This is a genomic window from Actinomycetota bacterium, from assembly GCA_030776625.1.
Classification (GTDB): Bacteria; Actinomycetota; CADDZG01; order CADDZG01; family WHSQ01; genus MB1-2.
The window spans coordinates 111,762-169,432 of record JALYHL010000007.1 but is presented as its reverse complement, the minus strand read 5'-3'; the positions used below and the strand labels follow the sequence as shown (position 1 = coordinate 169,432).

Annotated in this window: 55 protein-coding genes and 1 pseudogene (1 of these 56 only partly in view); 4 read left to right on the top strand and 52 right to left on the bottom strand. The window is 67.7% G+C overall.

The genetic code is table 11. The features are described 5' to 3' along the window. The 4 genes in view from trpA to M3N53_12200 are tightly spaced (at most 9 nt apart) and all read right to left on the bottom strand, a layout consistent with a single transcriptional unit that may run on beyond the window. Positions 1-236 carry the beginning of a tryptophan synthase subunit alpha gene (gene trpA, locus M3N53_12215; protein ID MDP9069092.1) on the bottom strand. The gene continues 583 nt to the left of window position 1, outside the view, so only the first 236 of its 819 coding nucleotides appear in the window; the start codon lies at positions 234-236; the stop codon falls past the left edge of the window. Then, on the bottom strand, positions 233-1,408 hold the full coding sequence (gene trpB, locus M3N53_12210; protein ID MDP9069091.1) for a tryptophan synthase subunit beta: 1,176 nt from the start codon (positions 1,406-1,408) through the stop codon (positions 233-235). The genes trpA and trpB overlap by 4 nt, the downstream gene beginning before the upstream one ends. Beyond that, positions 1,405-2,175 carry an indole-3-glycerol phosphate synthase TrpC gene (trpC, locus tag M3N53_12205; GenBank protein ID MDP9069090.1) on the bottom strand — a complete coding sequence of 257 codons (771 nt, stop codon included), beginning with the start codon at positions 2,173-2,175 and terminating at the stop codon, positions 1,405-1,407. Before trpC ends, trpB begins: the two co-directional genes overlap by 4 nt. A 9-nt stretch (positions 2,176-2,184) precedes the next feature. Continuing rightward, positions 2,185-2,970, bottom strand: a complete 786-nt coding sequence (locus tag M3N53_12200) for a hypothetical protein (GenBank protein MDP9069089.1) — start codon at positions 2,968-2,970, stop codon at positions 2,185-2,187. A gap of 19 nt (positions 2,971-2,989) precedes the next feature. Between M3N53_12200 and M3N53_12195 the strand changes: the two genes are divergently transcribed. Continuing rightward, complete coding sequence (locus M3N53_12195; protein MDP9069088.1) at positions 2,990-3,256, top strand: PRC-barrel domain-containing protein; 267 nt, start codon at positions 2,990-2,992, stop codon at positions 3,254-3,256. Here M3N53_12195 and trpE read toward each other — a convergent pair. The 22 genes and pseudogenes from trpE to M3N53_12085 all read right to left on the bottom strand — a co-directional run bounded on the left by trpE (position 3,244) and on the right by M3N53_12085 (position 24,898). Next, positions 3,244-4,701 carry an anthranilate synthase component I gene (gene trpE / locus M3N53_12190; GenBank protein MDP9069087.1) on the bottom strand — a complete coding sequence of 486 codons (1,458 nt, stop codon included), beginning with the start codon at positions 4,699-4,701 and terminating at the stop codon, positions 3,244-3,246. The genes M3N53_12195 and trpE overlap by 13 nt on opposite strands. Positions 4,702-4,787: 86 nt before the next feature. After that, positions 4,788-5,102: pseudogene (hisI, locus tag M3N53_12185) on the bottom strand (phosphoribosyl-AMP cyclohydrolase). 8 nt (positions 5,103-5,110) lie between these two features. Next, positions 5,111-6,253 (bottom strand): M24 family metallopeptidase, encoded by a 1,143-nt coding sequence (locus M3N53_12180; protein ID MDP9069086.1) that lies wholly within the window; start codon positions 6,251-6,253, stop codon positions 5,111-5,113. Beyond that, positions 6,250-7,038, bottom strand: a complete 789-nt coding sequence (hisF, locus tag M3N53_12175; GenBank protein MDP9069085.1) for an imidazole glycerol phosphate synthase subunit HisF — start codon at positions 7,036-7,038, stop codon at positions 6,250-6,252. The genes M3N53_12180 and hisF overlap by 4 nt, the downstream gene beginning before the upstream one ends. Positions 7,039-7,047: 9 nt before the next feature. Then, a complete protein-coding gene (gene hisA / locus M3N53_12170) occupies positions 7,048-7,821 on the bottom strand; it encodes a 1-(5-phosphoribosyl)-5-[(5-phosphoribosylamino)methylideneamino]imidazole-4-carboxamide isomerase (GenBank protein MDP9069084.1) in 774 nt (257 codons plus the stop codon). Next, the gene (gene hisH, locus M3N53_12165; GenBank protein ID MDP9069083.1) at positions 7,818-8,384 is read right to left on the bottom strand and encodes an imidazole glycerol phosphate synthase subunit HisH; all 567 of its coding nucleotides are present in this window, start codon (positions 8,382-8,384) and stop codon (positions 7,818-7,820) included. The genes hisA and hisH overlap by 4 nt, the downstream gene beginning before the upstream one ends. Continuing rightward, positions 8,381-8,971: an imidazoleglycerol-phosphate dehydratase HisB gene (gene hisB, locus M3N53_12160; GenBank protein ID MDP9069082.1), complete on the bottom strand. Its 591-nt coding sequence runs from the start codon at positions 8,969-8,971 to the stop codon at positions 8,381-8,383. Before hisB ends, hisH begins: the two co-directional genes overlap by 4 nt. Then, positions 8,968-10,035, bottom strand: coding sequence for a histidinol-phosphate transaminase (gene hisC, locus M3N53_12155; GenBank protein ID MDP9069081.1), 1,068 nt, complete (start codon positions 10,033-10,035; stop codon positions 8,968-8,970). The genes hisB and hisC overlap by 4 nt, the downstream gene beginning before the upstream one ends. Next, the gene (gene hisD / locus M3N53_12150; protein ID MDP9069080.1) at positions 10,032-11,336 is read right to left on the bottom strand and encodes a histidinol dehydrogenase; all 1,305 of its coding nucleotides are present in this window, start codon (positions 11,334-11,336) and stop codon (positions 10,032-10,034) included. The genes hisC and hisD overlap by 4 nt, the downstream gene beginning before the upstream one ends. 202 nt (positions 11,337-11,538) lie before the next feature. Then, positions 11,539-11,700: a hypothetical protein gene (locus M3N53_12145; GenBank protein MDP9069079.1), complete on the bottom strand. Its 162-nt coding sequence runs from the start codon at positions 11,698-11,700 to the stop codon at positions 11,539-11,541. A gap of 62 nt (positions 11,701-11,762) precedes the next feature. Beyond that, a complete protein-coding gene (locus tag M3N53_12140; GenBank protein ID MDP9069078.1) occupies positions 11,763-13,196 on the bottom strand; it encodes an NAD(P)/FAD-dependent oxidoreductase in 1,434 nt (477 codons plus the stop codon). Between the two features lie 13 nt (positions 13,197-13,209). Beyond that, entirely contained in the window at positions 13,210-14,013 is an 804-nt protein-coding gene (locus M3N53_12135) for a hypothetical protein (GenBank protein ID MDP9069077.1), read from the bottom strand. 17 nt (positions 14,014-14,030) lie between these two features. Further along, positions 14,031-14,390: an STAS domain-containing protein gene (locus tag M3N53_12130; protein MDP9069076.1), complete on the bottom strand. Its 360-nt coding sequence runs from the start codon at positions 14,388-14,390 to the stop codon at positions 14,031-14,033. A 32-nt stretch (positions 14,391-14,422) separates the two neighbouring features. Continuing rightward, entirely contained in the window at positions 14,423-14,773 is a 351-nt protein-coding gene (locus tag M3N53_12125) for an STAS domain-containing protein (protein MDP9069075.1), read from the bottom strand. Then, positions 14,754-16,400 (bottom strand): SpoIIE family protein phosphatase, encoded by a 1,647-nt coding sequence (locus M3N53_12120; protein ID MDP9069074.1) that lies wholly within the window; start codon positions 16,398-16,400, stop codon positions 14,754-14,756. Before M3N53_12120 ends, M3N53_12125 begins: the two co-directional genes overlap by 20 nt. Before the next feature lie 74 nt (positions 16,401-16,474). Further along, positions 16,475-17,683, bottom strand: coding sequence for a hypothetical protein (locus M3N53_12115; protein ID MDP9069073.1), 1,209 nt, complete (start codon positions 17,681-17,683; stop codon positions 16,475-16,477). Continuing rightward, on the bottom strand, positions 17,680-18,894 hold the full coding sequence (locus M3N53_12110) for a hypothetical protein (GenBank protein MDP9069072.1): 1,215 nt from the start codon (positions 18,892-18,894) through the stop codon (positions 17,680-17,682). Before M3N53_12110 ends, M3N53_12115 begins: the two co-directional genes overlap by 4 nt. Then, complete coding sequence (locus M3N53_12105; GenBank protein ID MDP9069071.1) at positions 18,891-20,075, bottom strand: hypothetical protein; 1,185 nt, start codon at positions 20,073-20,075, stop codon at positions 18,891-18,893. The genes M3N53_12110 and M3N53_12105 overlap by 4 nt, the downstream gene beginning before the upstream one ends. Further along, positions 20,072-21,292, bottom strand: coding sequence for a hypothetical protein (locus M3N53_12100; GenBank protein MDP9069070.1), 1,221 nt, complete (start codon positions 21,290-21,292; stop codon positions 20,072-20,074). The genes M3N53_12105 and M3N53_12100 overlap by 4 nt, the downstream gene beginning before the upstream one ends. Continuing rightward, complete coding sequence (locus M3N53_12095; protein ID MDP9069069.1) at positions 21,289-22,488, bottom strand: hypothetical protein; 1,200 nt, start codon at positions 22,486-22,488, stop codon at positions 21,289-21,291. Before M3N53_12095 ends, M3N53_12100 begins: the two co-directional genes overlap by 4 nt. Continuing rightward, positions 22,485-23,714, bottom strand: a complete 1,230-nt coding sequence (locus M3N53_12090; protein MDP9069068.1) for a hypothetical protein — start codon at positions 23,712-23,714, stop codon at positions 22,485-22,487. The genes M3N53_12095 and M3N53_12090 overlap by 4 nt, the downstream gene beginning before the upstream one ends. Then, positions 23,711-24,898, bottom strand: a complete 1,188-nt coding sequence (locus M3N53_12085; protein MDP9069067.1) for a hypothetical protein — start codon at positions 24,896-24,898, stop codon at positions 23,711-23,713. Before M3N53_12085 ends, M3N53_12090 begins: the two co-directional genes overlap by 4 nt. Positions 24,899-25,015: 117 nt before the next feature. Here M3N53_12085 and M3N53_12080 point away from each other — a divergent pair, with 117 nt between their 5' ends. Beyond that, positions 25,016-27,880 (top strand): AAA family ATPase, encoded by a 2,865-nt coding sequence (locus M3N53_12080; GenBank protein MDP9069066.1) that lies wholly within the window; start codon positions 25,016-25,018, stop codon positions 27,878-27,880. A 3-nt stretch (positions 27,881-27,883) separates the two neighbouring features. Here the strand turns inward: M3N53_12080 and dnaE are convergent, their stop codons facing one another. The 4 genes from dnaE to M3N53_12060 form a co-directional block, all read right to left on the bottom strand. After that, a complete protein-coding gene (dnaE, locus tag M3N53_12075) occupies positions 27,884-31,327 on the bottom strand; it encodes a DNA polymerase III subunit alpha (GenBank protein ID MDP9069065.1) in 3,444 nt (1,147 codons plus the stop codon). A 239-nt stretch (positions 31,328-31,566) separates the two neighbouring features. Further along, positions 31,567-32,487: an RluA family pseudouridine synthase gene (locus M3N53_12070; protein MDP9069064.1), complete on the bottom strand. Its 921-nt coding sequence runs from the start codon at positions 32,485-32,487 to the stop codon at positions 31,567-31,569. Beyond that, positions 32,484-33,092: a signal peptidase II gene (gene lspA / locus M3N53_12065; protein MDP9069063.1), complete on the bottom strand. Its 609-nt coding sequence runs from the start codon at positions 33,090-33,092 to the stop codon at positions 32,484-32,486. The genes M3N53_12070 and lspA overlap by 4 nt, the downstream gene beginning before the upstream one ends. Next, positions 32,999-33,514 (bottom strand): TraR/DksA C4-type zinc finger protein, encoded by a 516-nt coding sequence (locus M3N53_12060; GenBank protein MDP9069062.1) that lies wholly within the window; start codon positions 33,512-33,514, stop codon positions 32,999-33,001. The genes lspA and M3N53_12060 overlap by 94 nt, the downstream gene beginning before the upstream one ends. On the opposite strand from M3N53_12060, the gene M3N53_12055 reads away from it, so the two are divergent. Together M3N53_12055 and ileS are read left to right on the top strand one after the other, a co-directional pair. Then, complete coding sequence (locus tag M3N53_12055; GenBank protein MDP9069061.1) at positions 33,498-33,962, top strand: hypothetical protein; 465 nt, start codon at positions 33,498-33,500, stop codon at positions 33,960-33,962. The genes M3N53_12060 and M3N53_12055 overlap by 17 nt on opposite strands. Before the next feature lie 70 nt (positions 33,963-34,032). Beyond that, positions 34,033-37,197 carry an isoleucine--tRNA ligase gene (ileS, locus tag M3N53_12050; protein MDP9069060.1) on the top strand — a complete coding sequence of 1,055 codons (3,165 nt, stop codon included), beginning with the start codon at positions 34,033-34,035 and terminating at the stop codon, positions 37,195-37,197. A gap of 11 nt (positions 37,198-37,208) precedes the next feature. Here ileS and M3N53_12045 read toward each other — a convergent pair whose 3' ends face one another. From M3N53_12045 to M3N53_11940, 22 genes are all read right to left on the bottom strand, one after another. Continuing rightward, a complete protein-coding gene (locus M3N53_12045; protein MDP9069059.1) occupies positions 37,209-37,643 on the bottom strand; it encodes a hypothetical protein in 435 nt (144 codons plus the stop codon). An 11-nt stretch (positions 37,644-37,654) separates the two neighbouring features. Continuing rightward, complete coding sequence (locus M3N53_12040) at positions 37,655-38,476, bottom strand: DivIVA domain-containing protein (GenBank protein ID MDP9069058.1); 822 nt, start codon at positions 38,474-38,476, stop codon at positions 37,655-37,657. Between the two features lie 36 nt (positions 38,477-38,512). Next, positions 38,513-38,761, bottom strand: coding sequence for a YggT family protein (locus M3N53_12035; GenBank protein MDP9069057.1), 249 nt, complete (start codon positions 38,759-38,761; stop codon positions 38,513-38,515). 12 nt (positions 38,762-38,773) lie between these two features. After that, complete coding sequence (gene sepF, locus M3N53_12030; protein ID MDP9069056.1) at positions 38,774-39,241, bottom strand: cell division protein SepF; 468 nt, start codon at positions 39,239-39,241, stop codon at positions 38,774-38,776. 38 nt (positions 39,242-39,279) lie between these two features. Continuing rightward, a complete protein-coding gene (locus M3N53_12025; protein MDP9069055.1) occupies positions 39,280-39,963 on the bottom strand; it encodes a YggS family pyridoxal phosphate-dependent enzyme in 684 nt (227 codons plus the stop codon). Continuing rightward, positions 39,960-40,700, bottom strand: coding sequence for a polyphenol oxidase family protein (locus M3N53_12020; GenBank protein ID MDP9069054.1), 741 nt, complete (start codon positions 40,698-40,700; stop codon positions 39,960-39,962). Before M3N53_12020 ends, M3N53_12025 begins: the two co-directional genes overlap by 4 nt. Before the next feature lie 83 nt (positions 40,701-40,783). Next, on the bottom strand, positions 40,784-41,899 hold the full coding sequence (ftsZ, locus tag M3N53_12015) for a cell division protein FtsZ (GenBank protein ID MDP9069053.1): 1,116 nt from the start codon (positions 41,897-41,899) through the stop codon (positions 40,784-40,786). 226 nt (positions 41,900-42,125) lie between these two features. Then, entirely contained in the window at positions 42,126-42,947 is an 822-nt protein-coding gene (locus tag M3N53_12010; protein ID MDP9069052.1) for an FtsQ-type POTRA domain-containing protein, read from the bottom strand. Beyond that, positions 42,944-43,924 (bottom strand): UDP-N-acetylmuramate dehydrogenase, encoded by a 981-nt coding sequence (gene murB / locus M3N53_12005; protein MDP9069051.1) that lies wholly within the window; start codon positions 43,922-43,924, stop codon positions 42,944-42,946. Before murB ends, M3N53_12010 begins: the two co-directional genes overlap by 4 nt. Then, positions 43,921-45,294: a UDP-N-acetylmuramate--L-alanine ligase gene (murC, locus tag M3N53_12000; GenBank protein MDP9069050.1), complete on the bottom strand. Its 1,374-nt coding sequence runs from the start codon at positions 45,292-45,294 to the stop codon at positions 43,921-43,923. The genes murB and murC overlap by 4 nt, the downstream gene beginning before the upstream one ends. Then, entirely contained in the window at positions 45,291-46,373 is a 1,083-nt protein-coding gene (murG, locus tag M3N53_11995; GenBank protein ID MDP9069049.1) for an undecaprenyldiphospho-muramoylpentapeptide beta-N-acetylglucosaminyltransferase, read from the bottom strand. Before murG ends, murC begins: the two co-directional genes overlap by 4 nt. A 5-nt stretch (positions 46,374-46,378) precedes the next feature. Then, positions 46,379-47,575 carry a putative lipid II flippase FtsW gene (gene ftsW / locus M3N53_11990; protein ID MDP9069048.1) on the bottom strand — a complete coding sequence of 399 codons (1,197 nt, stop codon included), beginning with the start codon at positions 47,573-47,575 and terminating at the stop codon, positions 46,379-46,381. Further along, a complete protein-coding gene (murD, locus tag M3N53_11985; protein MDP9069047.1) occupies positions 47,576-48,931 on the bottom strand; it encodes a UDP-N-acetylmuramoyl-L-alanine--D-glutamate ligase in 1,356 nt (451 codons plus the stop codon). After that, complete coding sequence (gene mraY, locus M3N53_11980) at positions 48,928-49,971, bottom strand: phospho-N-acetylmuramoyl-pentapeptide-transferase (GenBank protein MDP9069046.1); 1,044 nt, start codon at positions 49,969-49,971, stop codon at positions 48,928-48,930. The genes murD and mraY overlap by 4 nt, the downstream gene beginning before the upstream one ends. Next, positions 49,968-51,464 carry a UDP-N-acetylmuramoyl-L-alanyl-D-glutamate--2,6-diaminopimelate ligase gene (locus M3N53_11975; protein MDP9069045.1) on the bottom strand — a complete coding sequence of 499 codons (1,497 nt, stop codon included), beginning with the start codon at positions 51,462-51,464 and terminating at the stop codon, positions 49,968-49,970. The genes mraY and M3N53_11975 overlap by 4 nt, the downstream gene beginning before the upstream one ends. A 10-nt stretch (positions 51,465-51,474) precedes the next feature. Beyond that, a complete protein-coding gene (locus M3N53_11970) occupies positions 51,475-53,178 on the bottom strand; it encodes a penicillin-binding protein 2 (GenBank protein MDP9069044.1) in 1,704 nt (567 codons plus the stop codon). Positions 53,179-53,294: 116 nt separating this feature from the next. After that, entirely contained in the window at positions 53,295-53,783 is a 489-nt protein-coding gene (locus M3N53_11965) for a cell division protein FtsL (GenBank protein ID MDP9069043.1), read from the bottom strand. Next, the gene (gene rsmH / locus M3N53_11960; GenBank protein ID MDP9069042.1) at positions 53,780-54,745 is read right to left on the bottom strand and encodes a 16S rRNA (cytosine(1402)-N(4))-methyltransferase RsmH; all 966 of its coding nucleotides are present in this window, start codon (positions 54,743-54,745) and stop codon (positions 53,780-53,782) included. Before rsmH ends, M3N53_11965 begins: the two co-directional genes overlap by 4 nt. Positions 54,746-54,749: 4 nt before the next feature. After that, on the bottom strand, positions 54,750-54,893 hold the full coding sequence (locus M3N53_11955; GenBank protein ID MDP9069041.1) for a hypothetical protein: 144 nt from the start codon (positions 54,891-54,893) through the stop codon (positions 54,750-54,752). Positions 54,894-54,923: 30 nt separating this feature from the next. Beyond that, the gene (gene mraZ / locus M3N53_11950) at positions 54,924-55,346 is read right to left on the bottom strand and encodes a division/cell wall cluster transcriptional repressor MraZ (protein MDP9069040.1); all 423 of its coding nucleotides are present in this window, start codon (positions 55,344-55,346) and stop codon (positions 54,924-54,926) included. A 690-nt stretch (positions 55,347-56,036) separates the two neighbouring features. Next, on the bottom strand, positions 56,037-56,543 hold the full coding sequence (locus M3N53_11945; protein MDP9069039.1) for an HNH endonuclease: 507 nt from the start codon (positions 56,541-56,543) through the stop codon (positions 56,037-56,039). A gap of 67 nt (positions 56,544-56,610) precedes the next feature. After that, positions 56,611-57,537 (bottom strand): septal ring lytic transglycosylase RlpA family protein, encoded by a 927-nt coding sequence (locus tag M3N53_11940; GenBank protein ID MDP9069038.1) that lies wholly within the window; start codon positions 57,535-57,537, stop codon positions 56,611-56,613. Between the last annotated feature and the right edge of the window lie 134 nt (positions 57,538-57,671).

The window sequence follows — 57,671 nt, the reverse complement described above, 5'->3', positions numbered from 1 at the left end:
GCGCGGGGGCCGATCCCATTGCGCAGCGCGCGCTCACCGGCGGAGGCGATCACCGGGCCATCCATGAGCGGGTCCGAGAAGGGCAGCCCGACCTCGATCGCGTCGGCCGATCCCGACAGACGCGACAGGGCGTCGGAGAAAGCTGCCGGTTCGGGAACGCCCGCCATGAGGTACGGAACCAGCAACTTCGCCCCCCCGTCCCGCCGCGCCTGGAGGTGATCGAGGAGCGTCGTCACCTCCCCACTGCCTCCGCGATCGTGGAGACGTCTTTATCTCCGCGGCCAGAGAGACCCACCAAGATGGTCTCGTCGGCAGGCTTTTCCCGCAGGACGTAGGCCAGCGCGTGGGACGACTCGAGCGCGGCGAGGATCCCCTCGGTCGAGGCGAGGGCCGCGAAGGCGTCCAGCGCCTCCCGGTCTGTGACCGACTCGTAGAGAGCGCGGCCCGTCGTTGCAAGCCAGGAATGCTCGGGACCAACGCCGGGGTAGTCGAGCCCGGCCGAAACCGAGTGCGCCTCTGTGATGAGGCCCTGCTCGTCCTGGAGGAGCAGGCTGCGGCAACCGTGGAGGACGCCGGGCGTGCCCATCGTCAACGACGCGCCGTGACGTCCGTCCAGACCCTCGCCCGCCGCCTCGACGCCGACGAGGGTCACCCCCGTGTCGTAGAAGGCGCGGAACAGCCCGATCGCGTTCGACCCGCCGCCGACGCAGGCGACCGCGCGGTCCGGCGTCGCGCCGGTCAGCTCCATGATCTGCGCTCGCGCCTCTTCTCCGATCACCGATTGCAGAGCGGCGACGAGCTCGGGGTATGGATGAGGCCCGACGACGGAGCCGATCACGTAGTGGGTGCTCTCCACGTTCGTAACCCAGTCGCGCAGTGCCTCGTTGATCGCGTCCTTCAGCGTCGCGGAGCCCGCCTCGACCGGCACGACCTCCGCCCCCAGCATCTCCATGCGCACGACGTTGAGGTTCTGGCGGCGCACGTCGGTCGCGCCCATATAGACGACACACGGGAGCCCGAAGTAAGCGGCTGCGGTCGCGGTGGCGACGCCATGTTGCCCCGCCCCCGTCTCGGCGATGATGCGGTCTTTCCCCATCCTGCGCGCCAGCAGCACCTGTCCCAGCGTGTTGTTGATCTTGTGCGCACCGGTGTGCGCGAGGTCCTCACGTTTCAGCAACACGCGCGCTCCGACCAGCTCGGAGAACCGCTCCGCTTCGTAGAGCGGCGTCGGTCTTCCGACAACCGTTCGCAGGAGCCCGGTGAGCTCAGCCTCGAACGCGGGATCCGCCCGCGCCGCGTTCCACTCCGCTTCGAGCTCTTCGAGTGCGGCCATAAGTGCCTCCGGCACGTAGCGGCCGCCGAACTCTCCGAACCGCCCGAGGTGATCGGCGATGGGTTGGGCTTTCACGCGCCGATCAGCTCCCGCAGCTTCGCGGCGGGATCGCTCGCAGTGACCAAGCCCTCGCCGACCAAGATCGCGTGGACGCCCGCGGCACGCAGCTCCTGAACCTCGTGTGACGTGGAGACGCCGGACGCCGCAACCAAGATCACGCCCGGAGGGATCAGTGGCGCAAGCGCGAGCGTCCGTCGGGGGTCGACCTGGAAGGTCTCGAGGTCCCGGTGATTGACTCCGACGACGCTGGCGCCGGCGGCGATCGCGGTCTCGAGCTCGTGTTCGTGGAACACCTCGACCAGAGCCTCCATGCCGAGCGCCCGTGTCGCCCGCAGCAGGGGCTCGAGACGGTCGCCGAGGATGCGAACGATCAGCAAGATCGCGTCGGCGCCGGCGGCTCGCGCCTCCATCAGCTGGAACTCGTCCAGGATGAAGTCCTTGCGCAGAAGGGGGAGCTGCGCGACCCGCGCGGCCTCGAGGTCCTCCAGCGACCCCTTGAAGTGGTCGGGCTCGGTCAGCACCGAGATGGCCGCGGCTCCGCCGTCGGCATACGCGAGCGCGAGGCGCCCGGCGTCGAGGTCGAGATCCAGCGGCCCACGGCTGGGCGTTGCGCGCTTTATCTCGGCGATCACCCTGATCCGGTCGCCGACGAGGGCGGCCGCGAAGTCGCGCGGCGCGGGGACGGATGCGAGTCGTTGCTCCAGGGCGTCCTCGGTCACCTTCGCCTTGGCTTCGGCCACACGCGCGCGGGTCGACGAGACGAGGCCGGCCAGGAAAGACATCGATGGACCCTAACGAGCGCCCAGGAACTCGAGCACGACCCGCCCGACTTCTTCGACACCGCCGGCTGCAACTGCGTGCGGGATGCGCTCCCCCGCATAGATGGTCGTAGCTCGCAGGTAAGCAGGCAGCAGCGGCTCGGACAGCGGCCGTGCCAGCGGCAGGTCCAGGTCGAGCGCGATCCGGTTCAGGTCGTCGCCCGCCGGGCCCGGCGCGCGGAACCCGCCACCGGGGACCTCGAGGAGACCGATCACCGGGGGCTTCTCCTCCAACTCCGCCAGCTCCTCGGCAAGCGCGCGGCTGCCCAGGTTGCCGCCGTTCTCCGCGGTGACCTCGGCTCCCAGCGCGACGAACTGCACTCGATGGTTCGGCTCCTCGACGCGCAGCGCTCTCGCGATCTCGAGGAAGAGCCCTATGTCGCGCCCGTGCGGCGGCGTCGACGGCGTCGTGTCGTAGAGGACCGTCACCACGGCTTCGATGGGTTCGCCGCCGGGGGGCAGAGCCACCACGTTGGTCGAACGGACCAGGTCCTTGTACGGGACCGACGCGAGGCGCACCTCGTAACCCGCCTGTTGCAGGTGCCCCGTGATGTAGGTGGCGGCGGCGAACTCCTGCTGCGAGCCCGCCGGACGTTGCGGCAGGTCCTCGTCGAACTGCCTGGCGTGCTCCTCGACCGCGTCCAGTTGAACCTCAGCGGGGCCGGGCGCGTCCGCTCTGGCCGCCGGCTCCGCTTCCGATCCCGTGCACGCCGCGAGCACCGCCACGGCTCCGAAAGAGGCGACCCACAATCTGCACATCCGCCTAGTATCGGTTGCGATGACAGACAACGAAGCGCCCGTGTCGTGGATCACGCTCGAGAAGGGCACCCGCGTCCTGTCCGCGGATGGCGAGGAGCTCGGCGCCGTCGCCGAGGTCATCGCCGATGGTCAGAAGGACATCTTCTCCGGGCTGACGATCAGCTCGGGTCTCTTCAGCTCCGACCGCTTCGCGCCCGCCGACGTCGTGGGTGACATGACGGCCGACGCGGTGACGCTGACGATCAACTCTGCCGAAGCCGAGAAGCTCGAGGTCTACGAAGGCTGATCTGGAGCGAAGCGCTCGGCCGCCGCGACCGCCCGCAGCAGCGCTTCCGCCTTACCCCGCGTCTCCTCCGCCTCCGACGCCGGATCCGAATCCGCCACCACCCCTGCGCCCGCCTGAACGTATGCACGCCCGCCGGTGGCAACGATGGTGCGGATCGTGATGCAGGTGTCGATGTTGCCGGAGAAGTCGAAGTAGCCGACGACTCCGGCGTAGGGGCCCCGGCGCGTCGTCTCCATCGAGTCGATGATCTCCATCGCCCGGATCTTCGGGGCGCCGGACACCGTTCCCGCCGGGAAGCAGGCGGTCAGCGCGTCGAAGGCGCTGGAGCCGGCCGCGAGCCGGCCGCTGACGCTAGAGACGATGTGCATCACGTGCGAGTACCGCTCGACCGTCATCAGCTCGTCCACCTCCACGCTTCCGTAGGCAGACACGCGCCCGACGTCGTTGCGCGCGAGATCGACGAGCATCACGTGCTCGGCCCTCTCTTTCTCGTCCGCCAGCAGAGCCCGTTCCAGCGCCAGGTCCTCGGCCTCGTCCCGGCCCCGCCGGCGGGTGCCCGCGATGGGCCGGGTCACGACCCGGTCGCCTTGTACCTGCACCAGCGGCTCCGGTGAGGAGCCTGCGATCTCCAGAGGCAGCGTGCCAGAGAGCTCGCCGAAGCGCAGGAAGTACATGTAGGGGCTCGGGTTGAGCGAACGGAGCGCCCGGTACGCGCCGAAGGCGGGGCCCTTCAGCGGCGCCTCGAACCGCCGCGACGGGACCACCTGGAAGATGTCGCCCGCCAGGATGTGCTCCTTCGCCGCGGCCACCCAGGCCGCGTACGCATCGTCGTCCACCGGGGCGGAGGCACCCTCGGCGGCGCCCGCGTCGAGCTCCACGGTGGGGGCCGCGATGGGCGCGGAGAGTGCGCGCGCCATGTCGTCGCAGCGGGCGGTCGCATCGTTGTAATCCGCCTCGACGTCACCCGACGAGCCTGCCGTCCACACGTTGGTGACGATAAAGGCCTTCTGGGCGAGGTGATCGAACACGACGAGCGTCCGCGTCAACATCAACGCGAGATCCGGAAGCCCGAGATCGTCCACCGGCGCGTCCGGCAGGTGCTCGAGCTCTCTCACGCAGTCGTAGCCGATGTAGCCGACCGCGCCGCCGTGGAAGGGCGGGAGACCCGGCAGCACCGGAGCCCTGAGAGCGTCGAGCAGTCGTCGCACGAACGCGAGCGGCCGCTCGCCGGCGACCGGTACGACCGGGGCCTCTCCCTGGATCGTCATGGTGCCGTCTTTCGCGGTCACGACGCCGAACGAGTCGCCTCCGACGAACGAGTAGCGGCCCCAACGCTCACCGCCCTCCACGCTTTCCAGGAGGAAGGCGTCCGCACGCGGCTCGAGCCGAAGGAAGGCTCCGACCGGCGTCTGCGCGTCTGCCAGCACCTCCCGCCACACCGGCACGACCGGATACTCCGAGACCAGCGCCCTGAACTCGTCCAGGGTCGGGCGGTGACGCGGACCCGGCGACAACGTCAGGCGGTGGGGGCCGAGAGGCTCCGGTAGAAACAGGAGGTCTCGCCGGTGTGACACGCGGGCCCGGCTGCATCGACGATCATGAGCAGCGCGTCCTGGTCGCAGTCGTAGCGGAGCTCGCGCAGCGTTTGTGTATTGCCCGACGTGGCGCCTTTGTTCCAGTACTCGCTGCGAGACCTGCTCCAGAACCACGTCGTGCCGGTGTCAAGCGTGCGGCGGACGGCTTCCGCATCGACCCATGCGAGCATCAGTACGTCTCTCGTCGCTGCGTCCTGAACTATCGCGGGCAGCAGGCCGCGCTCGTCGTAGACGAGCTCGCCGGGATCCACCTGCGCGGCTACGGTTCGAGCCCGTAGGGGTACGGATCGGTGAAGTGCTCGACGCCTTCGTCGGTAACGAGCACCGTGTCTTCGAGGCGAACGCCGCCGATCCCCTCGAAGTAGAGGCCCGGCTCCACCGCGACCACATCGCCGACCTGGAACTCGTCCGCGCGGCGTCCTATCCACGGCTGCTCGTGCACCTCCAGCCCAACCCCGTGTCCGAGCGAGTGCATGAAGCCCTGCCGCAAGCTGCCGGGCCCGTGGTGCGTGAGCTGGGTGGGATAGCCCTGCGAGTCGAAGTAGCGGGCAACGGCAGTGAAGGCATCCTTGCGGCCGGGCCTGATGGACTCGAAAGCGATCTCCAGCGCGCGCGAACAGTCTCCGTGGAGCTTCTGCAGCTCGTCGGACGGCGCGCCGGCCACGAAGGTGCGCGTCATGTCCGAGTAGACGCCCGTGCGGCGGTCGCGAGGAAAGCAATCGATGATGCAAGAGGTGTCGGGGAGGATCGGGCCCGTCCCGATGTCGTGGCCGCGCAGACACGCGTCGCCGGCGTGCACCAGGATGTCCTGGCTCTCGGCCCCCTGCGCGAGGAGCTCAGCCTCCATCCCCACGCGGATCAGTTCCGCGGTGAGGATCTCGCCCTCGAAACGAAGCTGCCCCTCGCGGGTGGGCTCGGCGTCGCGCAGCATCCGCGCCGCGGTCAGCATCGCCGTCTCCGCGGCCCGCTGAGCACGCTCGATCCCCTCGAGCTCCCACGGCGTCTTCTGTCGCCGTCGCTGCGCCCACGCGGCTTGATCCACGCGCAGCTGGATCCCCTTGTCGCGCAGGTAGTCGGCGATCAGGACGGAGAATGAAGCCGGGACGCAGACGTCCGAGCTTCCGAGCTTCTCCAGGACCCTGAACACCATCTCCGCGCCCAGCAGGTCGTTCGGGAACGAGTCGTCCCTCAACAGCGCGTCGTACCCGAAGTCATCGACGCTCCAGAACTCGTCGACCACGTCCTCGCGCGTCTCGAAGATCGCCTCCTCCAGCGGGCTGCCCACGACGACTCGGCGCCCGTCCTGCTCCATGAACGTGATCGGGTCCATGACCGCCTCGCCGATCTCGTGGCGCAGCTCGCGGCTGGCGAGCGCGTCGTCGTGGAGGAGATAGGTCGTCATGGCTGCGGAATCCTAACGGGGAGCCCCCGCCGTACCAGAGCTTGCTTCGCCTCCCAGACCGAGAACTCTTCGAAGTGGAAGACGGACGCTGCCAGCGCGGCGTCCGCTCCCCCGACGTCCGGGTCTACCGCGTCGGCAAGGTGCTCCGGCGTCCCCGCGCCTCCCGACGCGATCACCGGAACAGGGACGGCGTCCGACACCGAACGGGTGAGCACCACGTCGTATCCATCGGTTGTGCCGTCGCGGTCCATGGAGGTCAACAGGATCTCGCCCGCTCCCATCTCGCACACCATCCGGGCCCACCTGATCGCGTCCAACCCCGTCGGGGTGCGACCGCCATTCACGAACACCTCCCACGAGACCTCTCCGCAGGAGATCTCGCGCCGCCGTGCATCGATAGCCACGACGATCGCCTGGCTGCCGAGCTCGCCGGCCGCGGCGTGGATCAGCCGCGGGTCCTTCACCGCCGCGGTGTTGATCGCGACCTTGTCGGCACCCGCGGTCAACAGTCGCTTCACGTCGTCGACACTTCTCACCCCACCCCCGACCGTGAGCGGGATGAACACACTCTCCGCCGTGCGCGTGGCGACGTTGAGGATGAGGTCGCGGTCTTCGTGGGAGGCGGTGATGTCCAGGAACACGAGCTCGTCCGCACCCTCGGCGTCGTAACGCGCCGCCAGCTCGGCGGGATCGCCCGCGTCGCGCAGGTCGACGAACCTCACACCCTTCACGACGCGGCCCTTCTCGACGTCCAGACAAGGAACGATCCTCTTCGTCAGTGGCATCGCGATCGACTACGGCTCGATGAGCGGAGACTGTGGCGAGCGGCCGTGCGCCACCTCGTCCGCGGCCAGATTCGCATCTCCAACCGAGAACCTGTGCTCGTACAGGGCCCGTCCGACGATGACGCCGCTCACACCTTCTTCTTTGAGACGCGCCACCCCGCGCAGATCGTCCAACGTCGCGATGCCTCCCGACGCGATGACCGGAAGTGATGTCGCGTCCAGCAGCCGGCGAAGACCGGCGATGTTGGGCCCTTTCATCGTTCCGTCGCGTCCCACGTCGGTGTAGACGAAGGCGGAGACACCCGCGGCCTCGAACGCCTGCACCGCGTCCAGCACGGAAACGCCCGTACCCACCGTCCAGCCGTGGCTGGCCAGCTCACCTCCGCGAGCGTCGAGAGACACGGCGACGCGGGGTCCGAACTCCCTGCAGAGCGCGGCGAGCCCAGCTTCGTCCTCCAACGCGAACGTGCCGAGGACGGCCCTGCTCGCACCGGCTAGCAGCACTTCGTGCACGTCGTCGAAGGTTCGCAACCCGCCGCCGGCCTGAACCGGACACGAGGCGAGTCGCACGACCTCGAGCACCAGCTCGCGGTTTGCCGACACCCCCGTCTTCGCCCCGTCCAGATCGACGATGTGGAGCCACCTGGCTCCGGCCGAAGCGAACCCGAGGGCCACCTGCACCGGGTCGTCGGAGTACACGGTCTCCGAACCAAAGCGGCCCTCGAGCAAACGAACGCAACGGCCTTGTGAGATGTCGACGGCCGGATAGACGGTGAAGCTCACGCGGCAGCCACCCACCCCTCGAGCAAGGCGATGCCGGCCCGCGCGCTCTTCTCGGGGTGGAACTGGACGCCCACGATCGAGCCGCGTCTGATCTCGGCCGCGAAGCTCTCACCGTGCTCGCACCATCCCGTGACGATGCTCTCGTCGGTGGGGTGAGCGGCGTACGAGTGGTCGAAGTAGAAGTACTGCCCCGACACCTCGTTCCAGCCGATGTGCGGGACCCTGACCGTGTCGGGAAGCTTCGTCACGCTGCCTTCGATGAGACCCATGCCCTCGTGGTGGCCGCCCTCTTCGCTGCTGCTGAACAGCACCTGCATCCCCAGGCAGATGCCGAGATACGGCCGGTCGTCCGACACCCACGCCCGCACAAGGTCCGCGAGGTCACGTTCGGCCAGGTTCGCCATGCAGCGCCCGAAGATGCCCTGGCCCGGAACACACAGACCGTCCGAAGCCTCGATGTCTTCCGGGCGCTTCGTGACGGTGACGGTTGCCCCCGCCGCCTCCAGCGCCTTCGCGACGCTGCGGAGGTTGCCCATCCCGTGATCGAGCACGGCAACCTTCACAGGACGCCCTTCGTGGACGGGATCGTCCCGCCCGCTCGATCGTCTATCCGCAGTGCGTCGGACAATGCGCGCGCCAGGGCCTTGAAGATGGCCTCGACGCAGTGGTGAGGGTCGCGTCCGTAGCGCAGACGCACGTGCACCGTGAGACCCGCGCTTCTCGACAGCGCCTGAAGGAACTCCTGCGTCAGCCCGACGTCGTACTGCCCGATCGAGTCCGCCGGGATCTCGGCGTCGTACACCAGCAGCGGGCGCCCGGAGATGTCGAGCGCCACCTCCGCGAGCGCCTCCTCCATCGGCACGAGGGCGTCGCCATAGCGCCGGATCCCGGCCTTGTCGCCGACCGCCTGCGCCAGCGCCTCTCCCAGCGCGATCCCCGTGTCTTCGATCGTGTGGTGCGCGTCGATCTCCAGATCGCCCCGCGCCTGAAGTCGCAGACCGAGATGCCCGTGGCGCGCGACCTGGTCCAACATGTGGTCGAAGAAGGGGACGCCGGTGGAGATCCGTATGTCGCCGCCATCCAGCTCGAGCTCGACCGAGATATCGGTCTCGCTCGTCTTGCGCTCGACGTGCCCGCGCCTCTCGCTCATGCAACCGCCGCGCGCATCGCGGCGAGGAAAGCGTCGGTCTCCTCCGGAAGCCCCGCCGTGACGCGCAGACACCGCTCCAGACGCGGGTGGCCCGGATAGCTCCTGACCAGCACTCCCTGATCCAACAGCCGCCGCCATACGGCAGGGGGGTCGTCCACCTCGAACAGGACGAAGTTGGCTCGCGACGTAAAGGTCCGGATCCCCAACAACTGCAGCTCGGCAACGATGCGGTCCCGCTCCCCCGCGATCGAACGGACGAGCTCCAGTGTCTTCGACGCGTGCCGCAAGGCCGCGCGCCCCACCACCTGCGTCGGCGCCGACAGGTGGTACGGGAGACGGACCCGCGAGAGCTCCGACACCAGCGACGGCTGCGCCAGCATGTAGCCGATACGAACGCCCGCGAGACGCCACGCCTTGCTGAAGGTCTTCACCAGGACCAGGTTCTCGTGCTCGTTCAGCAGGCTCCGAACGCTCTCCTCGGGGTGCGCGAACTCGATGTAGGCCTCGTCGACGACGACGAGGCCGGGGGCCGCGGCGAGCAGCGCCCGTACGCTCGCCAGCGGCTCCGTCCCGCCCGTCGGGTTGTTCGGCGAGCACACGATGACTATCTCCGGACGCTCCCGCGCCATCGCGTCGAGCGCGGTGTCCATATCGATCGTGAAGTCCTCGGCGCGCGCGACTTCGTGCACCCGCGTCGACGCGATCTTCGGGATCAACGAGTGCAAGGAGTAGGTCGGGTCGAACAGCAACGTCGAGCGGCCGGCGCCACCGAACCCGAGGAAGAGGTGCATGAAGACCTCGTTGGAGCCGTTGGCGATCCAAAGCCCCTCGCGCGGCCACTCGAGGTGCTCCGACATCGCCTTGTAGAGCAGGTTCGCGTCGCGGTCCGGGTAACGGTTGAGCGCGATCTCTTCTATCTCGCCCGATACCTCGTCGACCAGCTCGGGCGGAGGGGCGTAGGGAGACTCGTTCGTGTTCATGCGGAACCGCGCCGGCTGCTGAGGCGACACATAGGGCTCCAGGCCGACGAGGTCCGGGCGCACGGAGAGGGGAGGAGCGCTCACGGGAGGTACGGCCCGATCTCGTCGAGCCGAGCGTGGACCGAGCGCGCGTGTCCGGGAAGACCCTCCGCGCGCGCCAGCGCGTCGACGTGAGGCGCGAGCCGCGCCAGAGCCGTCTTGTCGTAGCTGGACACGTAGATCCTCTTCAGGAAGTCGTTGACCCCGAGGCCCGAAGACCAGCGCGCGGCTCCTCCGGTCGGCAGCACGTGGTTGGTGCCCCCGACGTAGTCCCCGATCGCTACGGGTGAGTAGGGACCGACGAAGACAGAGCCCGCGTTGTGGACGTCGCCTAGAGCGGCGTGGTCTCCCTCGAAATCGAGCTGCAGGTGCTCGGGCGCGAACGCGTTCGCCGTGTCCAGAGCGTGACCGACGTCGCGCACCAGGACCGCCCGGCCCCCCTCGATCAGAGCGTTCTCGACGTCCTCGGCGCGCTCGTGACGCGCGATATGCATCTCCAAGACCTCGAGCACACGCTCCGCCAACTCCGGAACCCAGGTGACCAGCACGTGCGACCCGTTCGGGCCATGCTCTGCCTGCGCGATCAGGTCATGGGCGATCACGTGCGGATCTGCCGTTTCACCCGCCACGATCAGGATCTCGGTCGGACCCGCCTCGGTGTCGATCCCGGTCCACCCGCGCACCATCCTCTTCGCCAACGTCACGAAGATGTTCCCGGGTCCGACGATCTTGTCTACGGGTCGCACCGTCTCGGTCCCGTAGGCGAGCGCCGCGATCGCCTGCGCGCCGCCGATCCGATAGACCTCCCGCACGCCCGACACGGCACAAGCGGCCAGCACCGTCTCGGCGACCTCCCCGTTCGGGGCGGGAGGCGACGCCACCACCAGCCCCTCGACGCCGGCGACGGCGGCAGGCACCGCCGCCATGACGACGCTAGAGGGGTATACGGCGCGCCCGCCGGGGACGTAGGCGGCCACGCGCCGGAGTGGCCTGATCAGCTCCCCTACCTGTTCGTCCGGCCTCTGGTCCAGCCACTCGCCCGTCACCTGACGCTCGCAGGTCGCCCGGAGCCTCTCCGCCATGACCTCCAGCGCCGCCAGCAGCTCTGGCCGCACCAGGTTGCGAGCCTGAGAGATCGCGGCCTCGTCCACCTGCAGGCGCTCCGGGGTCAGGTCGACACCGTCGAACCGCCGCGAGTAGTCGATGAGAGCTGCGTCGCCGCGGCTCCGCACGTCCTCGACGACCCGAGCGACGACCGTCGACGGCTCATCGCGGCCGCCGACCGGGCGCGGGCGCGGGATGTGAACCGGAGCGAGCTGGTCGCGCCCGTCGATGATCTCCAACATGAGAGCGACCCTAAAGGGCGCCGTGCGCTAGCGAACAGACGTCGACGCGCCGAACCGCGTTCGCATCATTGCGCAGCGTTGAACCCCGGCTATCTACCTCGATCCACCGGCGGAGGTGGGCGGGATCGCTACCGTCGCGGGGCAGGCCGCGATGCGCGGGGAAGTTGCTGGGACCTTCAGAGCTACTGCGGAGCCGGCTGCTTTAAGAGTCGGCTCCGCACACCTTGCAGACGACCGAGCCCAGCATCATCTTGAGGCGCGTGCTGCCGCACCGGGGACAGCGATCCAACTCGTCGACCCACTCCGGATGCTCCTGTTGGCACACCGGGCAAACCAGCACCTGCTCGCGCTTCACGACCGCCACGGCCCACGGCGAGGCACCTTTTATCGGATCGGTTTGCACGCGATCGCACCGGTAACAAGGCATCAGCGCAAGGCCCGCGTCAGAGCGGCTCTGGCCGCGTGATAGCCGCACATGCCGTGCACGCCGCCGCCCGGAGGCGTGGAGGCCGAGCAGATGTAGAGGCGGTCGTTCGGCGTCGTGTAGGGATTCACGCGCGCCGCCGGACGCGCGAACGTCTGACGTAGGTCCTGCACCCCGCCCGTGATGTCGCCGCCGACGTAGTTCGGGTTGTACGCCTCCATCTCAGCCGGGGACATCGATGACCGCCCCAGGATGCGGTCTCTGAACCCGGGGGCGAATCGGTCTATCTGCGCCTCGATGCGCTCGCTCATGTCCACCGTCGAGCCGTGGGGGACGTGGCAGTAGGCCCACAACGTGTGCTTCCCAGCCGGGGCGCGGGTGGGATCACACACGCTCTGCTGACCCACCAGGACGTACGGCCGCTCGGGGACACGGCCCTCCCACGGCGCCCGCTCCGAGACCGCCATCTCCCCAAGCGTCCCCCCGACGTGCACGGTCCCCGCGCGTCCGCAGTCTCGATTGCTCCACGGGACCGGCCCGTCCAGCGCCCAGTCGAGCTTGAAGATGCCGGGCCCGTGCCGGTAGCGCGCCATCCTCCTCGCATACCGAGGGGGCAGGTCGTCGCGCGCGATCGCGAGCATCTGGCGCGGCGACACGTCGAAGAACACGGCCTTGCTGGTAGGCAGCTGGGCGAGCGAGGTCACGGCGTCGCCCGTCTCGATGTCTCCCCCCAGCTCGCGCAGGTAAGAGACGAGCGCATCCACCAGCTTCTGCGAGCCGCCCTCTATCACCGGCCATCCGACGGCGTGAGCGAGCATCCCGAGCAGTAGGCCAACCGCGGCCGTCGGAGGCCGCTCGAGCGGCAACATCGCGTGCGCCGCGGCGCCGCCGAGCAACGCCTGCGGCGCGTCGCCCTCGAAGCGGGAGCCGAACAAAGAGGTGGCGGAACGCAGCCCGTTCAAGCCGAACCGCGCCATCGCCAACGGGTGACGAGGCACGCGGAACGGTCCGAGCAACTCGGGGACCAGCGCATCGGCCGAGCGCACCAGCGGCCCCATCAGCCGCCGGTAGGCCTTCGCGTCGGCGCCGAGTCCCGCCGCGGTCTCGTCGACCGACCGTCGCAGTAGCGCGGCGCGGCCGCCGTCCAGAGGTTGCGCCAGCGGGATCTCGGGCTGAACGACCCGCGCCCCCAGCCGCTCGAGGGGCACCGACGCGAGGAAAGGCGACGCCACCGCGAGCGGGTGGATCGCCGAGCAGACGTCGTGGACGAAGCCGGGCAGCGTCAACTCGGCCGAGCGGCATCCGCCACCGGGCCTATCACTCGACTCGAGCACGAGGACCGATCGCCCCGCGCGAGCCACCTCGATGGCAGCGGCGAGCCCGTTCGGTCCCGATCCCACCACGACGGCGTCGTATCCCGCCGCCGCGGCGGTCATCGCGCTACCCCTGTCAGACGGGTTGCTGCGGGTCCCTGTCGTTGCTGCTCGAGCGCTTGAAGGGCTTCGCCACAAGGCGGAACGGGGCGCCCGTCATGTAGATGCCGGAACGGACCGCGGAGTTCTTCCATACGTTCTTCGCGCGCTTCCACTGGCGCTTCTTGTCCACGCACACGATCTGCTTCTCGACCTCGGAGTCGTAGCCGAAGTGCTTCGCCAGGTTCCCGAGGGTCTCGAACCAGAACTTGTCCTCCTTGGCGTGCCCCCCGAAGGTCAAGCCCAACTCGTAGATCGGGTCGTTCGAGCGGATCAATAGTTGCGCTTGCGCGACCGTGTTGCCTTGCGCGTCCGGGTAAGCGCTGAACGTGATCCATCCGGCGAACATATGGCCCTCGGGAGCCATCAGCGTGAACGATTCGTCATCTGCATAGACGACGAGCACTCCCGTGGACAGCTTCAGCTTCCCCGGCATGCTCAGGTTGAGCACGGCGACCTCGCCCGGCGCGATCCCCGTGACGGGGCCGTAGAAGAAGTTGTTCGCGGGCCAGAACATCGGGAAGTTCTGCTTCCACTCCGCGATCACGTCTTCGGGACTGACCACGGAGCCGACCGAAACCTTGTAGGTCTTCTGCCACATCTTCCCGAACCCCTGGATCGGGCTCAAGACCTTCCGCCCCTCGACGTTGAGGTTCACGGCTCCTTGCGGCAGGTTCCCGACCTTGAGGGCCGAGACCGGCGTTGCCCAGTTGGCCGCGTCGCGCGATACCGGTGGCGCATCCTGCGTCCCCTGCTGCGGGGTCTCGGGGCTGACGCTCATGTGTGTTCCCCTTTCGCTCAGGCCGCGCCGGCGGCGGTGAGTGCGTCGGATTCGGTGCCGTAGATGCCGATCGCGTCGTCTAGCCGAGTGAGCTCGAAGATCTGCCGGTAGTGCTCGTTGAGCCCGCAAGCCAGAAGCTTCTGCTTGTGCCTGTTCGCGCGCACGAGAAGGGTCACCAGCATCCCGATGCCACCACTGTTCATGTACTCGAGCCCACTGAAGTTCAGGACCACGGTCTTGGCCTTCTCGCCCCCGGCCTCTTCGTAGGCCTCCATCAGCACACCTTCCGAAGCGGAGGTGACGTCACCCTTGATGTCGATCACGCTGACCTTGTCGCCGACCTTGCGGGTCGTCATGTTCACTCTCAGCTCTGCCATGTCATCCCTTTCTCGTGCTTAGGACAGTCGCTTCAAGAACCGTTGGAGAGCGCTGCTACTTCGTCGTCGTACATGGGCATGAAGTCGGCCAGGCGCGTGATCTCGAAGATGTGGCGGTAGTGATCGCTGAGGCCGCATGCGGCCACCGTCCGCTCCTCCTGACGAGCTTTCGCCAGCATCCCGACGATCACGGCGATCCCCGTCGAGTTGATGAACTCGGTACCGGCGAAGTTCAGGACGAGGCTGGTGCAACCAGCGGCGACAGCCTGGTTGTAGGCGTCGTTGATCACCGGCTCCGCCGAACGGTTGATGTCACCGGAAAGGTCGATCACGGCGATCTTTCCTTCCATGCGGAGGTGCGCTTCAGCGAGCGTCGCTGCCATCGTCCTCTCCTTTCAGATAGAGCACGAGCTCCACGGTGTGATGCACCTCGTCGCTCGTGACCTCCATCTCGTCGACCATGTTCTTGATGAGGAACAGACCCCAGCCGCGCGGTTTCTGGATGCCGGCGAGCTTCGCCTCGATGTCGGGCGTCTCGGCTTCGGGGATCTCTTCGCCGCCACCGAAATCGCGGATCAGCACCCTGAGGTCGTCGTCCGACAGAAGGACCTGAACACCGACCGCCAATGCCGAGTCGCCGTGGTTGCCGTGTTCGATCGCGTTCATGGCCGCCTCCGACACCGCGGTCTTCAGCTTCTCGAGCCGCGGCGCCGGGAGCCCCAGCGGGCGGACCGCCTCGGCCACGCGGTCCATCACCTCGCGCTCGTTGCCCGGGTCGCTGGGGAGTTGGAACTCGGCGAGCACCCGATGCCCGTTCGTGCCCGGCATCGTTATCTGCTCGGACCCGTTGGTCGCGTCGTCGGCGAAGTGGGAGTGGGCGGAGCGCTGCACGGTCACCAGCGTGATGTCGTCTTCCTGCTCTTCAACGCCGGCCGTGAACCGGTCCAGCTCCATCAGCAACTTGTCGATCAGAGCCTGACCGCCGTCCGCGTCCGTCATCAGCTCGTGCATCCGCGGGAAGCCGAACATCTCGCCTTCGGTGCTGTGGGCCTCCGCTAGTCCGTCGCTGTGGAGGAGCATGGTGTCCCCTGCGCCCAGCGTGGCTTCCTTCTCCTCGTACTTGCTTCCCGGCATCAGGCCAAGCGGCATCCCCGTCGCGCGGAATTCAACGACTCCGTCGTCGGTCCTGACGTAGGGGAGATTGTGACCGGCGTTGGCGAACTGGATCTTGCCGGTGCGGGGGTCGAGGACCGCGTACAGACAGGTGACGAACATGTGGGCCGGGATGTCCGGGAACAACAGGTCGTTCGCCCGCTCCATCACCTTGGACGGCGACACCTGCCGTTCGGCCTCCGCCCGGATGATGCTTCTCGTCGACGCCATCACGAGAGCAGCCGGAACACCCTTGTCGGTCACGTCGCCGGCGACGATCGCGATCCGGCCGTCGCTCAGCTCGATGAAGTCGTAAAAGTCACCGCCGACGGCGCGGGCGGGGCGGTAGAAAGCCGACACCTGCCAGCCGGCGAGCTCCGGCAGCTCCTTGGGAAGGAACTGCTGCTGGATCAGGGTCGCGACGCGCATCTCTTGTTCGAGGCGCTCCCGGTCCCGGACCTGCGCCTCTTGCTCCTGGACGAGCTGACCCACTCGAACCGCCGGTGCCGCCTGTGCTGCAAGGTTGTCGAGGAGCTTGCGGTCGTCGCCCGAGTAGTCGCGCTCCGACAGCCGGGGGCCGAGGTTCAAGAGACCGATCAGCTCGCCCTGGGCCACCAGCGGGACGACGAGCTTCACCCCCGCCTCCCTGAGCGCTGTCACCGCGGGCGACTCCAGCTCAAGCGAGTCGACGTCGACGGCGCCCGACGCGCTCTGGAAGTAGGCGATGATCGGGTCGTTCGGGGCGATGTCGACCGGAGGAGACTGAGCTACCTCGGTCACCGCGTTGACGTCACGCCCGGCATGGTCGCGGCGTCCCTTGGGCCTCACTCGCTGCAGTGCTCTTCCGAATCGCGTCATCGTGACTCCTTTCTAGAGGGTCAGCGTCTCGAAATCGTTACGACGGCAAGGGATACGCAGAATCTCGTAGCGATTCATGAGCGGAGGCCCTCCGGCTCCCGCAGCCACACCGACGCGTGCGCCGGCTGCATCGTCGCCCCCACCACGCCCACGAGCTCCGCGGTTAGCGCCTCGAGATCTACGCGTTCCCGCAACCGTGACGCGAACGTGCGGACGGTCTCGGCGGCGTCGTATCTGCGCCGGTAGAACCGCTGGTCGATGAAGCCCTGAACCTTCGCGCGCAGCGGCCGGAACAGGGCGGCGACGAGCAGCGTCGACCCTGCGACCGCAAGATCGGACTCCCTCGTCAGAGGCTCCAACACCGTCTGCAGGATCACGACCGTTCCCAGATAACCGACGGCGAGGATCGCGCTCAGGACACCGTAGACCAGGGTCCGGTTGACGATGACATCGATGTCGTACAAGCGATAGCGGAGGATCGCAACCGTCATCGCCACGGGGATCGAGACCATCGCCAGACTGCTGAAGATCTCTAGGAAGTTGCCCACCGCTGTAGGAAGCGGTCCTGAAACGGCGGCGAGAACCAGCGAGACGCCCATCGTCGCGGCTGCGAACGCGAACAACTTCATCTGCTGGCGTTGCAAACCGCGGGACCTCCGGTACCTCTGCACCGTCCCGGCGACAGCCGTAAGTAGGGCCCCAACGAACGCGACGGTGCCGAGGCTGACGAAGACGTCGGTTGCCGCCGTATCGGGGAGGGCGTAGCGGTTCTGGATGTGTGAGGGGAGGTTGTTCAAAGGTCCCGGAGCGAGAGCGAAAGCAAGGCAGCCGGCCGCGAAACCAGCCCACATCAACCTGGCGCGAAGCCGCCAGCGGGGGCCGGGAAGATCCCCGGAAGGGAACAGCAGGATCGCGAACGACAGCAAGCCCAGAAAGATCACCCAGCTCCAAGAGGAGAACCATGCGGCCACGTAGACGAGGTCGTTGTCGCTTCCCTGGATCAACGGGACGACGGCGTACACATCCCCCGCGGTGACGACGGCGAAGGCGAGGCCCACCGCACAGAAGAGCCACCCCACGGGATTCTCCGGACGCTTCGAGCCCAGCAGAGCTCCGGCGAGTGCGAACACCATCGCGGCCGCTGGCCCGAACCCGGTGAAGGCCCACGCGCCTTCGTTTTCGACATCCGCCGACTCCAGCACGCCTGGAATCAGCGCGACGCAGATCGCGGTCGTCGCAACCAAGCTCAGAAGGGCAAGCCGTGACCGGTCGCGCAGGATCATCGCGCTCGCTCCGGATGACGCAACCACAGCGACGCGTGCTCGGGCTGCATCGTGGCTCCGACCACTGCGACGAGCTCCTGCCTCAGCGACTCCAGGTCGACCTGATCGCGCAACCGGGCCGAGAACGCACCTAGCGTCTCGGCGGCGTCGTACTTCCGCCGGTAGAAGCGCCGGTCGATGAAGGACTGCACCCGCGCGAGGGCGGGACGAGCCAGTGCGGCGACCGCCAGTGTCGATCCCGCCACCGCCAGGTCGGACTCTCGCGTCAGGGGCTCGAGTACGCGCTGTAGCAGAACCACGATCCCGAAGTAGGAGGTCGCGAGGACGGCAGTGAGCGTTCCGTAGACGAGGGTCCGGTTGAGGATCACGTCGATCTCGTAGAGCCGCGTTTTGAGCACCGCAACCGCGATCGAAGCCGGCAATGACAGGATCGCCAGCACGATGAAAACGGTCACCTCTGCGTCTCCCAGGTCGCGGATGAAGGCCTCGATCAACGCGATCGACCCGAAGCAAACGAAGATCCCCGCGCCTCCTAACGCGAGCCACTTGAGCTGCTGACGCTCGACTCCCCGCGCGCGGCGAGACCTGATAATGAGAGACAGGACTCCGACCGCCATCGCGCCGAACGCAAGGGGGCCGAGCAGCGCCTCGACGATGCCGAAGATCGCCCGTAGCGGCTCTAACCCGAGCGGGTTGTGCAACGGCCCCGACGCAGCGGCGGCGGTCTCCCCCGCCTCCAGCGGGCCAGGCTTGAAGGTCGCATGCAGTATCCAGACCCCGACGACAGCCCAGAGACCCTTACCCACGCCGTGCCACCTTGGTGACGGAAGAGAGCCGTCGGGGAGGTAGAGCGGAACGACCAGAAGGGCGCCCAGCCCCGCCGCGAACACCACCGTCGAAACCCACAGCAGCCACGCCGCTACGACCACGTTGCCGCTGTGCAGCGGGAACGCCGCGAGGTCGCTCAACGCGACACCCAGCATGATCAGGAGCGGCGCGACCAACAGGATCCACCCGAGCGGCCGGCGCGGCAGGCGCGGAGCGATGAGCGCTCCCGCCGTCGGGAACCCGATGAAGGACGCGGCCCAGATGGCGTCCATCAGCTGGATCCCGGGACCCACCGGCGGGTGCAACCCGAAGTAAGCGGCCGTGGCGAGGGTCACCACGAACGCGGCCCACAGGGTCCACGCCAGCACTCTGGCGCTCCTCATGAGGCGGTCTCCTGGCGGAGCCAGATCGAGGCGTGGGCGGGCTGCATCGTGGTGCCGACTACGCCGACAAGCTCCTGGGTCAGAGACTCAAGGTCCACCTGATCGCGCAGCCGGGCCGAGAAGCGCCCCAGCGTCTCCGCCGCGTCGTACTTGCGCCTATAGAAGCGGCGATCGATGAAGGTCTGGACGCGGGCGCGCAGCGGTCGGAAGACCGCCGCCGCGGCGAGCGTGGAACCTGCAACGGCGAGGTCCGACTCGCGCGTGATCGGCTGCAAGACGCGTTGGAAGAGCACAACCGTTCCGAGATAGAACCCCGCGACGATCGACGTAAGCGACCCGTAAACCAGAGCGCGGTTCACGACGACGTCGATGTCGTAGAGGCGATGCCGAAGGATGCCGATCCCCATCGTGACCGGGACGAACAACAGGGCGGCGACGATCACGAAGAACCCGGCGTACTCCTCCTCGCTCTGGTCGACGTGCTGGATCAGCTGGCTCCCCAGGAACAGCACAGGGAAAGCGGCAACCGCTAGGACGAACCACTTCATCTGCTGTCGTTCCAGCGTCGCCGCGCGACGGAAACGAACGAACAGCGACACGATGGCCAGCAGCCCCCCAAACGTGAGCGCAGCATCACCGGCCGAGATGATGCTGCTAGCGACGGAACCCGGAATGAGACCCCCGAGGGGATTCGACAAACGAGGGACTCCGTCGATCGGCCCAGGCCGGAGCGCATAGCCGGAACAGCTGGTGACGATCCCCGCGCTGATAAGCCTGCTGACCCATCGCCACCACGGGGACGGGAGTCTCCCAGTTGGGAAGCGCAAGAACAGGTGCACGAATAGTGCGAAGCCCGGGATCGTCACCCAGAGCGTGGACCAGGCCGCAAGCATCCCGAGCGGAAGCCCGGGATGACCCTGTTCGTAGACGAACGACGCATAAGCCTCCGCCAGCAGACCCAGCGCCACGCCCCCGGCGCCGGCAAGCATCAGCGGACCGACTGAGTTTTCCGGTCGGTTCGCCAGCACGAGCGCCCCGACGACGGCGGTGGTCGTCAACCACACGCTCAACACCGCGATCGCAACCCAGTCGTCGTCGAGAGACAGCAGCAGCGTGCCAACCAAGATGGTGATGACGGAAACAAGCCCTCCCGCCGCGAGGACCCGAGGCTGACTCGTCATGCGCGTACCTCCACCGGCTCGACCTGGCGGAGCCACACCGATACGTGCGAAGGCTGCACGGTCTCGTGGATCACGGAAACAAGGTCCCCGGCCAATTGCTGAAGGTCGACCTCGTCGCGCAACTTCGAGGTGAACCGCTCCAACGTCTGCTGCGCGTCGTATCTATGCCGGTAGAAGCGGCGGTCGATGAAGCCCTGAACCCTCGTGCGCAGCGGGCGGAACAGCGCGGCGACGGCCAACGTGGAGCCGGCGATCGCAAGATCGGATTGCGCCGTGATCGGACTGAGAACCTGCTGCAGAAGAACGACGATCCCGAGGTATGCGCCCGCCAAGATCGCGCTCAGCGCTCCGTAAACGAGGGTCCGATTGACGATGACGTCGATGTCGTACAGGCGATGTCTCAATATCGCCGCCGCGGCTGCGACGGGCAAGATCGCCTGCAATCCCTCTTCGAAGAAGTCCGGGATCTCATACCCGAACCCATCCAGAGCGCCAAAGAGGATGAAGCCCCCGACCATCAGGACGGCGCCGTAGACGAACCACTTCATCTGCTGACGCTCCTCCCCCTTCGATCGCCTGAACCGCAGCACCAGCGAAACCACAGCGGTCAGCGCAGACACGGACAACAGGGGCAGGAAGAGCAAGACCAGGGGCATGTCGTCCGGGTCCCCTAGAGGGGAGATGCCGATCGGGTTCGAGACCTCGAGCAAGGACGCTTCTTCTCCCTGGAGAGGATCCACGTTCAGTACGGGGTCCAACGCTGTAAGAACGGTCAGAAGCGCAGCGGCTATGCCGATGCCCCAGGCAACCCTGCCCCAGCGACCAGACAATGGTCGCCCGGTCGGGAACAACAGGGAGGTGCCGCTCAAGAACAGGAACAACCAGGGCATCCAGTACCACTCCGCGTACCACGCCGCGGCCACTCCGAACAGCGGGGCCTGGGACGGGATTTCGACCAAGGCGTAGATGGAATAGCTGTGCGCGAGCTGCCCCGTCGTGGCCAAAAGCCCCACGATCCCGAACAACCATCCGATGCGGTTCCCCGGGCGAGCCAACAAGATCCAGGCCCCGACCAACGTGAACAGTGCCTGACCGATCAGCAGATCTCCCACCGAATTCCGCGCGCTATCGGAACGAGCGGACAGCGCGAGGAAGCCAACGATCGTCAGCGCAAGAAGCGTCAGCATCGCTACTCCGGGCAGGTGCATCCGTCTCACGCCGGCACCTCGCTGGGTCGGATCCACACCGACACGTGCGCAGGCTGCATCGTCTCGCCAACGACCTCCACCAGCTCGTTGCTGAGCGAGTCGAGGTCGACCGTGTCTCGCAACCGCGAGCTGAACGAGTCGAGCGTTCTGCGGGCGTCGTACTTCCGGCGGTAGAAGCGTTGATCGATGAACGCCTGGATGCGGGAGCGCAGCGGACGGAAGAGCGCCGCGACCGCCAGGGTCGAGGCCGCGACCGCCAAATCGGATTCCTCGGTAAAGCTCCCGAGAAGCCGCTGCATCACAACGACGATGCCCAGGTACACCGCCGCAAGGGCCGCTGTCAGCACCGCGTAGACCAGCGCCCGGTTGATCACGACGTCGATGTCGTATAGCCGGTAACGAAGTATCGCCATCCCAACGGCGACCGGGATTCCGACGGTGACGATGAGGACGGACAGGGACATGATTGCCCCGCCTACGGAGGATGAGAACAAGCTAACGAGGCCGCCGACCGAGACCACCACGATGACGGCGAGCAGCGTGTACGCGAGCCATCTGATCTGCTGACGCTCCGTCGAGTCTCCACTCCTGTACCGAACGACAGGAGCCAACGCCGCGGCCCCCAGCGTGGCGATCGCCAGCGGCATCAGAACAAGTCCTAGGACGTCAAAAGCCTCGGTGACACCGGGTATGGCCACGGGATTAGGAACCGCTTCGCCCTCGGGGTCGCCAAGCACGAGTTGCTCTGACTGGAACATCGTCCCGAAGATCACCAGACCCCAACACACGACGAAGGTCCGAGCCACCCACCGCCAACCACGCGACGGAAGGTGGCCATCCGGGAACAGCAGCAGCGACAGACCGAGGAGCACGTAGTTAAGAGGCCACGTCCAGTTGCCCAACCAGGCCGCCAGTGGCCTCACGGAATGCATCTGCCAACCGCCGAGCTGTACCCGCTCATCTAACTGCGCCGCAAAAAGCGTTAGAGAGGCCACAACGCCGAGACCTAAATAGAGCCACCCGATCCGGTTGTTGCTACGCGACGCCACCACGGCGCCGACGGTCGCGAAACCGGGCACCAAGAACATCTGAGGGGAGAAGACGCCGTCGCCTGCGATCTCGTTCGGGATGTACAGCGCGACGCCTGCGATCAGGAGCACCAGCGCCAGACCCCAGAAGCTCCAGGCGATACGAGAGCGGTTCATGTTGTACCTACCTTGGCGGGCTCAAGTGACCGGAGCCACACCGACACGTGCGCCGGCTGCATCGTCTCGCCAACGACCTCCACCAGCTCGTTGCTGAGCGAGTCGAGGTCGACCGTGTCTCGCAACCGCGAGCTGAACGAGTCGAGCGTTCTGCGGGCGTCGTACTTCCGCCGGTAGAAGCGTTGGTCGATGAAGGCCTGGATGCGCCCGCGCAGCGGGCGGAACAAGGCGGCGACGGCAAGCGTGGAGGCCGCGACCGCCAGATCTGAACCCTCGGTGAACTCGCCCAGAACCCGTTGCATCACCACGACGACGGCCAGGTACACGAGTGCAAGGGCGGCCGTGAGCAGCGCGTAGACCAGCGTGCGGTTGATGACGACGTCGATGTCGTACAGGTGATATCTGGTGATCGCGATCCCCACAGCGACCGGGATAGCGGGCAGAGCGAACAACGCGCCGTACGACAGCAGCGGGATGGCCTCTGAGACGTCCACAGGCGCTGCCGGAGACGCCGTGAACATCACGACGATGGTCAGTGCGCCGCCCAGCAACAACCACTTGATCTCTTGCCGCTCGACCTGTCCTGCCCCTCGGTAGCGGAAGCCGAGCGATACGGCCGCGAGCAGGAGGGAAGACCCGAGCAGCGGGACGCCTACCGCCTCCAGGGTCCCCCACACTCCCTCACCGGTCCGATCGAAGACTTGCTCACCCGTCAACGGCAACTGCGCGAGCGGCCACGCCTCGATCGCACCGGCGACTGCCACCATCAGAGCTCCGCAGATCGTCATCGCGGCAACCGGCCACCACCTGGGGGAGGGCGGCCGTCCTGTCGGGAAGAGGAGGAGAACGAGGGGGTACGCGGCCGCGCCCAGCGACCACACCCACGGCGCGACCCAGGCGGCAGCAGATCGGAGCGGCCACCCCTCCTCGAGCGCTACATATGAATACTCCGCCGCGACCGTGTTGAGACTGCCGAAGAAGCCCGACAGCAACATGATCCATCCGATCACGTGTCCTCGCCGGGCGACGATCACGCCCCCTATCAATGCGAACGAAACCGCGAGGACGGCCGATCCCGTAGCGTCCGCCTCATCCAAGGTTCCGTGAACCCGCTGCACCAGCACAAGGCCTGCGGCGGAGACAGCAACGGCGAATGTCGACAGGATCAACGCGAGTGCCGTCGACGCGCGACCTGTCACGCCGCCGCACACGCCGCGCTCGCTCACGACGGCAACACCTCGGCCCCCTGCGGACGCAGCCATACCGACACGTGCGCGGGCTGCATGGTCTCTTGCACGACTTTGGTGAGGTCCCTCGCCAGGTGGTCGAGGTCCACGTCCTCGCGCAGACGCGAGCTGAAGGACTCCAGCGTCAGCCGCGCGTTGTACTTCCTCCTATAGAAGCGACGGTCGATGAAGGCCTGCAGGCGCGCCCGCAGCGGGCGGAACAAGGCCGCCACCGCGAGCGTCGATCCAGCAACGGCGAGGTCCGACTCTTCGGTCAGTCGCCCGAGCGTTTGCTGGAGCGCCACGACGAGGCCGAAGTAAACGAACGCGAGGATGGCGGTGAGCACGCCGTAGACCAGCGTGCGGTTGATGATCGCGTCGATGTCGTAGAGCCGGTACTTCAGGATCGCGACGCCGATGGCGCCCGGGATCGTCCACAGCACGAGCGGGAAGATGATCTCGGGCAGGTCGAAGGTGTCGCCCAGGAAGATCGCGACGCTGAAGGTGACAGCCGCGAGCAGGAGGAGCTTCAGCTGCTGGCGTTGCTCAGCCCCCGCACGCCGGAACCTGACGATCAGCGACGCGAGGCACAGGAACATGAGGCCGAAGAACGCGAAGAGGACGGGGTCTACCGCCTTCTCGCCGTCCTCGAAGGGCAGAAAACCCACGGGGTTCTCGAGCGAGTAGCCCTCTCCCTCGAGCCTGCCCTGGAACATCGAGGCGAAGGTGACGACGGCTATGGCGGCCCCCGTCGCCCAGACGAGCCAGCGCCAGCGCGGCGTCGGCGGTTGGCCATCGGGGAACAGGAGGAGTCCCAGCGTCGGGATGGCCATCAACCCGGGGAACCAGAGCCACTGCTCGAGCCAGGCAGCCAGCGTCGCGCCCGGCCACTCGCCCGGCTCCTTCACGAAGGCGAGATAGGTGTACTCGGTGGCCACGAGGAGAATCCCGACACCCACCCCTACCTGGAGGAAGATCCAGCCGACCGCGTTGCGCGGGCGGCGGCTGGCGATGAGGGCGCCGATGACCGGGAAGCTGGCGAAGCCGAGCAGCAGCGCGATGTGCTCGACCACCCCGTCGTCGTTCGCGTGGCCGAGGAGCTCCTGCATCACGGACGCGCCCGCCATCGACGCGAGCGCGACCGCACACAGCCCCCAGGCCAGGGGCGAAACCCATCCCTTCACGCCCGCAGATTGGTTCATCGCCGTCCCGGAATCGTTACGGAAGGCAGCGCCGCCCGCAATGCCGTTGCGCAATTTGCCTACTACCTGTAGATGTGCAGAGATGCGGGAGCGGCGGCGATGAGTGGACTAGTGATCTCGGTCCTGGGGAGCCCCACGGTAGAGGTGGACGGCGATCCGGTCCAGGTGGACACCCGGAAGGCGACCGCCCTGCTGGTCTACCTGGCGGTGACCAGCCGGACCCAGAGCCGAGATCGGATCAGCGGGCTGCTGTGGCCGGAGTACGACCAGGAGCGGGCCCGGGCCGCGTTGCGTAGGACGCTGTCGTCTCTCCGGAAGGCGCTCGGTGACCGCTGGGTCTCCGCCGACAGGCTCGGCATCTCGCTCGACCTCGACGGCGTCGACCTCGACGTCCGCACCTTTCGCGGCCTGCTTGAAGAGGCGGAGAGGCACTCTCACCCAGACGGCGAGACCTGCGCCGCCTGCGTCGCAGCCCTGACTCGAGCGGTCGAGGCGTTCGGAGGCAGCTTCCTCCAAGGCTTCTCGCTGCGGGACGCGGACCCATTCGACGAATGGCACTCGCTCGAGTCCGAGAGCCTCGAGCGGGAGCTGGCAGCCGCACTGGACCGCCTTACCCGCGCCCAGGTCGCGCAGGGAGACCTGGAGGCGGCGGTCGAGGTCGCGAGGCGGAAGCTGGCGCTCGATCCGCTGAACGAGCCCGCTCACCGCCAGCTCATGCAGCTCTATGCCTGGAGGGGCATGCGAACCGCCGCGCTGCAGCAGTACCGCGAGTGCGTGGGGATCCTGGACAGAGAGCTCGGGGTCTCTCCCCTGGGCGACACAACAGCGCTTTACGAGGCGATCGGCGAAGGCGTCGTCCAGGCGGTGGAGCAGACGCAGCTGTCGCGGCCGGAACCGGCGGGACCACGGCCTCTACCGGGCGACCATCCGCTACGAGGTCGTGCCCATGAGTGGGACCTGCTGCACGAGGCGTACGCCGCGGCCGGCCCCGGGGGCCTCGTCGTGGTCGTCGAGGGCGAGGCGGGCATCGGCAAGACGCGACTCGGGCGCGACTTCCTCGTAGCCGTGAGTGGTCGCGGCGCCACGACCGTCACCGCGCGCTGCTACGAAGGAGAGTCGGGCCTCCCATACGCGCTGATAAGCCAGCTCCTCGCTCAGTCGGCAGATCGGATCCCGGTGGCGGGACTGGAACCCGCCGTCCTCGCCGAGGCGGCGCGGCTCGTGCCGTCGCTGCTGCCCGATCAAGGCCCCGCGGGCTCGGTCGACGACCCGGGAGCGCTGAGCCGCTTCTTCGAGGCGTTGCGACAGGTGCTGGTGGCCGCGACGGGTGGCGAGCGGCCGGGCGTGATGTTCCTCGACGACCTCCAGTGGTGCGACCCGGCATCGCTAGACGTGCTCGGCTACATCGCGCGGCGCCTGGATGACACCCCGCTGTGCATCGTCGTCGGATGGCGCACCGAGGAGGTGGAGCCCGGCCACCCGCTGCGCAAGATCGCAGGCGACGCGGCGGGGGCGGGACCAGGTCGCCACCTCGTGCTGCGGCGGCTCGCGAGGACGGACGTGCAGGCGCTCGTGGAAGACACGCGGGGCCTCGGAGTATCGAGCGGCGAAGAGCTCGCGGCTCGCCTGATGGAAGAGACCGAGGGCATCCCCTTCTTCGTCGTGGAGTATCTGGCGATGCTCGCGAGCCGCGGCGGTGAGTGGGAGATGCCGCGCACGATCAAGGAGCTCCTGAGGTCGCGCGCCGGACTCGCCGGTCAGATGGCCCGCCAGATCCTAGGCGCCGCCGCGGTGATCGATCGTTCTTTCGATTTCGACACCGTGTGGCGCGCCGGAGGCAGAACCGAGCTAGAAACCGTCGACGCACTGGACGAGCTCGTGCGTCACGGACTCGTCGTCCCATCGCCGTCGTCGCCCCCAACCGCCACCTACGAGTTCTCGCACCAGAAGCTACGGTCGTTCGTGTACGAGTCGATGAGCCCGGCGCGTCGTCGCGTCCTACACCGGCGGGTCGCAGAAGCGTTCGTCGCGGCGTCTCGCGGCGCGGACCAGTTCGCGTCCACGCCCGCGCTGGTGGCCCGCCACTACGAGCTGGGCGGCATGGAGGCCGAGGCCGCTAGGTATCACGAGGCCGCCGCCATCCGGGCCCGGGAGGTCTACGCGAACCGAGATGCGCTGGCTCACTACGTGGCCGCGCTGGCACTGGGCCACCCGGACCCGGCGCTCCTTCATGAGGGCGCGGGCGACATGTACGTCCTCCTAGGCGAGTACAAGAACGCGGTCGACAGCTTCGAGAAAGCCGCGGCTCTGGCTGCCGTCGACGCCATCCCGATCCTCGAGCACAAGCTGGGCGAGGTGCATCTCAGGCGCGGGGACTTCGATCTGTCGCAGAGCCACTTCGTCACGGCGCTCGAGAAGTTGGGACCGCGCGGCGACCCTGTCGTCGAAGCACGCGTCCTCGCCGGGATGAGCTTCAATGCGCACCGCAACGGCGAGATCGACGAGGCCGCGGCCCTCGCCATCCGCGCGCTGGACGCTGCTACCGCTTCGGGAGACCCACCCGCTCTGGCGCGCGCTCACAACCAGCTTGGAATCCTCGAGAACGCGCGGGGTCGCCACGCTGAGGCGAGGGCGCATCTGCGACAAAGCCTGGCGCTCGCGGAGGAGCTAGCGGACTTCAGCGGCCGCGCTGCGGCTCTCAACAACCTCGCGCTTGCGGCGCGCTCGGAGAACGATGTCATGGGTGCGCTCGAGCTGACGCGCGAGGCTTTGGAGATCTGCGCACAGCAAGGAGATCGCCATCGAGAGGCGGCCCTGCGCAACAACATGGCCGACCTGCTACACGAGCTCGGTGACACCGAGGGGGCGATGCGAGAGCTCAAGCAGGCAACTGCGACGCTGGCGGAGATAGGCGAGGAGCCGACCGGGCTGCTCCCGGAGGTGTGGAAGCTCGTCGAGTGGTAACGGCTAGGCGAGAAGAGACGTAGGTCCCAGAAGGGCTTTCAGCTCCGCGTGCAGCCCGTTGGAGGTGTCGACGGAGAACTCGCTACCGAGCCGGAGAACGGTGGTCTTGCGGTTCTTCGCCAGATGCAAGAAGACCTGAGTCGTCCCGGGATGGTTCGCCAGCACGTCCTTCAACGAGTCAACGATCTTCGGCGTGCACGACTCCACGGCCATGTTGATGACGAGTGGCCGGTCCTCTCCGAGGTCCGGCTCGTGGAACTCGAGCGCCATGATCTTCATCGAGTCGTCGCGCGCATCCTGGTCCACGCGGCCCTTGACCAACAGGATCGCGTCCGGCCGGAGCAGGGGGCCGAACTGCTCGTGGACCCGGGGAAAGACGACTACCTCGACACTCGCGCCGGCGACGTCTTCGACCTGCAGCAGCACCATGACCTCACCGCGCCTCGTCACCTTCTTCGACAGCCCCGCGACGATCCCGCCGATCGTGACGATCTCGCCGGGACGGCGGTCGCCCAAGGAGGTGATCGCAACGTCGGTCATGCGTCCGAGGAGGCCCTCGACGCCGAGGAGAGGGTGGTCCGAGACGTAGCGGCCCAGCACTTCTTTCTCTTGCGCGAGCAGAAGCTCCTTCGGGTGCTCGTACATCGGGATCGCTCGGTCGTGAGGCGTGTCGTCCTGATCGGCGGAGTCGAAGAGACCGAACTGACCGTGCTCGCGCATCTTGCGCTGTTCCATGATCTCGCAGCAGATGTCCTCGAAGCAGTCGAGTAGTCCTTTGCGCGTGTGGCCGAGGGACTCGAACGCGCCCGCCTTGATCAGTGACTCGACCGTCTTGCGGTTCAGGCAGGTGTAGTCCACCCGCCGCGTGAAGTCGTGGAAGGACCTGAACGGTCCACCTTTGTGACGAGCCTCCACGATCTTCTCGACCACGCCCTCGCCCACTCCGCGTACTGCGGACAACCCGAAGCGGACGGAGTCACCCGTGGGCGTGAAGTCCATGTCGCTCGAGTTCACGTCCGGGATGAGGATCGGGATCGCCATCTTCCGGGCCATGCTGAGGTACTTGGGCTTGTCGTCCTTCCGGTCCTTTACCGATGTCAGCAGCGCGGCCATGTACTCCACGGGGTAGTGCGCCTTGAGCCAGCCCGTCTGGTAGGCGATGTACGCGTAGCAGGCGGCGTGCGCGCGGTTGAACGAGTAGTCGGCGAAGCGCTCGATCAACGCCCAGAGGTGATCGGCGTCGGCTTTGGTGACGCCGCCGTTCGTGCAGCCGTCGATGAACCGCGGTTTCTCGGCGGCCATGATGTCGCGCTTCTTTTTGCCGATCGCCTTGCGCACGAGATCTGCCTGGCCCGGGGTGTAACCCGCCAGCTTCTGCAGCGTGAGGACGATCTGCTCCTGGTAGACGAGGACGCCGTAGGTCTCCTGGGTTATCTCTTCGAGCTCTGGGTGGAGATAGGTGATCTTGCTGGGATCGTGCATGCGCTCGATGTAGGACGGGATCTGATCCATCGGGCCCGGCCGGTACAGCGCGACCATCGCCATGATGTGCTCGAACTTCGTCGGCTTCAGCTGCGCCAGATACCGACGCATCCCCTCCGACTCGAGCTGGAAGACGCCGTCGGTGTCACCGCGCTGCAGGATCTCGAAGACCTTCGGGTCGGCGAAGTCGAGCCCGTCCACGTCGACCTCGACGCCGCGGTTCGCACGGATGTAGTCGCGCGCCAGCTCGATTACCGTGAGGTTGCGCAAGCCGAGGAAGTCCATCTTCAGCAGCCCCAGCTCCTCGACCCCGTTCATGTCGAACTGCGTAACGACCTCGTCGTGGTCCCCGCGTTTCAGGGGAACGTGCTCGACCAGCGGGTCGCGACCGATCACAACGCCCGCGGCGTGGATCCCCGCGGACCGCTTGAGGTTCTCGACCTTCAGAGCCGTGTCGATGATCTCCTTCGCCGCACCGCCGGCGTCGTACGCCTCCTTGAGCTCAGGAGAGGTTTCCAGCGCGCTCGCAAGACCCGAGTCGCGGCCCATGATCAGCGGCGGGTACATGCGCGTCAGCTTGTCGCCCTCCTGGTAGGGGAAGCCAAGCACGCGCGCCGCGTCTTTGATCGCCTGTTTCCCCTTGATCGTGCCGTAAGTGACGATCTGGGCCACGTGATCCTTGCCGTACTTGTCGCACACATAACGGATCACGTCGCCCCGCCTGCGGTCGTCGAAATCGATGTCGATATCGGGCATCGCGATCCGCTCGGGGTTGAGGAAGCGCTCGAACATGAGGTCGTAGCGCAACGGGTCCAGCTCGGTGATGCCCAGGGCGTAGGACACGATTGAGCCCGCGGCGCTACCTCGCCCCGGACCCACGCGGATCCCCTGGTTCTTCGACCAGTTGACGAAGTCCTGGACGACCAGGAAGTAGCCGGCGAATCCCATCTGCTCGATCACGTTGAGCTCGTACATCGCGCGCTCGCGCGCCTCCGGGACGTCTCCGCCGTAACGTCGCCTCAGGCCCTCCACCACGAGCTCGCGCAGGTACCCGTCGAGGGACTGACCCCGGGGTACCTCATAGCGCGGCAACAGGAGCTGTCCCATCGAGATCTCGACGTTGCAGCGTTCCGCGACAGCGAGGGTGTTCTCACACGCGCCCGGCCAGCGAGCGAACGTGCGCGACATCTCCTCGGGGGACTTTAGATAGAACTCGTTCGAGTCGAACTTGAACCGTCCTGGATCGGACATGACCGACCCCGTGTTGATGCACAGCAACACGTCGTGGCCGACCGAGTCGTCCTTGTGGGTGTAGTGGCTGTCGTTGGTCGCAACCCACGGGATCCCCATCTCCGTCCCGATCTTCACGAGCTCGTCGTTAAGCCGCGCTTGCACCGGGATGCCGTGGTCCTGAAGCTCGAGGTAGAAGCGGTCGCCGAACAGCTCCCTGTACTGAGCCGTCTTACGTCGAGCACCCGCGAGGTCGCCCGCGACGATCAGCCTCGGGATCTGAGCCGACAGGCACCCCGAGAGGCAGATCAGCCCGTCGGAGTACTCGCTCAGAAGGTCCCAGTCGGCGCGGGGCTTTGAGTGGTAGCCCTCGAGCCACGCCTTCGAAGAGATCTTCATCAGGTTCGCGTAGCCCGCGTTGTCCTGGGCCAGCAGCGTTAGGTGGAAGATCCCTTTCTCGGGATCGCGGGCGTCTTTCTGCGCCGGGCGCTCGGCCCGATTGCCGCCGAAGAGGTAGCCCTCCATGCCCAGGATCGGCTTGACCTGGTACTTCCCGTCCGTCCGGTTCTTCTGAGCCGATCTATAGAAGTCGAGGACGCCGTACATCACCCCGTGGTCGGTGATGGCGCAGGCGGGCATCCCCGCCGCCGCGGCCGCGTCGAACATCTCGCCGATCCGGCTGGCCCCATCGAGCATCGAGTACTCGCTGTGGGCGTGGAGGTGGACGAAGCTCACGGGCGGGACGGCGCTCCTTTTCGGACTCGGCCGCTCGAGCGGGAAAGGCGCCTCTCGAACGAATCACAAACGTGTTGTTCTAAGTAACACCTCTCGAGGTGCGTCGGCAAGTACTGCCCGTCCACCAGGTACAACGCGGCTGGAAGTGGGTCGATCATGCGGGCCGCGGCATGGTGGTCACAAGAAGGACAACCTGTGAATGTCCTGGGGAGGAGGCCGCCGGGGGCTGGTGCGCCGGGCTAGCGGGACGGATCTGCCATCCCCGAGGCGGCCAACGTCGCCGCCAGGTCTGGGGGCAGCGGGTCGTCCACCTCCACACGCTCCCCCGTGTGGGGGTGCGAGAACCCGAGGCGCCAGGCGTGAAGGAACGGCCGCTGGAGCCCGAGCGCGCGGGTCCTCTCGGAGAACCCTCCGTACGTCCGATCCCCCAGAACGGGGTGGCCGAGGTGAGCTAGATGGACCCGGATCTGGTGCGTCCGACCGGACCCCAAGGTGACCTCCAACAAGGCGCTCTCGGCCCCCTCCGCCAGGACGGTGTAGTGCGTCACAGACGGCTTCCCGCCGGCGACGACGGCCATGAGACGTCTCTTGTTCGGATGGCGGCCGACCGGTGCCTCGATCGTGCCCGTCGCTGCTCCCGGCGCCCCCCGGACCAGCGCTAGGTAGCGTCGCTCGACGTCACGCCTGCGGATCGCATCGACCAGCCGTTCCTGGGTCACATCGTCCTTAGCGACCAGCAACAGCCCCGAGGTGTCCTTGTCGAGGCGGTGGACGATGCCGGGCCTGATCGAGTCCTGGTTGGACAGCGGCACCCCCAGCCCCAGCAGAGCGTTGACGAGCGTGCCGGAGTCGTGCCCCCGCGCGGGATGCGTCACCAGCCCTGGGGGCTTGGAGATCACGAGCAACCACTCGTCGCGGTAGCGGACCTCGATACCGATGTTCTCGGCCGCAGGGGCCGCCACTTGTGCCTCGGGAAGCTCGCCCTCTACGACGTCACCGATCTCCAGCCGGTGGCTGGGGCGCGCGCCCGCGCCGTTCACGAGGACGGCCCGGTCACGTAGGGCGCGCTGTGCCAGCGTTCGCGTGACCGCGCCGCGCGCCGCCAGCACCACGTCGACCCGCTCCCCCACCTCTTGTTCGTTGGGGCCGAAAGAGATCAACCTCGATCGGCCTCGGCGCTACCCCGCCACCCGATCACGAGGATCGCCAACGCGCCCAAGACGATCGCCATGTCGGCGATGTTGAACACGGGCCACACGTGGAGGTCGATGAAGTCGACCACTCCGCCGTTCGTATCGCGCACGATGCGATCCAGCGCGTTCCCAAGCCCTCCTCCCAGCACCATCCCGAGCGGGACCGCCCAGCGATGATCCTCCAGGCGCCGAAGAGCTACGAGGATCCCGGCGAGGATCGTCAGCGTCGCGACGAGGAAGAACCCGGGAAAGCCCTGCAGGAGCCCGAAGGCGCCACCGGAGTTGAAAGTCAATCGAAAGCTCAAGATCCCGGGCACCAGGTCGTACGGCGGGCGTCCCTCCAGAGCCTCCAACGCCCACTGTTTCGTCGCCTGGTCCAGCGCCACCACGACGGCGGCTGCCGACAGCGATGCCGCGTACAGGTACCGGACGGAGGTGCCGCGCGGTCCGGTCGCGTCCGTCGTCTCGGCGGGAGTAGCTACCGGACCCGCTCTTCTCGCCGCTTGCAGTCGAGACAGAGCAACGCGTGCGGCAGCGCCTTGATACGAGCGGCGTCGATCGGGTTGCCGCATCGCTCGCAGGTGCCGTAGTTCCCCTCGTCGATGCGCGCGATCGCCCTCGTCATCTGCTCGATGAGGTCGCGGATGTTGTTCCTGATCGACAGGTCGCGCTCGCGGTCGAACGTCGCCGTGCCGGCGTCGGCAAAGTCATCGTCCATGCCGACCTCGGCACCCATATCCGACTGCGTGCCGTCGGAGTCCGACTCCAGCTCGGCGATCTGTCTGCGAAGTTCGCTGCGCTCCGACTCCAACTGCTCTCGGATCTTCTTCAGCTGCGCCTTGTCGAAGTTGACCGGCTTCGCGGGCCGAGACGGCCCCCGCCGGTCCAGCTTCCGGATCGGGACCCGCGGCCCCGCGCTGGGCGCAGGAGTCTTTGCGGCTGTCTTCTCAACCGGCGCCTTGGAGACGGTCTTCTTGGTGGCGGTCTTCGCCACCGGAGCCTTGGTCACCGTCTTCTTCACCGGAGGCTTGGCGCTCGTCTTCTTGACGGGTGCCTTCGCCGCGGTCTTCTTGACGGGCGCCTTGGCGGCGGTCTTCTTGGCGGGCGCCTTCGCCGTCGTCGTCTTCTTGGCCGGGGTGTTCTTCGCCGACGCCTTCGCGGCGGTCTTCTTCGCGGGCGCCTTCGCCGTCTTCTTGGCCGGGGTCTTCTTCGCGGGCGCCTTCGCAACGACCTTCTTCTTCAAGTTCGCGGCCTTCTTCGCCACTACCTTCTTCGCCCGCTCGGTGGCCTTCTTCACCGTCGATCTCTGTGACGCGGCGGTGCCGGTCGAGGACGTCTTGGAGGTTGTCTTCTTAGCCGCGGTCTTCTTCGCAGACGCCTTGGCCGCGGTCTTCTTGGGCCTGGGAGGCTGCTTGGCCGGTGTCATGGCCGCGGGACGATAGCACAGGAGCTTTGTTCACAAGCTCCCATGGCGGCAGAGCTCCAGGTGGAGCTGAAGCTACTCTTCAAGCCATGCCGACGTCCCCTTACCGGCCTGTGGATCCACGCGTCTCCTTCCCTGCGCTCGAGGCGGGGATCGCGGCGCGATGGAAGGAGAAAGGCGTGTTCGAGCGCTCGCTCGAACAGCGCGAGGGGCAGCCCGAATGGGTCTTCTACGAGGGGCCGCCGACGGCGAACGGCAAGCCCGGCATCCACCACGTCGAGGCCAGGATCTTCAAAGACATCTTCTGTCGCTACCAGACGATGCGGGGTCACTACGTCCACCGCAAGGCCGGCTGGGACTGCCACGGGCTGCCGGTCGAGATCGCGGTCGAGAAACAGCTGGGGATCACCCAGAAGCGCCAGATCGAAGAAGAGGTGGGGATCGAGGAGTTCACCCGCCTGTGTCGCGAATCCGTAAAGAGATACGTCGACGACTGGGAGCGGCTGACCGACCGGATCGGCTTCTGGGTGGACCTCCCCAACGCCTACTGGACGATGAGCAGCGACTTCGTCGAGACCGTGTGGTGGATCCTCAAGCAGGTCTGGGACAAGGGACTGCTCGAGGAGGACTTCAAGGTCGTCCCCTACTGCCCCCGCTGCGAGACATCTCTGTCATCGCACGAACAGCACCAGACGGGCACCTACAGGATGGTCACCGACCCCTCCGTGTACGTGCGCTACCCGCTGAAGGACGATCCCGCCACGGCATTGCTCGTGTGGACCACGACGCCGTGGACGCTGCTCGCGAACATGGCCGTCGCCGTCGGTGAGGACATCTCGTACGTGAAGGTCCCCGACCCGCACCTGGACGGGCGCTACCTGATCGTGGCCGCAGAACGCGTCGACGCGGTTGTGGGCGAAGGTGGCGACGCGCTGGAGCAGACGAGCGGACGGGATCTCGTCGGGCGGAGCTACGAGCCGCCCTTCGGGTTCGTCCGCAGCGAGGGCCGCGCCCACACCGTCCTCCCCGGCGACTTCGTCACCACGAGCGACGGCTCCGGACTCGTCCACCTAGCACCCTACGGCGAAGACGACATGGTGGTGGCCAAACGCGAGGATCTGCCGATAACGCAGATGATCGACCCGTCGGGCCTCGTGGTTGCCGAGGGCGGGCCGTTCGCCGGTCGCTCGATCCAACAGGCGAACCCGATGATCGTGGACGACCTCGCAGCGCGCGACCTCCTGTTCAAGGCCGAGGACTACGAGCACTCGTACCCGCACTGCTGGCGGTGCCAGACGCCGCTCCTCTACTACCCGCGGCTCGACTGGTACATCAGGACCTCTCAGATCCGACGCGAGCTGCAGGAGTCCAACGAGGAGACGAACTGGCAGCCGCCGACCATCAAGTACGGGCGCTTCGGCGACTGGCTAGCCAACAACGTCGACTGGTCGCTGTCGCGCGATCGCTACTGGGGCACACCGCTGCCGATATGGCGTTGCGAGGAGCGCCACGCGACCTGCGTCGGCTCCTTCGCCGAGCTCGCGGAGCTGTCCGACAAGGACCTGGGCGGCGATTTCGACCCACACCGGCCGTACGTGGACGACATCACCTTCGCCTGCCCCGAGTGTGGCAAAGAGGCGGCTCGCGTCCCCAGCGTCATCGATACGTGGTTCGACTCCGGCTCGATGCCGTTCGGACAGTGGCACTACCCCTTCGAGAACGCAGACGTGTTCGAGAACCGGTTCCCCGCGCACTTCATCTCCGAGGCGATCGACCAGACTCGCGGCTGGTTCTACTCGCTGCTGGCGGTTGCCACGCTGGTGCGGGGGCAGAACTCGTACCGCAACTGCGTAGTCCTCGGGCACATCGTGGACGCCGACGGACGCAAGATGTCGAAGTCCCTCGGCAACGTGATCGACCCGTGGACGGTGCTCGACGCGCAGGGGGCCGACGCGCTGCGGTGGCACATGCTGACCGCGGGGACCCCGTGGTCGGCGCGGCGGGTATCCGTGGAGATCATCGAGGAGTCGCTGCGCAAGTACCTCCTCACGCTGTGGCACACCTACTCCTTCTGGGTGACCTACGCGTCGCTGGAGGGCTTCGACCCATCTGGCCTCGAGATCCCGCTCGAGGGCCGCTCGCAGATGGACCGCTGGATCCTGGCGGAGCTCGCCGACACGGTGACGGTCGTGACGGAATCCCTCGAGGGTTTCGATGCGACCACCGGTGGCAGGCGTCTCGAGCGCTTCGTGGACGACCTCTCGAACTGGTACGTGCGACGTTCCCGGCGGCGCTTCTGGAGGTCGGGTGAAGATGCCGACACGCAAGCGGCATTCCTGACGCTGTGGGAATGCCTCGTCACCCTCGCCCAGCTGACGGCGCCGTTCACGCCCTTCATCGCGGACGAGATCTACACGAACCTGTGCGCTCCCGCGGGCGAGGCGCGGGACTCCGTCCACCTGTCGGGCTGGCCGCATCCGGTCGCCGCGTACGCCGACGACGAGCTCCGGAGCAGGATGGGGCTGGTCCGGCGCCTGGTGACGCTCGGCCGGTCTGCTCGGACCGAGGCGAAGGTGCGGGTCCGACAACCGCTCGCTCGTGCTCTCGTCGTGCTGCCGGCTGCGGAGGCAGATGCGCTGGGCGAGCTGGAGGCTCTGGTCACCGACGAGCTGAACGTTCGGGAGATCGAACACGCTTCGGGTCTCGGCGAGCTCGTCTCGTACTCGGTGAAGCCGAACTTCAAAGCGCTCGGCCCCCGCTTCGGGCCCCGGGTCAAGTCTGTCGCTCAGGCCGTAGGCGCGACCGACGCGGCAGACATCGTCCGCGCCGTCGACACCAACGGCGTCGTTCACGTCGACGTCGACGGAGAGCAGGTGTCGCTCACGCGCGACGACCTGGACGTGCGGGTCGAAGGTCGCTCGGGGTTCGCCCTCGTGCAGGACGGGCCGTACGGGGTCGCTCTCGACCTAGAGATCACTCCGGACCTACTGGCGGAAGGGGTCGCCCGCGAGGTCGTGCGCGCGGTTCAAGAGCTAAGGAAGGCCAGTGGCCTCGCGGTCGAGGATCGGATCACGCTGTGGCTGTCCGCAGACGACGAAGCGCTAGACGCGGCGATCCAGCAACACGCCGCCATGATCGCGTCGGAGGTGCTCGCGACGGACACATCGTGGGGTGATGCGCCCGAAGACGTCGCGCGGGATCAGGTGACGCTCGAGTCGGGCGCGATCTCGATCGGACTGCGGCGCGCCGCGTAGGTGCTCGACGACTACGGCTTACACACGCCGCAGGGGTCGTAACCGCGCCGCTGCGCCGCCTGTCGAGAGATCTCCTCGCCCCCCGGGATAGACGCGTAGCGGCAATCCGGCCGATGGAAGCGACTGCGGTCGGCATACGCGATCACGCGGTCGCCGTCGTCGCCGCGCGGAACCAAAGGGACCGGCTGCGTAGGCTGAGCGGCAGGCGCAGCTGCAGGCGCCGCGGGAGCGCGAGGGGACTCGGGACGAGGCCGACGCTGAGGAGCCGGACCTCGCGCGGCCTCTGCCTTGCTGCGGTAGTAGCCGAGGGACAGCATGATCGCGGCGCCGACGCTCGCAGCGATCGAGGTCCAGATCAGAGACTCGTTCGCGCTGGTCCAGCCGATGACCAAGACGATGGCCGAGCCCGCGATCAGAAGGAGCGAGCCGCCGATCAGAGCCGTCATGTGGGAGGACCCTAACGGCCCTCGTCGGACCAGTCCTCTTCTCTGTTGTCCCGCCGGAACATCGCACGCAATGGATGTTTACGCGCGATGTCGCCGTTCTCGGCATCCGCGTAGGCGTCGAGCTTGATGTCGGGGTCATCTGACAGCTCGATCACCGCTGCGTCTTCCGCGACGACGGGAGCGTCCCCGGCCTCCGCCCGCGCCTCATGCGCCACCGCCTCCATCCGCGCTGCCGGCGTCGCGTGCAGCCTCGCGGGGCCGACGCTAGAAAGGGCCGGCTGCGGAGGGATCGGAGTGGCGCCCCCGGCGCCCTGCTGTGGTTTCTCGACGAGTGCCTCTAGAGAGTCGAGCTGTTGTTCGAGGAAGGCCTTGAGGCGTCGCTTGATCTCGGCCTCGAACCCTTCCAACCGCTCGATCGTGAGCTGGGTCTCCCGCCGGCGGACCAACTGCTGTCGCTCCGCCTCGGCGGTCTTCCGCCGCACCTCTTCCTCCGCCGTGGCGACCCGCTCCTTCAGCTCCTCGTTCGCCCGGTGAGCGCGCTCCTCGGCCTCGGTCACCATCCGCTCGGCCTTGGACTTCGCGGTGGCGATCGCCTCCTCGGCAGCCTGCTGCGCCGTCACCAAGGTCTTCTTCAACATCTCCTCGGTGCTGCGGCTGGCTGCGACCATCTGATCCAAGTCGCGCAGACGATCCTGCAGCGCCTGGTTCTCGCGCTCGAGACGGTTCATCTGCTCCGCCACGCGATCGAGGAAGTCGTCCACCTCCTCCTGGTTGTAGCCGCGCCAGGCGTCGTGGAACTGCTTCTCGTGGATGTGGGCAGCAGTCACTTCCATGCTGCAAGTATCTCAGAGGTAGGCGCTCGAACCCGGTTATCCGCAGATAGCTCCGGATACGACGCGCAGGATGATGAACACGAACAGCGGCGAGAGATCGAGCCCTCCGATCGGAGGGATGTACCGGCGGAAGAGGCCGAGCACCGGCTCGGTCAGGTCGTAGATCACGCGCACCGCCGGGGCCACCGATGGTGGAGGCGACCACGCCATGGTGACCCAAGACAGGATGATGCGCGCGAGAAGCACGACGTAGTACGCGGAGAAGAGAAGACAGACGAACCCCATCGGCGGTGCCGGCTAGGCCGGGAAGAAACCGCGCTCTTCGAGGAAGCGCTGCCGCTCCTCGGCGGAAACCTGCACCCCCGGCGGGGTGATCAGGATCACGTGCTCCCCCGCGGGTTGGATGCTTCCGCCCATCCCATACGACAGCCCGCTAGCGAAGTCGATCAGCCGCTGGCGTTCGCGCGGATCGGCACCGTGGAGGTTCATCAGAACCGAGAACCCGTCGCGGAACTTGTCCCCGATCTCTTGAGCATCCGCCTTGAAGAGCGTCGGGTTGACGAGATGGAACCTCGCCTGGGCGCGGGTAGGGATCGAGCGCACGACCGCGTCGCGGCGTGCCGGTGACTGATCTCCGGAGGGAGTGCGGCGGGAGCGACGGGCGGCCGGCTCCTCGTCGTGGTCGGTCTCGTCGTAGGCGTAGTCGTCGTACTCATCCTCTTCGACGAGCCCGAGATAAACGAGCGTCTTCCTCCAGATCCCCATCGCGGTCACCCTATCCCGAACATCCTTGGTCTTAGCGGTTATCTGCGCGCTCGAGGGCCGAAGATCGCCTCCCCCACGCGAACCAAGGTGGCGCCCTCCTCGACCCCTACCTCGAAATCTCGCGTCATCCCCATCGAGAGCTCGGTCGCGCTTGGAACGACCGCCTCCACGCGATCGCGCAGCTCTCGAAGCTCCGCGAAGTAGGGCCGCGACTCCTCCGGCTCCGGGGACAGCGGCGCCATCGTCATGAAGCCGCGCACGACGAGCGGATCCAGAGCCGCCACCTGCTCCGCCAACGCCGGTGCGGCCGCGGGCTCTATGCCGTGTTTGGTCGCCTCTCCCGAGACGTTCACCTCGATCAGGACGTCCTGGGCGACGCCGCGGATCCGCGCCCTCCGCGCCAGCTCGTCGGCCAAAGCCAGACGGTCCACCGAGTGGATCAGCGACGCAACGCCGACCACCTGTCTCGCCTTGTTCGTCTGGAGGTGCCCGATGAAGTGCCACCGCACTCCCGTGGGGAACGCGATCGCCTTCTCTCTGAGCTCCTGCACGCGGTTCTCCCCCAGGTGGACCGCGCCGGCGCGCACCGCCTCCGCCACCACGTCGCCCGGGAACCCCTTGCTCACCGCGACCAAAGTCACCTCGTCACCCGACCGCCCGCCGCGTTCGGCCGCGGCGGCAACGCGCGCTCGCACCTCCTCGTAGCGGCGCGAGACGCTCACTGCTCGAGCAGCGAGACGAACGCCCCTTGGCGTCCGGTCGTGCCGTCGCGCCGGTACGAGAAGTAGCGGCGGTCGCACGAGGTGCAGTCCACGCTGGCGGCCACCCGCTCCACACCCGCCCGGTGAAGGGCGAACGTCGCGGCCCGCCCCGGATCGACCCGATCGACGCCGGCCACGGGAAGACCGCGGTCGCGGAACGCCGCGATCACCTCAGGCCCCACCTCGTAGCAACAGGCGTGGATGGACGGACCCACCCATGCAGCGCGCACCTCCCCTACCGCATCCACCGCGGCCTCGACCGCGCCCGCGACGAGACCGCGCCAACCCGCGTGTGCGATCGCCACGACAGCGGTTCCGGCGACGACGACCGGGGTGCAGTCCGCGGTGAGGATCCCCAAACTCACACCGGGCTCCGACGTCATCAACACATCGCCTTCGCCGGCGACCACTGGATCGGACGAAGTGACGTGGAGGATGTCGGCACCATGCACCTGACGCGCCAGGCGCAGCGACGTCACCGCGAAGCCCGCGGCGCGTGCGACCCGCTCTCGGTTCCGGCGAACGGCGTCGGGGTCGTCGCCGACGGTGGCGGCCAGGTTGAGTGAGTCGTAGGGGGCCGCGCTGGAGCCGCCGATGCGATCCGTGAACGCAACGGCGCACCGCGTGGGCGCGGGATCGATCAGCAGACGGAGCCCGTCGCGGTCGACGTGAGCGAGCGAGGGACGGGGGGCGCTCATGCGGGACTGTCTATCAAAGCCAAGAAGAAGAGCGGGACCGGCCGGCCGGTCCCGCTCCCCGGGGAAGCTCCTGCGTCAGAGAACTATTCGTTGCGAAGGAAGGACGGGATCTCGAGGTCCTCGTTGGCATCGAAGACGAGACGCTCCTCGCGCTTTGCGCTGCCGAGGAACGCGGGCTCGTCATCGTCGGCATCGGGAACCGAGAAGATCTCCTCATCGGGGCGCACGAGGTCCTCCGCCTCCTTCTGACCCCACCGGTCGAACCCGGCGGCGATCACCGTGACCCGCACCTCGTCACCCAACGTGTCATCGACGACCGCGCCGAAGATGATGTTCGCGTCTGGATGCGCGGCCTGCGAGATGATCGTCGCCGCCTCGTTCACCTCGAACAGCCCCAGGTCGGACCCACCCGCGATGTTCAGCAGCACGCCGCGAGCTCCCTCGATCGACGCCTCCAGCAACGGCGACGAGATCGCAGCGCGCGCCGCGTCGGCGGCGCGTTGATCGCCGCGCGCCTGCCCGATCCCCATCAGCGACGAACCCGCGTCTGTCATCACGGCCTTCACGTCGGCGAAGTCCAGGTTGATGAGCCCCGGCGTGGTGATCAGGTCCGTGATCCCCTGAACCCCCTGCAGGAGCACCTCGTCGGCCATCCGGAACGCCTCGAGGACCGAGGTGGTCGCGGTTCCCACGTCTAGCAGCCGGTCGTTCGGGATGACGATGAGCGTGTCGACCTTCTCTTTGAGCGAGGTGATCCCCGACTCCGCCTTCAGCGCCCGCTGTCGTCCCTCGAACCCGAAGGGCCGGGTAACGACGCCGATCGTGAGCGCCCCGATGGACTTGGCGATCTCGGCGACGATGGGCGCGCCGCCGGTACCGGTGCCTCCTCCCTTGCCCGCGGTGATGAACACCATGTCGGCGCCCTTCAGCACCTCTTCGATCTCGTCCCGGTGCTCCTCCGCCGCGCGCCGCCCGACCTCCGGGTCGGCTCCCGCCCCGAGACCTCGCGTCAGGTCGCGACCGATGTCGAGCTTCACGTCGGCGTCCGACATCAGGAGAGCCTGCGCGTCGGTGTTGATCGCGATGAACTCGACGCCCTTCAGGCCAACCTCGATCATCCGGTTCACCGCGTTGACGCCGCCGCCGCCGATCCCAACGACCTTGATCACGGCGAGATAGTTCTGCGGTCCTGTGGCCATACGGCCTCCTTCCCACCCTGGAAACCGGAACCCACCGCGGGGGGAAGGAAGTGTGCCGCGGCATCTGCCCAGGTCAGCGGGTAGATCGATTGCTGAGTCTCTACTTCAGGCTTAGAGTTATGTCAACCTGTAGTGATGGTCGAGGAATATAGCGACGCGCGCGGGGGGAGTCAAGGTTCGACGAGCGCGGCTTTTCGCGCTCCTCGTCGCGGCGCTGCCGTGGCTCCTAGGGCGTCGGCGCGGGCGTCGGTGGCGTCGTCACGACGGACTCCGGTTGAGCGGCCGCGGACACGGCGGGACTGGTGGGAACGCGGATGTCGATGTAGCCGCCGCTTCCGCCGTTGACCCGCAGGTCGACGAGCAACGTCCGCAAGACCTCGTTCTTCGCGCGCAGGGCTTCGGCGGCGCCGAATCGCACCTGCGTCCCGTCCTTCAGAGAGAGCGTTATCCGCTCCGTGGTGGGCGCGAGCAAGGCCTCGACCTCTCCACGTATGCGCGGGGACAACGAGCGCAAGGTAGTGAGGGCGTCCTGCACCTCGGCCTCTTCCACCGCGGTCCCCTCCTCCAGATCGGACACGCGCGGACCGGCGAGCACGGGGAGGTCGGGATCGGCGACGCCGCGCGTGAGCACGTGGCCCTCCGCGTCCAGCGTCCACCGTCCGCTGGCCAGCGACAACACCGCCGCCGGCACCCGCTCGACGATCCTGACCCGGATCGTCCCAGGAAGCTTCCGGTCGACCCGCGCGCTCTGGACCCATGCGAGCTCCTCGACCTTGGCGGTGATCTCCGAGGTCGACGCGAGCAAGAGGTTGTCCGATGCATCGAGTTGCGCCACCCGCGCCACGTCGGCGGCCGTCACGTGCCGCCCCCCCACCACCACGACCTCGTCGACGGCCAGCAACGGAGACCAGAAGGCCACCCAGAGAGCGGCCCCCAGCGCGACCACGACGCCTGCTGTTATGAGCCCGCGCCGGCGACGCGAGCGTTCGATCGCGCGCCGGCGGCGAGAGATGCGCGGATCCGTCCGGACGCGCTCCGCCGTCGTCACCGCGACGCCTCCGCGAGAACGGCCGTGTCAAAAGGGCCCACGAACCTCACCTCCGGCTCCAGGTCGACGCCGAACCGATCCAGCACCCGCTTCCTCACGTCGTGAACGAGGTCGAACACGTCCTGCGCCGTCGCGCCGCTCGAGGCGATGAAGAAGTTCGCGTGCAGCTCGGACACCTGGACGCCTCCCACCCGGTGGCCCTTCAGACCGGCGGCGTCGACCAGACGCCCCGCGGCATCCCCCGGCGGGTTCTTGAAGGTGCTCCCGGCGTTCTGGAGCGCGCCCGGCTGCGTCGTCGCGCGATGCCGCCGGTACGACTCCATCCGCGATCGCACCGCATGCTCTTCGTCTGCGACGAGATCGAACGAAGCCGCTACGACCAGATGCGCGTCCGACAGCGCCGAGTGCCTGTAGTCCAGATCGAGCTGCGCCGGCTCGATCTGGGCGGACCCCCACTCGCGCAGGTGGAAGACCTCTACCGACACAAGCGTGTCCGCGACCTCTCCTCCGTGCGCGCCGGCGTTCATCCGCACGCCTCCGCCGACGGAGCCCGGGATCCCGACGGTGAACTCGAGCCCGGCGAGGGACCTGCGCGCGGCCCAGTTGGCGAGCAGCGGAAGAGACGTCGCGGCCCCCGCGGCAACGCGCGTGGGTCTCTGCTCGTCTCCGCGGATCCACGACAGCCCCGCTCCCGTGCGGATCACGATCCCGTCGAAGCCGCGGTCGGACACGACCATGTTGGAGCCTCGTCCCAGCGCGAGGAAGCCGAGCTCGGCGGGGTCCGCTCCGACATCGCGCACCGCGGTCCGTAGGTGCAGCAGGTCGGCGGCGGAGGCCGGCTCGAACAGGACCGCCGCCGCACCACCCACCCTGTACGTCGTGAGCGGGGCCAGCGAGCGGTCGAAATGAACCTCTCCGGCGGCGAGCTCCCGGAGTCGCTCTCCCACGGCGCGCGCACCCACGGTCTGAGCACTCACGGTGCCGGCTCCAAACGCACCAGAAGCTCATCCGCGAGCGACGTGACATCACCGGCGCCGAGAGTGAGGAGCGCGTCCCCCTCCCGCAGCGTCTGTTCGAGGTAGGCCACCAGCTCGGCCCGGTGTGGGAGATAGGCAACCGGGCGCCCCGGCAGCGCCGAGCACAGCTCGTCCGCGATGAGCTTTCCGCTCACCCCGGGAACCGCCTCCTCCCCGGCGCCGTAGACGTCGGTGATGACGATCCTGTCGGCGTCGGAGAACGAGCGTCCGAACGCGGCCGCGAAGGCGGCGGTCCTGGAGTAGCGGTGGGGTTGGAAGACCGCAACGACCCTGTCCCACGAGCCGGTCTTCGCCGCGGACAGCGTCGCCCGCACCTCGGTCGGATGATGCGCGTAGTCGTCGATGATCGTGACTCCGCCCACCTTGCCGCGCAGGTGGAATCGTCGCTCGACGCCGCTGTAGCGCGCGAGCCCCTCCGCAACGTGTTGCAGCGGAACGCCGACCTGGATGCAGGCAGCGGCGGCCGCCAGAGCGTTCGCCACGTTGTGCGCACCAGGCACCTGAAGCCGTATGGGCACGGTCGCGCCCGCGTGCAGGAGATCGAAGGTCGTCTCGGTGCCTTCCGCGCGGACACCAGAGGCGGAGACGTCGCCCTGCGCGCCGAACGTGACTACCGTTGTCCCCGACGCGCGCGCCGCGGCACACAGACCCTCATCGCTTACCGGCACGACGACCGCGCCGTCTGGGTCAGTGGCGCCGATGAAGCGATCGAAGGCCGCGCGCAGCTCCTGCAGCGACGACCAGTGATCCACGTGATCTTCCTCGACGTTCGTCACCACGCCCACATGGGCGGACAACAGCAGGAACGATCCGTCGCTTTCGTCGGACTCTGCTACCGCGAGATCGCTCTCGCCGGAGCGTGCATTGGTGCCGGAGTCGTTCAGCCCGCCCCCGACGAGGTACGTGGCGTCTATCTCTGCGGCGCGCAGCACGGAGACGATCATCGACGTGGTTGTCGTCTTGCCGTGGGTTCCCGCGACAACGATGGAGCGACGTTCTTCGAGGATGGACGCGAGCGCCTGACCTCGCGACAGGATCGTTATGCCGGACGCGCGTGCGGCTGCCAGCTCCGGATTCGAGTCGCGGATGGCCGAGGACATCACGATCACGTCCGCCCCCACGACCAGACCCGCGTCATGCCCCACGTGAACGTCCGCCCCCATCGCCTCGAGCACAGTGGCGGCTCGCGACCGCTTCAGGTCGGACCCAGACACCGACACGCCTTGCTCGAGGAGCACCTTCGCGATCGCGGACATCCCGGCGCCGCCGATGCCGATGAAGTGCACGCGTCCCGCGGAGCGCAACGTCATCGGACGACTCCACGAACCACGTCGGCGAGGCGTTGCGCGGCGTCGGGCCGGGCCAGCGCCAGGAAGCTCTGGCTCATCTCCTTCAGCCTCGCCTCGTCTCGCAACAACCGGTCGGCGGCGTCCGCCACCGCGGAGGTGGTGGTCTCGGCGTCCGCCATCACCAGCGCGGCCCCCGCCCTCTCCGCCACCCGCGCTTGCCGCTCTTGCTGCCGGTCGCGGTGATAGGGGTACGGGACCACTATCGCCGGGAGGCCGACCACCGCCAGCTCCGCCAGCGTCGTGGCGCCCCCGCGACACAGCGCGAGATCGGCGGCCGCGTACGCCAGCGGCATGTCCTCCACGAACTCCACCAACCTGTAATGGGCGAGGCCCGCACCGGTCGATGTGCGTTGCTGTAGCTCGGGGTATGCCAGCCGCCCCGCGATGTGTAGCACCTGCACGTCGGTGCGGCCCGACCATGCATCGGCGAGACCATGCGCGGCGTCGTTGATCCGCCTGGCGCCCTGGCTGCCGCCGAAAACGAGCAACGTCTTGCGTGCAGGGTCGAGGTCGAACAGTTGCAGCGCCCGCTCCCTGTGAGCCTCCTTGGAGAACGTCGCGAACTCCGGCGCTACCGGGTTCCCGACGTACACGCCCTTGCGCCCCGCGGCCTCGAGCGTCTCCTGGAACGAGACGGCGATCCTCGCGGCGAACGGCTTGCTGACCTTGTGGGCGAGCCCGAACACGATGTTCTGCTCGTGCAACACGACCGGAACCGACAGGCTGCGCGCTGCGAGAACCGCGGGGAGGCTCACGTACCCGCCCATGCCCACTACGGCAGCCGGACCCGACCGCTGCAGGAGACCGCGCGCAGCCGCGACCGCTCCCGCGGCGCGCATCCCGGTGCGCGGCAGGAGCCACGGCTTGGCGCGATCGAACCCCGCGACGGTGATGTTCTCGATGGGAAAACCGGCAGCCGGGACCAGGCGCGCCTCCGCGCCCGATGCAGTGCCGACGAAGGACACATCGTCTCCGGGCATAGCGCGGGCAAGAGCGATGGCGGGGTTGACGTGGCCCGCGGTGCCTCCCCCCGCGATCACCACTCTCAAGCCTTCGCCGGCTCCGCGGTCTTGCGAGACCTGCTCGATCTCTTTGGTTGCCGCGCGATGTTCGTGAGGATCCCCATGGCGACGAGAGAGACCACGAGAGAGGATCCGCCGAAAGACACCAGCGGCAGCGGCACACCAGTGATCGGCATGGTCGCGGTGACGGCGCCGATGTTGACCAGCGCCTGCACGCCGATCCAGATCGTGATGCCGCTCGCGACGAGCATCCCGAACCGATCGCGCGCTCTCCGCGCTATCCGGACGCCGAGGTACGTGATGAACCCGAACAGCCCCAGGACGGTGAGCGTCCCCAGCAACCCCATCTCCTCACCCAGGATCGCGAAGATGAAGTCGGTGTGCGCGTTCGGGATGTAGGACCACTTCTGCCGGCTCGCCCCGAGCCCGACGCCGAGCCAGCCGCCCGACCCCAGAGCGATCAGCGACTGGATCGTGTGATAGCCCGTGTTCAGAGGATCCGCCCACGGATCCATGAACGCGAGGACGCGCTCGCGCCGGTACTCGGCGCTCAAGGCCGCGGCCGCGGCCGCGCCGGCGCCGAGCAAACCCAGCGGCAGGAGGTATCGGGGCGGTGCGCCGGCCGTGAACAACATCCCGAGACCAATCGAGCCAAGGAGGATCGTCGTCCCCATGTCCGGCTGCATCATCACGAGCAGCACGAGCGTGCCGAGCACCGGCACGAACGGCAACAACGTGTGCGGCAGCTCCTGGAGCGTCGACTCCTCCTTGCGAGAGAACACGTCCGCAAGGAACAGGATCAGCGCTAGCTTCGCGAGCTCCGAGGGCTGGAAGGCGAGGGGCCCGGCGCCGATCCAGCGCGCGCTTCCACCCGCGACGATGCCGACTCCCGGGATCAGCACCGCGAGCAGCAAGAGCCCGACGAACGGCAGCAACATGTAGCCCTTGTTCTTCAGGCGCCTGTAGTCGGTACGGGAGAAGAAGACGAACCCCGCCAGGCCGATGCCGGCCCACAACAGCTGTTTGTTGAAGAACAGGAACGACGAGCCAAAGTTTGCGAACGAAGACACGAAGCTCGCCGACAGGATCATGATGAGACCGAGCAGCACGAGTGCGCCCGTCGCGACGACGAGGAGGGCCGCGGGCTCGCCGCGCTTAGCCGAAGCGACGCGGCTTTTGGTCGCCCCCGCCACGCCCAGCGTGCCGCTCCGTGTCGCCATCTACTCCCCTCTCGGATGCCTCAGGAGGTCGGCCACACGGCGCGCGAAGTCATCACCGCGCGCGGCGTAGCCGTCGTACATGTCCAGGCTCGCACAACCAGGCGACAGCAAGACGGATCCTCCGGCAACAGAACTGCGCGCGGCGGCGGCCACGGCGTCCGCCATCGAATCCACCACCTCCACCGGGACGACGCCGTCGAAGATCCGCGCGAGCTCCTCCCTCGCCTCTCCCAACGCTATGACCGCGATCAAAGACGAGTCCGCCTCGGCAAGGGGACCGAGGTCGATGCCCTTGCTGCGTCCGCCGGCGATGAGCACGACGTCGCGCATGCCGCGCAGCGCCGCCAGCGTCGCGTGTGGGTTCGTCGCCTTCGAGTCGTCGATGTAGGTCACGCCGCCGCTCTCCCCTACGACTTCCAGGCGGTGCGAGAGTGGGCGGAATGCGGCCACCGCGTGCGCGACCGCGGACGGATCAACGCCGTATTCCAAGGCGGCTCCGGCCGCGGCCAGCGCGTCTTCCAGTCCCGCGCTGCCGGGGAGCGGAACCGCGTCGACCGGCATGACGCTGGCTCCTCGCCACACGATGTCGCGGCCGTCGACGCCGATGCCGTCCTGGACGGGGGACCGCGCATCGAATGGCACCACTCGTGACGCTGCCGTCGACGCGATCTCCATCGCATGCCGATCGGCCGCGTTCGGAAGGAACACGTCGGTCTGCGTCTGGTTCGCGATCAGCCGCGCCTTCGCGTGGCGGTACGCGTCGAACGACCCGTGCCAGTCGGTGTGATCCTCCGCGACGTTCAGAAGCACGGCCACCCGCGGACGGAACCTGTGCGTCGCCTCCAACTGGAAGCTCGAGACCTCGAGCGCTATAGCGGCCCCGGGGGGAACGGTCGAGATCGCGTCGATGAGCGGGAACCCGATGTTGCCCGCGGCCGTCGTGGCGACGCCGCCCGCTTCCAGGATCGCGGCGAGGAGCGACGTCGTCGTGGTCTTGCCGTTGGTGCCTGTGATCGCGAGGAAGTCACAGTCGGCGAGCCGGTACGCGAGCTCGACCTCGCTCCACAGCTCGAGATGCGCGTCGTGGATCGCGCGCGCTATCGCAGACTTAGGAGGGATGCCGGGACTGATCACGACCAGATCCGCGTCGAGCCGCTCGAGGTCGTGGCCGCCCAACTCCACCTCGACACCGAGCTGCTTCAGGTGATCGGCGCGCTGCCTCACCACCTCTCCGTCGCGGGCCTCCGTCACCCGCACCTTCGCGTCGAGATCCACAAGTGCTTTAGCGGCACTGAACCCGCTCACGCCGAGTCCGACGACGAGGACGCGCTTGCCGCCGAGCTCGGCGCCGCTCACAAGACGCCGCCCTTGGAGATGAAGTCGGCGTAGAACAGCCCGACACCGAAGGCCGTCGACAAGCCCGAGAGGACCCAGAAGCGAACGATCACGGTGAACTCGGGCCACCCCGCGAGCTCGAAGTGATGGTGCACCGGTGCCATGAGGAAGATCCGCTTCCCGGTGCGCTTGAAGACGGCGACCTGGAAGATCACGGACAGGGTCTCGACCGCGTAGAGCCCGCCCAACAGCAGCAGGAGCAGCTGCGTGTTCAACAGGATCGCGAGCACCGCCATCGTGCCGCCCAACATCAGGGAACCCGTGTCGCCCATGAAGACCTTGGCGGGAGCCGTGTTCCACCACAAGAACCCCGCGCACGCGCCGAACATGGCCGCGGCCACGATCGCTAGATCGAAGGGATCGGACCCGGTGGCGACGAGGTCGTAGAAGCCGGGGTGACGGAACTGCCAGAAGCCGATCACGACGAACGCGCCGAGCACCTGCGCGGCCGATCCGACGGCGAGCCCGTCCAGTCCGTCGGTCAGGTTCACCCCATTCGACGAGGCGGCGATCATCAAGAAGACCCACACGAAGAAGAAGACGCCGAGATCCAGCTTCGTCGAACGGAAGAACGAGAGATCGGTGCCGATCTGCACGAAGTACACCGCGCAGAAGCCGAAGACTCCCGCGATGATCAGCTGTCCCAGGAACTTCGCCCTCTTGTGGAGCCCCAGCGACCTGGACTTCTTGATCTTGATGATGTCGTCGAGGAACCCCAGGAACCCCAGCGCCATGATCGTCCCCATCGCGAGGATCCCGCTGTCGCGGAACGGCGCGTTGCCGCTGATGCCGAAGTGACCGAGCACGTACCCCAGCGCGGTCCCGACCAGGATCACGAGCCCTCCCATGGTGGGGGTCCCGCGCTTCTCGTAGTGCGCCTTCGGCCCCTCCTCGCGGATCAGCTGGCCCCACCCACGCCGGCGGAACTGCTTGATCGCCCACGGCGTGCCGAACAGGGTCACCAGGAGCCCAACGGCTCCGGCCACGAGGATGTTCGTCACCGGCTCGCCCACCCAAGGCCTGCCAGGGCGCTCCGAGCCACCTCCCGGTCGTCGAACGGGATCGTGTGATCCGCGAATTGCTGACCCGTCTCGTGGCCCTTGCCTGCGATCAACACGACGTCTCCCGGCCGAGCGGCCTTCAACGACGCCTCGATCGCCTCGACCCGATCCGAGGTGACGAGGTCGGGGCCTTGAGGGGCGTGCGCGATCACGCCTTCGACTATCTCGTCGATGATGGCGTAAGGGTCCTCGCTACGCGGATTGTCGGAGGTGACCATGACGACATCCGCGAGCTGCGCGGCCACAGCACCCATCAACGGGCGCTTGCCGCGATCGCGGTCGCCACCGCAGCCGAATACGCAGATGACGCGGCCGTCGCGGGTCACCCCACGGGCCGCCCGCAGGACGTTGTCCAACGAGTCCGGTGTGTGGGCGTAGTCCACCACCACCGAGAACGGCTGACCGGCGGCAACGGGCTCGAAACGGCCGGGCACCGCCGACAGCGAGCGAAGACCCTCCTCGATGGCCTCTAGCCCGATCCCCGCCTGTAGCGCGACCGCGGTCGCAGCAAGGCAATTGGAGACGTTGAACCCACCGATGAAGCTCGTTTCCACGTGGATGGCGCCGGCGGGTGTATGCACCTTGAACCGGCTGCCGGCGGGGCGGAACTCGACATCGTCGGCGCGGACCTCGGCATCGGCAGAGAGGCCGAAGCCGATCGTTGGAATCTCCGCCGCGTCCGCCAGTCGGCGGCCGTGGTCGTCGTCCACGTTCACCGCCCCGCGCTCGGTGCGCTCCGGGACGAACAGCGAGCGTTTGGCCTGGAAGTAGTCCTCCATGTGTGCGTGGAAGTCCAGGTGATCCTGGGACAGGTTGGTGAACCCCGCCGCCGCAAACACAACGCCTTCTACGCGATGGAGGACCAACGCGTGAGACGTCACCTCCATGGCGACGTGGGTGACGCCTTCCGCGACCATATCTGCGAAGAGCCTCTGCAGGTCCAGCGACTCCGGCGTCGTCCGCACCCCGGCTTTCACGCGGCCGCCCACCCGCGTCTCGATCGTCCCGATCAGCCCCGTCTTGTGACCCGCCGCGCGCAGGATCGACTCCAGCAGGAACGCTGTCGTCGTCTTGCCGTTGGTCCCGGTCACGCCGAGCACCGTCAGGCGTTCCGCGGGAGACCCGAAGAACCCCGCAGCTATCCGACCCATCGCTCGGCGCACGTCGGTGACGACCAGCTGGGGCACCTCCAGCGGCTGCGCCCGTTGTACGCACAGTGCCACCGCGCCGGCCTCCACCGCCGCGCTGGCGAACCTGTGGCCGTCGGTGGTGGCCCCCGGGACGCAGAAGAAGAGGTCCCCGCGTGCGACGCTTCTCGAGTCATAGGAGAGCCCGCGGACCACCGTATCGCCGGTGCCGCTTACCGCCTCGAACAGATCGCCGGAGAAGGAGGCCAGGGACGCGAGTGTGGCTGCGCGCTGCGTTTGATCCATCGCAGCGATGCTAGTCGTAGGTCTGGGCGTCGCCGGCCTGCTCCGCCTGGATCTCGCGGGCGGCTCTCTCAGCGTTCCCCGTAGGGGCCACGCCGAGGTGACGCAGGGCGAACTGCATGATGGTCTTGAAGGTCGGAGCGGCCGTTGAGCCACCCCAGATCGGACTCGGCTCGTCGAGCACGACGATCACCACCACCGCCGGTCGGTTCGCCGGCGCGAACCCGGCGAACGAGCCGATATAGGAGTTTCCGTAGCCGCCCGTGTCCAGTGGCTTCTGTGCGGTGCCGGTCTTGCCCGCGACCGCATAGCCGGGGATCTGCGCCTCGATGCCGGTCCCCTTCTCGGTCACGCCCGCGAGGATCTTCGTCACCTTCTGAGCGGTCGCCCGCGACACGACCCTGCGCGTCGCAGGTGGGGGCGATGGCTGGAGGCGGGCGTTGTCGGCCATGGTCGCCGCCAGCAGCTTCGGCTCGACCCATACGCCCTCGTTGGCGATCGTCGAGTACGCAACCGCCATCTGAAGCGGGGTGACCGCGATGCCCTGGCCGATGGGAATCGTCGCGATGGTCGGGCCGCTCCAGTCGCTGCGGTCGAGGACGATGCCGGGTGACTCACCGGGGAAGTCGAGCCCGGTCTTGCTCCCGAAGCCGAACCTGCGCACGTACGCGTCCAGCTTCTTGCCGCCCAGCTTGAGGCCGATCTGGATGGTCCCGACGTTAGACGACTCGTGGATGATCTCGGCGACCGTCATCTTCTCGGTCGGGTGCGGGTGCGAGTCGTGGAAGACGCGGTCCGAGTACGCGAAGGAGTCCGGGACGACGAACGGCGTCCTGGGCGTCACGACCTTCTCCTCTAGAGCGCCGGACGCGGTCACGATCTTGTACGCGGACCCGGGCTCATACACATCGGTGACCGCGCGGTTGCGCCGGTCGAGCTCGGAGAATCCGCCTGGGTTGTTCGGGTCGAAGTCTGGGACGTTCGCGAGCGCCAGGATCTCGCCCGTCTGAGGCCTCATCACTATCGCGGTCCCGCCGTCTGCGCTGAAGGCGCTGGTTGCCTCCGCGAGAGTCGCTTGCGTGAAGTACTGGAGCTCCTTGTCGATCGTGAGGAGCAAAGAGCGCCCGGGCCGAGGTCGCTCGTGCTTGAACTCCGCCTGCGGCAGCGCGTGCCCGGCGGGGTCCTGCTCCAGCGTCATCGACCCCGGGGTGCCCTGAAGGATCCCGTCGTACTGCGCCTCGATGCCTTCGAGCCCGCGGCCGTCGATGTCGACGAAGCCCAACACGTGCGACGCGAGGCGCCGGCCTGGGTAGTAGCGCTTCGGCTCCGCCTCCAGGTAGATGCCGGGGAGGTCCAGCTTCTTCACCTTCTGCGCCACCTTTGGGCCCACCTGGCGGGCGAGGTACTGGAAGCGGCACTCACAGGCGAGCTTCTCGGCCAGCTCGCGCGCATCCAGCCCGAGCACGGGGGCGAGCTTGACCGCCTGACCGGCGGGATCCGTGACATGCTGCGGATCTGTCCAGACCGTGTGGAGGTCGACCGAGATCGCGAGCGGCTCGCCCTCCCGGTCCAGGATCGCACCGCGGCGCGCTGGGAACTCGATGACGCGGTCCCTCTGCGCAACGGCGAGCTTGGCGTATCCGGGACCTTCGACGATCTGGAGCACGAACAGCCGCGACGCCATGCCCATGAAGGCGAGGGTGAAGACGAAGAACATCACGACGAGGCGTCTTGGCGAGCGGGAGCGCGGCCTCCGACTGCGTCTCGCTACAGAAGAGGCCGACCGGCGAGCGGTCGGCCTACCCGAGGTTCCGCCGGTGCGCCGAGGCGGCATCAGGGCGTGTGACCGACGCCGACGCCGACGGCAGCGGCCGCCGCCTTCCGCTGTGCTTGATAGGGGTCACCCGCCGCGACCTCGAGGCCGCCGCTGCCGCGCGGCCGGATGTCCGCGACGATGTAGCGCACGTTGTGCGGCTCGGGGTCGATCATCCCCAGCGTCTCGCGCGCGTACCGCTCGATCCGGGCGGCGCTGTCCAGCTTGGCGGCTTCGAGCATCAGCACCTCCCGATTCTCTTCCGCCCTCGCGAGCTCGTTGCGGATCTTCGTCAGTTTGAAGGCCGACTGAGCCAGCACCACTTGCTCGAGCAGGATCGCCGCGACGATGGCGCCGATCGCGATCGCCCCGAGGATCGTGAGCGGCGCGAAGCGACGCGCGCCCGTTCTCTTGATAAGCCCCCTGCCCTTGCGACGCGGGACGATCTTCAGCGACGTCTTCGTGGCAGATTCACCCTCGGCGTGTCTGCGGGAGCGGATCGCGCTCATGCGGGCCTCCTCTCTTGCAGGGGCGCGACGACGGCGGGCTGCAGGCGTTCGGCGGCGCGCAGCTTGGCCGCGGACGCACGAGGGTTCGCCTCGACCTCCTCGGCGGGCGGCGTGATCGGTCGGCGCGTCAACACGCGGACCCGTGCCTCGGCGCCACAGGTGCACACCGGGAACGACGGTGGGCAGACACACCCGAGTGCCTGATCGGCGAAGAACCGCTTGACGATCCGGTCTTCCAGCGAGTGGTACGCCAGCACCGCCACGCGCCCCCCCGGCTCCAGCGCGTCCACCGCCGCGGGCAGAGCCTTCTCGAGGCTGCCGAGCTCGTCGTTCACCTCGATCCGGATCGCTTGGAAGGTCCGGCGCGCCGGGTGCGGTCCGGTGCGGCGCGTGGCCGCGGGGATGGCGCCGCGGACGACGTCGGCAAGCTCCGCGGTGTCGGAGATCGGGCGCGCCCGGACGATCGCGCGCGCGACGCGACCGGCGAAGCGCTCCTCTCCGTAGGTCTGGATCACCCGGCGCAGCTGGGCCTCCGCGTAGGAGTTCACCACTGTCGCTGCCGAGAGCGGTCGAAGGGGATCCATGCGCATGTCGAGGGGGCCGGGAGATCGGAAGCTGAAGCCTCGTTCGGGGTCATCGATCTGGGGTGAGGAAATTCCAAGATCGAATAGGACTCCGCGAACCTTCGCAATCCCGAGTCGTTCCAGTACGGCCGCGAGCTTCGAGAAGTTGTCACGAGCGAGCCGAAGGCGGTCTGAGTGAGCGCCGAGGTTGGCCCGCGACGAGTCCAGCGCGAGCGGATCGCGATCGATTCCGACGAGGGTGATGGCCGGCGCGGCCTCGAGGAGCCTGAGGGCGTGCCCTCCCCGTCCCAGGGTCGCGTCGACGACGACTCCCCCATGCTCCAGCGCAGGGAGGAGGAGCTCGACGACCCTGTCCGCGAGTACGGGCTCGTGTTCCACATCGTTAGCGTCCCAGGGCCCGCGTGGCGATCGCGACCATCCCCAGCAGCCCTCCCACGGACGACCCCGTCAGCGCGAGCAGGACGACGCCCTGGCCCAGCTCCTTCACCAGGCCCCGCTTCTTAGTTGCCACCTTCTTCTTAGCCATCGATCTCCCCCTCTCGCTCCCCTGCTGCCCTTAGAAGTCCAGGTCCTCGGCCAGCTCCTCGAGCTGCCCCTCCTCCAGCTGCTCCTGCTGATAAGCGTTCGGGTTCCACAGCTCGGCGCGGTTCAAGGCGCCCACAACGAGGACGTCGCGGGTGATGCCGGCCAGCTCGCGGAGGTGCGCCGGGACCGTGATCCGGCCCTGCTTGTCGACGCTGTCGGGATGAGCGCTCCCGGCGATCCTGCGGACGAGCCGTCGAGCTGCCTTGGACCCGCTCTTCTGGCTGCGCAGCTTCGCCTCGATCGCGGCCCACTCCTCGAGCGACCAGATCGCGATGCAGTCGTCGAGCCAGCGGGAGAGCATCACGTCCTCGCCCAGCTCGTCCCTCATCCGGGACGGCACGATCAGACGCCCCTTCGCGTCGATCGTGTGACGGAACTCCCCGGTGAAGGACAACCGTTGCTCCCCGCTCCCCTGCCTCGCGATCCGAGGGCTTCGGGTGGTCTCGGGAGGGCCCCGTTGCTCCCCTTCGCTCCACTCTCCACCACTTCGTGGGTGCATCCAACCCCACCGGCGGGTGCGAAGTCAACATTCCCCTCCACAATTACAGGGTTGTAATTAGTTGCTCGTGTTGTTCCTGTGCATGCTTGTGTTTGCCTGAGCTCGTTCCGGGGCTGCGGGCACGGACCCCGGAGTCCGCTCCGGCGGTGGCGGCACGGGGATCGCTGGACACGGCCCCGCTCCGGCGGTGGCGGCACGGGGATCGCGGGACACGGTCGGCGAGCGCCCGATCGGCGCCGGCTCTCCCTCGAATCGGGCCACGTCGCGCCGAAGTTGTTCGGCTATCGAGCGACGTGGCCCTGCACGGTCCGCTCAGACCCGTACACGCCGCCGCCTCCGCTCGTGCGCGTACGGGCGCTCAAACCCGTACACGCCACCGCCTCCGCTCGTTGCACGGCTGCGCGCCCGGCAGCCCCTCCGCTCGTTGCGGACAGGGTCTCCGTCCCGGCGGGGTGATCTCTATTGGGAAGAGGAGCGGGTCGGGTTCCGGAGGGCGCCTCGGTTTTGCGCCCGGAGTCTCCCGGCCCGGTCCTCCACCCCGGTCTGCGCGATCGGCGGACGCCGCGGAGCGGAAACGAAAACGGGCTAGGTGAGGACGGTGACCTTGGCTAGGTACTGCTCCCAGACCGGGTCCACGCGCTCGACCGCGACCACGATCCAGACGCTGTCATCGGGACGGCGCGGGGGGTGGCGCAGGGCGAGGCCCACGTCTGCCGGAGCCCGGTTCTCCTTGCGCGAGTTGCAGGGGCGGCACGCGGCTACGACGTTGTCCCACGTATGACCGCCTCCCCTGCTCTTGGGGACGACGTGGTCGACGTTCTCCGCGGGCCGACCGCAGTACTGGCATTCGAAGTTGTCGCGGACGAACACCGCGCGGCGGGACAGCGAAGAACGGGCGCGATACGGCACCTTCACGAAGTAGTTGAGCCGGACGACGCTCGGGGCCTTCATCTCGAGAGACTCGGAGCGGAACATGTGGCCGTTGGTGTGGAGGACCTCAGCTTTGCCCTTCAGGGCAAGGACCAGCGCCCGCCGGACGGGAACGACGCACAGCGGCTGGTAGGAGGCGTTGAGCACGAGCGCTCTTCCCAAGGTGCGGCAAGTATATGGCGCGACCCTGGCCGTTCTATGGACGTGGGATCGCGGTGGTGCGCGCTGACTAGTTGTCGGTGCCGATCGTGTCGGTCCCCGAGAACCCCAGCCGTTCCGCGGTCTCCGCGGTGAGGTCCCACTCCGCATGTGTGTACGGGCCGCGGTCGATGACGGGCACGGTGATCGTCCGGCCCTCGTAGAGGATGCTGACCTTCGTCCCGCACGGCAGGCTTCGGTGTGCAACCCCGAGGGTGTTCGTTCCCAAGGTCTGTCCGCACGCGGTTCGGTTCCCGTAGAGACCGGGGCCGTACCAGGTGGCGAGATCGGGGTCGTAGACGCGGATCGCGGTGCGGTCTCTCGCTGCCCTGTTGCGCGCGTCACCGGCGAACTTCACCCGGAGACGCCGGTAGCCGACGCTGCTGGGTTTGAAGTAGCGCGAGAAGAAGCCGTCGCCGGCGCTGAGGCGGTCGATGTAGCGCCACTCGCCGGCGACCTTCTGCTGCAGCAACACGGTCCGGCCCGGAACCTTCGGGAACAGCGACCCCGACACGCGGAGACGCCGTCCCTGCATGAGGTGGTCCTTGCTCGTCCGTACCTGGAGCCGCGCAGTGACGGAGATCCGGATCCTGGCGCTGCGGGACTCCTCCTCTGTCATCTCGTCGATGTAGAGGAGCCGGTACGCGGCAGAGAAGTGAAGATCGCGCACGCGGAAGCGCACCCGCCCCCGTTCGTCTACCGCGCGCGTTCCGATCGTGCGCCACTGCCGACCCGGTGCCCGGCGCTCCAGGTGGAGCTCTTGTCCGACGGTCCCGCCGTCGAGCCGGCCCCTGATGGTCGCGTCGCCTCCGTAAGAGACGCGGCCCGAAGCAGAGGTGATGCGCGGTTCGGCGGTCGACGTCTGCGCCACCGCCGGATCCGGCAACAGCACCAGCACGAGCGCGAACAGAACGGGTGTGGCCGCTGCGCGCGAACGACCGAGGCATAGGCGAGACATCGCAACTCCCTTCGATGGTGCCGGCTTGCCTCGCGCGCCCGCCGAGGGCGCTACGGCCGCGCCGCGATGGCGACCGGAGGCGGAACGGGTGCGACCCTAGCGGGCCTTGCTAGCTGGCGCAAGCGAACGCTTGC

Coding starts and splice junctions, on each gene's coding strand:
- trpC (MDP9069090.1), bottom strand. CDS start 2,175: ATGTCTTTCCTGGCCGGCCTCGTCTCGTCGACCCGCGCGCGTGTGGCC.
- M3N53_12200 (MDP9069089.1), bottom strand. CDS start 2,970: ATGTGCAGATTGTGGGTCGCCTCTTTCGGAGCCGTGGCGGTGCTCGCG.
- M3N53_12195 (MDP9069088.1), top strand. CDS start 2,990: ATGACAGACAACGAAGCGCCCGTGTCGTGGATCACGCTCGAGAAGGGC.
- M3N53_12180 (MDP9069086.1), bottom strand. CDS start 6,253: ATGACGACCTATCTCCTCCACGACGACGCGCTCGCCAGCCGCGAGCTG.
- hisF (MDP9069085.1), bottom strand. CDS start 7,038: ATGCCACTGACGAAGAGGATCGTTCCTTGTCTGGACGTCGAGAAGGGC.
- hisB (MDP9069082.1), bottom strand. CDS start 8,971: ATGAGCGAGAGGCGCGGGCACGTCGAGCGCAAGACGAGCGAGACCGAT.
- hisD (MDP9069080.1), bottom strand. CDS start 11,336: ATGTTGGAGATCATCGACGGGCGCGACCAGCTCGCTCCGGTTCACATC.
- M3N53_12140 (MDP9069078.1), bottom strand. CDS start 13,196: ATGACCGCCGCGGCGGCGGGATACGACGCCGTCGTGGTGGGATCGGGA.
- M3N53_12135 (MDP9069077.1), bottom strand. CDS start 14,013: ATGAGCGTCAGCCCCGAGACCCCGCAGCAGGGGACGCAGGATGCGCCA.
- M3N53_12130 (MDP9069076.1), bottom strand. CDS start 14,390: ATGGCAGAGCTGAGAGTGAACATGACGACCCGCAAGGTCGGCGACAAG.
- M3N53_12125 (MDP9069075.1), bottom strand. CDS start 14,773: ATGGCAGCGACGCTCGCTGAAGCGCACCTCCGCATGGAAGGAAAGATC.
- M3N53_12120 (MDP9069074.1), bottom strand. CDS start 16,400: ATGACGCGATTCGGAAGAGCACTGCAGCGAGTGAGGCCCAAGGGACGC.
- M3N53_12115 (MDP9069073.1), bottom strand. CDS start 17,683: ATGATCCTGCGCGACCGGTCACGGCTTGCCCTTCTGAGCTTGGTTGCG.
- M3N53_12110 (MDP9069072.1), bottom strand. CDS start 18,894: ATGAGGAGCGCCAGAGTGCTGGCGTGGACCCTGTGGGCCGCGTTCGTG.
- M3N53_12105 (MDP9069071.1), bottom strand. CDS start 20,075: ATGACGAGTCAGCCTCGGGTCCTCGCGGCGGGAGGGCTTGTTTCCGTC.
- M3N53_12095 (MDP9069069.1), bottom strand. CDS start 22,488: ATGAACCGCTCTCGTATCGCCTGGAGCTTCTGGGGTCTGGCGCTGGTG.
- M3N53_12080 (MDP9069066.1), top strand. CDS start 25,016: ATGAGTGGACTAGTGATCTCGGTCCTGGGGAGCCCCACGGTAGAGGTG.
- lspA (MDP9069063.1), bottom strand. CDS start 33,092: ATGCGGCAACCCGATCGACGCCGCTCGTATCAAGGCGCTGCCGCACGC.
- ileS (MDP9069060.1), top strand. CDS start 34,033: ATGCCGACGTCCCCTTACCGGCCTGTGGATCCACGCGTCTCCTTCCCT.
- M3N53_12045 (MDP9069059.1), bottom strand. CDS start 37,643: ATGACGGCTCTGATCGGCGGCTCGCTCCTTCTGATCGCGGGCTCGGCC.
- M3N53_12040 (MDP9069058.1), bottom strand. CDS start 38,476: ATGGAAGTGACTGCTGCCCACATCCACGAGAAGCAGTTCCACGACGCC.
- M3N53_12035 (MDP9069057.1), bottom strand. CDS start 38,761: ATGGGGTTCGTCTGTCTTCTCTTCTCCGCGTACTACGTCGTGCTTCTC.
- sepF (MDP9069056.1), bottom strand. CDS start 39,241: ATGGGGATCTGGAGGAAGACGCTCGTTTATCTCGGGCTCGTCGAAGAG.
- M3N53_12020 (MDP9069054.1), bottom strand. CDS start 40,700: ATGAGCGCCCCCCGTCCCTCGCTCGCTCACGTCGACCGCGACGGGCTC.
- ftsZ (MDP9069053.1), bottom strand. CDS start 41,899: ATGGCCACAGGACCGCAGAACTATCTCGCCGTGATCAAGGTCGTTGGG.
- murC (MDP9069050.1), bottom strand. CDS start 45,294: ATGACGTTGCGCTCCGCGGGACGCGTGCACTTCATCGGCATCGGCGGC.
- ftsW (MDP9069048.1), bottom strand. CDS start 47,575: ATGGCGACACGGAGCGGCACGCTGGGCGTGGCGGGGGCGACCAAAAGC.
- M3N53_11975 (MDP9069045.1), bottom strand. CDS start 51,464: ATGGATCAAACGCAGCGCGCAGCCACACTCGCGTCCCTGGCCTCCTTC.
- M3N53_11970 (MDP9069044.1), bottom strand. CDS start 53,178: ATGTTCTTCGTCTTCACCCTCGCCTTCATGGGCATGGCGTCGCGGCTG.
- M3N53_11965 (MDP9069043.1), bottom strand. CDS start 53,783: ATGAGCGCGATCCGCTCCCGCAGACACGCCGAGGGTGAATCTGCCACG.
- M3N53_11955 (MDP9069041.1), bottom strand. CDS start 54,893: ATGGCTAAGAAGAAGGTGGCAACTAAGAAGCGGGGCCTGGTGAAGGAG.
- M3N53_11940 (MDP9069038.1), bottom strand. CDS start 57,537: ATGTCTCGCCTATGCCTCGGTCGTTCGCGCGCAGCGGCCACACCCGTT.